Annotated in this window: 35 protein-coding genes and 3 pseudogenes (2 of these 38 cut by a window edge); 25 read left to right on the plus strand and 13 right to left on the minus strand. The window is 66.6% G+C overall.

The genetic code is table 11. The annotated features are described in order from the left end of the window. Window positions 1-599, minus strand: the 5' end (the start) of a protein-coding gene (locus tag EV284_RS01635) for a helix-turn-helix domain-containing protein (RefSeq protein ID WP_130329518.1). The gene continues 1,183 nt to the left of window position 1, outside the view; the window shows 599 of its 1,782 coding nt (coding positions 1-599); the start codon lies at window positions 597-599; its stop codon lies beyond the left edge, outside the window. A 282-nt stretch (window positions 600-881) separates the two neighbouring features. Between EV284_RS01635 and dnaK the strand changes: the two genes are divergently transcribed. The 9 genes from dnaK to EV284_RS01680 all read left to right on the plus strand — a co-directional run bounded on the left by dnaK (window position 882) and on the right by EV284_RS01680 (window position 11,275). Then, a complete protein-coding gene (gene dnaK / locus EV284_RS01640) occupies window positions 882-2,783 on the plus strand; it encodes a molecular chaperone DnaK (protein ID WP_130329520.1) in 1,902 nt (633 codons plus the stop codon). 10 nt (window positions 2,784-2,793) lie between these two features. After that, window positions 2,794-3,384 (plus strand): nucleotide exchange factor GrpE, encoded by a 591-nt coding sequence (locus tag EV284_RS01645; RefSeq protein WP_130329522.1) that lies wholly within the window; start codon window positions 2,794-2,796, stop codon window positions 3,382-3,384. Window positions 3,385-3,390: 6 nt separating this feature from the next. Beyond that, entirely contained in the window at window positions 3,391-4,326 is a 936-nt protein-coding gene (locus EV284_RS01650) for a J domain-containing protein (protein WP_130329524.1), read from the plus strand. Beyond that, window positions 4,323-4,697, plus strand: a complete 375-nt coding sequence (locus EV284_RS01655) for a chaperone modulator CbpM (protein ID WP_242625498.1) — start codon at window positions 4,323-4,325, stop codon at window positions 4,695-4,697. Before EV284_RS01650 ends, EV284_RS01655 begins: the two co-directional genes overlap by 4 nt. Continuing rightward, window positions 4,688-7,327, plus strand: a complete 2,640-nt coding sequence (gene clpB / locus EV284_RS01660; protein WP_130329526.1) for an ATP-dependent chaperone ClpB — start codon at window positions 4,688-4,690, stop codon at window positions 7,325-7,327. The genes EV284_RS01655 and clpB overlap by 10 nt, the downstream gene beginning before the upstream one ends. Then, window positions 7,324-7,770 (plus strand): thioredoxin, encoded by a 447-nt coding sequence (trxA, locus tag EV284_RS01665; RefSeq protein ID WP_130329528.1) that lies wholly within the window; start codon window positions 7,324-7,326, stop codon window positions 7,768-7,770. Before clpB ends, trxA begins: the two co-directional genes overlap by 4 nt. A gap of 5 nt (window positions 7,771-7,775) precedes the next feature. After that, on the plus strand, window positions 7,776-8,039 hold the full coding sequence (locus EV284_RS01670; protein WP_130329530.1) for a UBP-type zinc finger domain-containing protein: 264 nt from the start codon (window positions 7,776-7,778) through the stop codon (window positions 8,037-8,039). Further along, the gene (locus EV284_RS01675) at window positions 8,036-9,853 is read left to right on the plus strand and encodes an FAD-dependent oxidoreductase (protein WP_130329532.1); all 1,818 of its coding nucleotides are present in this window, start codon (window positions 8,036-8,038) and stop codon (window positions 9,851-9,853) included. Before EV284_RS01670 ends, EV284_RS01675 begins: the two co-directional genes overlap by 4 nt. Before the next feature lie 285 nt (window positions 9,854-10,138). Then, the gene (locus tag EV284_RS01680) at window positions 10,139-11,275 is read left to right on the plus strand and encodes a site-specific integrase (RefSeq protein ID WP_242625499.1); all 1,137 of its coding nucleotides are present in this window, start codon (window positions 10,139-10,141) and stop codon (window positions 11,273-11,275) included. A 93-nt stretch (window positions 11,276-11,368) separates the two neighbouring features. Here EV284_RS01680 and EV284_RS01685 read toward each other — a convergent pair. From EV284_RS01685 to EV284_RS01710, 6 genes and pseudogenes are all read right to left on the minus strand, one after another. Then, window positions 11,369-12,537, minus strand: a pseudogene (locus tag EV284_RS01685) (metallophosphoesterase). Window positions 12,538-14,973: 2,436 nt separating this feature from the next. After that, window positions 14,974-16,470, minus strand: a complete 1,497-nt coding sequence (csb2, locus tag EV284_RS01690; RefSeq protein WP_165425429.1) for a type I-U CRISPR-associated protein Csb2 — start codon at window positions 16,468-16,470, stop codon at window positions 14,974-14,976. Then, the gene (cas7u, locus tag EV284_RS01695) at window positions 16,467-17,474 is read right to left on the minus strand and encodes a type I-U CRISPR-associated RAMP protein Csb1/Cas7u (protein ID WP_207228887.1); all 1,008 of its coding nucleotides are present in this window, start codon (window positions 17,472-17,474) and stop codon (window positions 16,467-16,469) included. Before cas7u ends, csb2 begins: the two co-directional genes overlap by 4 nt. A 26-nt stretch (window positions 17,475-17,500) precedes the next feature. Next, on the minus strand, window positions 17,501-19,696 hold the full coding sequence (gene csx17 / locus EV284_RS01700) for a type I-U CRISPR-associated protein Csx17 (protein ID WP_165425430.1): 2,196 nt from the start codon (window positions 19,694-19,696) through the stop codon (window positions 17,501-17,503). Then, a complete protein-coding gene (locus tag EV284_RS01705) occupies window positions 19,693-22,197 on the minus strand; it encodes a DEAD/DEAH box helicase (RefSeq protein WP_130329538.1) in 2,505 nt (834 codons plus the stop codon). The genes csx17 and EV284_RS01705 overlap by 4 nt, the downstream gene beginning before the upstream one ends. Window positions 22,198-22,273: 76 nt before the next feature. Beyond that, window positions 22,274-26,941 (minus strand): hypothetical protein, encoded by a 4,668-nt coding sequence (locus EV284_RS01710; protein WP_130329540.1) that lies wholly within the window; start codon window positions 26,939-26,941, stop codon window positions 22,274-22,276. A gap of 564 nt (window positions 26,942-27,505) precedes the next feature. Here EV284_RS01710 and EV284_RS01715 point away from each other — a divergent pair. The 3 genes from EV284_RS01715 to EV284_RS01730 all read left to right on the plus strand — a co-directional run bounded on the left by EV284_RS01715 (window position 27,506) and on the right by EV284_RS01730 (window position 32,654). Beyond that, a complete protein-coding gene (locus tag EV284_RS01715) occupies window positions 27,506-27,853 on the plus strand; it encodes a hypothetical protein (protein ID WP_130329542.1) in 348 nt (115 codons plus the stop codon). Between the two features lie 65 nt (window positions 27,854-27,918). After that, window positions 27,919-30,294 (plus strand): tetratricopeptide repeat protein, encoded by a 2,376-nt coding sequence (locus EV284_RS01720; RefSeq protein ID WP_165425431.1) that lies wholly within the window; start codon window positions 27,919-27,921, stop codon window positions 30,292-30,294. 443 nt (window positions 30,295-30,737) lie between these two features. Then, window positions 30,738-32,654, plus strand: coding sequence for a hypothetical protein (locus EV284_RS01730; protein ID WP_242625500.1), 1,917 nt, complete (start codon window positions 30,738-30,740; stop codon window positions 32,652-32,654). Window positions 32,655-32,762: 108 nt separating this feature from the next. Here EV284_RS01730 and EV284_RS01735 read toward each other — a convergent pair. After that, window positions 32,763-33,564 (minus strand): annotated as a pseudogene (locus EV284_RS01735) (transposase family protein); the annotation flags it as partial. A gap of 615 nt (window positions 33,565-34,179) precedes the next feature. Between EV284_RS01735 and EV284_RS01740 the strand changes: the two are divergent. After that, entirely contained in the window at window positions 34,180-35,316 is a 1,137-nt protein-coding gene (locus tag EV284_RS01740; RefSeq protein ID WP_242625501.1) for a site-specific integrase, read from the plus strand. A 1,780-nt stretch (window positions 35,317-37,096) separates the two neighbouring features. Then, window positions 37,097-37,806, plus strand: a pseudogene (locus tag EV284_RS01750) (transposase family protein); the annotation flags it as partial. 60 nt (window positions 37,807-37,866) lie between these two features. On the opposite strand, the gene EV284_RS01755 reads toward EV284_RS01750, so the two are convergent. From EV284_RS01755 to EV284_RS01765, 3 genes are read right to left on the minus strand one after another with little or no spacing between them, the layout of a single operon-like run. Further along, entirely contained in the window at window positions 37,867-38,397 is a 531-nt protein-coding gene (locus EV284_RS01755) for a transposase (RefSeq protein ID WP_242625502.1), read from the minus strand. After that, window positions 38,394-38,816 carry a winged helix-turn-helix domain-containing protein gene (locus tag EV284_RS01760; RefSeq protein WP_130330967.1) on the minus strand — a complete coding sequence of 141 codons (423 nt, stop codon included), beginning with the start codon at window positions 38,814-38,816 and terminating at the stop codon, window positions 38,394-38,396. Before EV284_RS01760 ends, EV284_RS01755 begins: the two co-directional genes overlap by 4 nt. Then, complete coding sequence (locus EV284_RS01765) at window positions 38,813-39,562, minus strand: transposase family protein (RefSeq protein WP_130329552.1); 750 nt, start codon at window positions 39,560-39,562, stop codon at window positions 38,813-38,815. The genes EV284_RS01760 and EV284_RS01765 overlap by 4 nt, the downstream gene beginning before the upstream one ends. 879 nt (window positions 39,563-40,441) lie before the next feature. Between EV284_RS01765 and panD the strand changes: the two genes are divergently transcribed. Beyond that, complete coding sequence (gene panD / locus EV284_RS01775) at window positions 40,442-40,861, plus strand: aspartate 1-decarboxylase (RefSeq protein WP_130329554.1); 420 nt, start codon at window positions 40,442-40,444, stop codon at window positions 40,859-40,861. Window positions 40,862-41,439: 578 nt separating this feature from the next. Here the strand turns inward: panD and EV284_RS01785 are convergent. Further along, entirely contained in the window at window positions 41,440-41,916 is a 477-nt protein-coding gene (locus tag EV284_RS01785) for a transposase (protein WP_347402175.1), read from the minus strand. 537 nt (window positions 41,917-42,453) lie between these two features. On the opposite strand from EV284_RS01785, the gene EV284_RS01790 reads away from it, so the two are divergent. From EV284_RS01790 to hypF, 9 genes are all read left to right on the plus strand, one after another. After that, complete coding sequence (locus EV284_RS01790; RefSeq protein ID WP_130329558.1) at window positions 42,454-43,734, plus strand: condensation domain-containing protein; 1,281 nt, start codon at window positions 42,454-42,456, stop codon at window positions 43,732-43,734. 293 nt (window positions 43,735-44,027) lie between these two features. Beyond that, window positions 44,028-44,297 carry a phosphopantetheine-binding protein gene (locus tag EV284_RS01795; RefSeq protein WP_165425434.1) on the plus strand — a complete coding sequence of 90 codons (270 nt, stop codon included), beginning with the start codon at window positions 44,028-44,030 and terminating at the stop codon, window positions 44,295-44,297. 166 nt (window positions 44,298-44,463) lie between these two features. Continuing rightward, a complete protein-coding gene (locus EV284_RS01800) occupies window positions 44,464-45,840 on the plus strand; it encodes a glycosyltransferase family 4 protein (protein WP_165425435.1) in 1,377 nt (458 codons plus the stop codon). After that, complete coding sequence (locus EV284_RS01805; RefSeq protein WP_130329564.1) at window positions 45,837-46,532, plus strand: PIG-L deacetylase family protein; 696 nt, start codon at window positions 45,837-45,839, stop codon at window positions 46,530-46,532. Before EV284_RS01800 ends, EV284_RS01805 begins: the two co-directional genes overlap by 4 nt. Further along, window positions 46,529-47,509 carry a UDP-glucose 4-epimerase GalE gene (gene galE / locus EV284_RS01810; RefSeq protein WP_130329566.1) on the plus strand — a complete coding sequence of 327 codons (981 nt, stop codon included), beginning with the start codon at window positions 46,529-46,531 and terminating at the stop codon, window positions 47,507-47,509. The genes EV284_RS01805 and galE overlap by 4 nt, the downstream gene beginning before the upstream one ends. 204 nt (window positions 47,510-47,713) lie before the next feature. Beyond that, window positions 47,714-48,715, plus strand: coding sequence for a radical SAM protein (locus EV284_RS01815; RefSeq protein WP_242625504.1), 1,002 nt, complete (start codon window positions 47,714-47,716; stop codon window positions 48,713-48,715). Between the two features lie 55 nt (window positions 48,716-48,770). Further along, window positions 48,771-49,205, plus strand: a complete 435-nt coding sequence (locus EV284_RS01820; protein ID WP_130329570.1) for a TIGR03618 family F420-dependent PPOX class oxidoreductase — start codon at window positions 48,771-48,773, stop codon at window positions 49,203-49,205. Between the two features lie 288 nt (window positions 49,206-49,493). After that, window positions 49,494-50,603: a ParB/RepB/Spo0J family partition protein gene (locus EV284_RS01825; protein ID WP_130329572.1), complete on the plus strand. Its 1,110-nt coding sequence runs from the start codon at window positions 49,494-49,496 to the stop codon at window positions 50,601-50,603. Window positions 50,604-50,978: 375 nt separating this feature from the next. Continuing rightward, a complete protein-coding gene (gene hypF, locus EV284_RS01830) occupies window positions 50,979-53,354 on the plus strand; it encodes a carbamoyltransferase HypF (RefSeq protein WP_130329574.1) in 2,376 nt (791 codons plus the stop codon). Between the two features lie 560 nt (window positions 53,355-53,914). Here hypF and EV284_RS01835 read toward each other — a convergent pair. Then, window positions 53,915-54,268 (minus strand): hypothetical protein, encoded by a 354-nt coding sequence (locus EV284_RS01835; RefSeq protein ID WP_130329576.1) that lies wholly within the window; start codon window positions 54,266-54,268, stop codon window positions 53,915-53,917. A 2,503-nt stretch (window positions 54,269-56,771) separates the two neighbouring features. Between EV284_RS01835 and EV284_RS01845 the strand changes: the two genes are divergently transcribed. Then, on the plus strand, window positions 56,772-57,671 hold the 5' portion of the coding sequence (locus tag EV284_RS01845) for an NAD-dependent epimerase/dehydratase family protein (RefSeq protein ID WP_242625505.1). It continues 81 nt past the right edge of the window; the window shows 900 of its 981 coding nt (coding positions 1-900); the start codon lies at window positions 56,772-56,774; its stop codon lies beyond the right edge, outside the window.

Genomic DNA, 57,671 nt, shown 5'->3' on the forward strand with positions numbered 1-57,671 from the left:
TTCCGCTGGAGACCTGTGCGTTCCTCCCGCAGTCGGCGCAGCTCCGAATCGTCCTCGCGCCGGCGGCGGTGCGCGAAGACCACCGACAGCGCGGCGGCGGTGTGCGCGATGAGCGTGGTGAGCAGGGACCGCTCGGCCTCGGTGGGCCGGGACCGGGACGTCACCACGAGGTAACCGTGGAGTCCCTCGAGTCCGCGCAGGCCCAGGGCCCGGCCCCAGGGCCTGCCGGGTACGGCCACCGGGCCGTCCTGCCCGGCCAGCTCCCGCACCCTCCGGCCCACGGCCGAGGCGTGCGTCCGCCCGTTCCGCGCACTGGGGACCAGGTCGCCGCCCACCGTGAGATACCCGGCCTCGGCGCTGTACGGTCCGGCCACGGCTATGTGGTCCATGGCCAGGCGCAGGATCGCGCCCTCGTCCGGGGCGTCGAACAGGGCTCGGGAGAGCTCCATCAGGTTGTGCGGGGCATGATCGGCCGACGTGCGGGCGGGTGGGCGGCGCCCGGTGCGCGCCGCAGTGGGCTGCCGCCCGGCGCCGCTCCGCGGATGGTTGCCGTTCCGCCCGGAGTGGCGGTACAGGCTGTGCGCCCGACTGCCGGCCATGGGATCGCTCCGTTCTGCCCGTGTCTGCGGGGAAGAGTGCGGTAATGCGCGTACCCCTCCCGGGTCGGCTCACCCGAGAGCGCGCGTCCTTTCTCGTCCTGGTGGGGCGACCGGACCCGTGCATTCCTGACTCGCCAGGCGCAGGCGTGGAGAGACCCGGTTCGCCACCCTGGGAAGCGCACGGGATTGTCCGTGCGCACCGGTAGGAACCCGGCGGATACCACCCCCAGCTGAACAACGTGATCCGGAGAGTCGGCGCAGGCGCACCGGGAGGAGTTCCTCATGGCCAAGGCAGTGGGCATCGACCTGGGCACCACCAACTCGGTGATCGCCGTCTGGGAGGGCGGCGAGCCGGTCGTCGTGCCCAACAGCGAGGGCAACCGCACGACACCGTCCGTGGTGGCCTTCACCGACACCGGCGAACGCCTGGTGGGCCAGCTGGCCCGGCGCCAGGCAATCCTCAACCCCAAGGGCACCATCTACTCGGCGAAACGGTTCATCGGCCGGCACTTCGACGAGGTCGCCGACGAGGCCAAGGCCGTCGCCTACGACGTCGTCCCGGGCGAGAACGGCGAGGCCCGCTTCAAGGTGCGCGACAAGCTGTACGCGCCCGAGGAGATCAGCGCACAGGTGCTGCGCAAACTCGCCGACGACGCCTCCAAGCAGCTGGGGGAGCGGGTCACGGAGGCGGTCATCACCGTCCCCGCCTACTTCAACGACGCCCAGCGCACCGCGACCCGTGACGCCGGCCGGATAGCGGGCCTGGAAGTACTGCGGATCATCAACGAGCCGACGGCGGCCGCCGTCGCCTACGGCATGGACAAGAAGGAGCACGAGACGGTGCTCGTCTTCGACCTGGGCGGCGGCACGTTCGACGTGAGCATCCTCGACGTCGGCGACGGCGTGGTGGAGGTGCGTTCCACGGCGGGTGACAGCCATCTGGGCGGCGACGACTTCGACCGGCGCCTGGTGGACTACCTCGCGGACGACTTCCAGAAGGAGAACGGCATCGACCTGCGCAAGGACCCGCAGGCGCTGCAACGCCTGTTCGAGGCGGCGGAGAAGGCCAAGACCGAGCTCAGCTCCGTCACCCAGACCCAGGTGAGCCTGCCGTTCATCACCGCGGACGCCTCCGGGCCCAAACACCTCACCGACTCGATCATGCGGTCCACCTTCGAGCAGATCACCGCCGACCTGGTGGAGCGCTGCCTCGAGCCGGTCAAGCAGGCCATGGCCGACGCCAAGGTCGGCGAGAACGACATCGACGAGGTCATCCTCGTCGGCGGCTCCACCCGCATCCCCGCCGTCCAGGCCCTGGTGCGACGGCTGACCGGCGGCAAGGACCCCAACATGAGCGTCAACCCCGACGAGGTCGTGGCGCTGGGCGCCGCGATCCAGGCCGGGGTCCTCAAGGGCGAGGTCAAGGATGTCCTGCTGCTCGACGTCACCCCGCTGTCGCTGGGCGTGGAGACGCGCGGCGGAGTGATGACGAAGATCGTCGACCGGAACACCACCATCCCGGTGCGCCGCAGCGAGACCTTCTCCACCGCCGAGGACAACCAGCCGGCCGTCGATGTGGTGGTCCTCCAGGGCGAGCGGGAGCGGGCCGCCGACAACCGGGTGCTCGGCCGGTTCCAGCTCACCGACATCCGGCCGGGGCCGCGGGGCGAACCACAGGTCGACGTCACTTTCGACGTCGACGCCAACGGCATCCTCAACGTCAGCGCGCGGGACAAGGACACCGGCAAGGAACAGGGCATCACCATCAGCGAGAGCTCCAACCTCGACCGGAGCGAGGTCGACCGCATGGTCGAGGAGGCCGAGCGCAACCAGGGCCAGGACCAGGCGCTGCGCGAGGCCGTCGACGCCCGCAACGAACTGGACGCGATCGCCTACCAGGTCGAGAAGCGCCTCGCCGAACTGGGCGACGCCGCGCCCGCGCACGAGAAGGCCCGTGCCGAGATGCTGGTGGCCGAGGCCCGCGACGCGGTCAAGAACGAGGCCGGAGTGGACAAGGTCAGGCCGCTGATCTCCGAACTCCAGCAGATCCACGCCGGGCTCGCCGCCCACCAGGGCGAAGCCGCACCGGGCGGTCCCTCGGGCACCGCCGGGCCGGACGGCTCCGGGCAGGGCGGTCCGGCCGCCGACGACGACGTGATCGACGCCGAGTTCGACAAGGGCTGAGGTACCCGCCATGCCGATCCCGCCCCAGGACCGATCGTCCGACCTGCCGCCCGAAGCCGCCGCACCACTGCCGCAGGGTGACCTTCCCGGGCCCGGGCCCGCGCCGCCCGGCACGGAGGCCGGACCGGGGCCGGACGCGGCCACCGGTCCGGCCGGGGCCGAGGACGAGTACGCGGCGGCGCTGAAGGAGGTCGAGGACCGCTGGCGGCGCGCCCTCGCCGACCTCGACAACCTGCGCAAGCGGCACGCCAGGGAACTCGACCAGGAGCGCGGGGCCGAACGCGCCCGCACGGCCGCGGCCTTCCTTCCCGTCGTCGACAACCTCGAACTGGCCCTGAGCCACGCCGCCTCCGACCCCGGAGCGATCGTCGAAGGGGTCCGCGCCGTACGCGACCAGGCCGTGTCCGTCCTCGAACGCCTCGGCTACGAGCGTCACGCCGAGACCGGCGTCCCGTTCGACCCCGCCCGGCACGAGGTCGTCGGCGTGGTCCAGGACCCCGACGCCGAACCGAACACCGTGACACAGGTGCTGCGCCCCGGCTACGGCGCGGCCGAGCGGCAGTTGAGGCCGGCCGCCGTGACCGTCGCGAAGCGGGAGTGAGCGGCCGTGGCACGCGACTTCTACGAGGTGCTCGGCGTCCCGCGCGACGCCGACAAGGACGAGATCCAGCGGGCCTACCGCAAACTGGCGCGCACGTACCACCCCGACGTCAACAAGGACCCCGCGGCGGAGGAGCGCTTCAAGGAGGTCAACGAGGCCTTCAGTGTCCTGTCCGACCCCGACCAGCGGGCCCGTTACGACCGCTTCGGCGAGGACTTCCGCAAGGTCCCCGAGGACTGGGAGGAACGCGTCGGAGCCGGCGCGGGAGCCGGTGGCGGCTTCCGCTGGTCCACCGGGGGCGGCCCCCGGGCCCAGTACGCCACCAGCGGCTTCGGCGCGGAGGGTGTCGATGTCGACGACCTGTTCAGCTCGTTCTTCGGCGGCGCCGGACGGATGCGTGTGCCGGGAGCGGACCAGGAGGCCGAACTGCCGCTCACCGTCGAGGAGGCCTACCGCGGAGGCCGCCGCACCGTCACCCTGACCGGGCCCTCCGGGCAGCGCCGCTACGAGGTGGACGTGCCGCCCGGAGTCACCGACGGACAGCGCATCCGGCTGGCGGGCGAGGGTGGCCGCGGCAGCGGTGACGGCCCCGCCGGCGACCTGTACCTGCGGGTGCGGATCCAGCCCCACCCCCGGTTCCGCCTCGAGGGCCGGGACGTGTACGTGCAGCTTCCGGTCACCCCCTGGGAGGCGGCGCTCGGCGCGACGGTCCCCGTGTCCACGCCGAGCGGGGCCACGGCCAAGGTGACCGTGCCCGCCGGGTCCTCCAGCGGCCGGCGATTGCGGCTGCGCGGCGAGGGCATGCCGGGACCGCGCGGCGCCGACGGCGACCTCTACGCCGAGCTCCGCATCATGGTGCCGCCCAAGCTCGGCGACAAGGAGCGCGAACTGTTCGAGGAGCTCGCCGCCGTCTCCTCGTTCGACCCCAGGAGGACACGATGAGCGACCGACCGGTCGAGGCATCCCCGGCGTCATCGCCGGCCGCTCCCGCGCCGGCACGCGTCCGGTACGCGATCGTGCCGGTGCCCAGGCTCTCCCTGCATACCGTGGCCCGCCGCGCCGGTGTCCATCCCGACCTCATCCGCCGGTTCGTCGCTCTCGGCCTGGTCGAGGCCGAGCGCGACGCCTCCGGACGGCTGGTGTTCGATCCCACGGCCCCGGCCGCCCTCGCCCGCGTCCAGCGGCTGCGCACCGGGCTGTGCCTCAACTACGCATCCGTCGGCCTGGTGCTCGACCTGCTGGACCGCATCAGCCTGCTCGAAGCCGCCCTGCGCCGCGCCGGTACGAGGAGTGACATACCGCCATGGACATGAACCGTCTCACCCAGAAGTCCCAGGAAGCACTCCAGGAAGCCCAGTCGGTGGCCGTCGGCATGGGGCACACCGAAGTCGACGGGGAACACCTGCTGCTCGCCCTCCTCGATCAGGAGGACGGAATCGTCCCGCGGTTGCTGCAGCAGTCCGGCACCGACCCGGAGGAACTGCGCACGGCCGTGCAGAGCGAACTGGCCCGGCGCCCGAAGGTCACCGGCCCCGGCGCGTCCCCCGGGCAGGTCTTCGTCACCCAGCGTCTGTCCCGCCTGCTGGACGCGGCCGAGCGGGAGGCCAAACGCCTCAAGGACGAGTACGTCTCGGTGGAGCACCTCCTGCTCGCCCTGGCCGAGGAGGGATCGGCGACCGCGGCCGGACGCCTGCTCAAGGAGCACGGCGTGACCCGGGAGTCGTTCCTGAGCGCGCTCACCCGGATCCGCGGCAACCAGCGAGTCACCTCCGCCAACCCCGAAGTGGCCTACGAGGCGCTGGAGAAGTACGGCCGCGACCTGGTCCTCGAGGCCCGGTCCGGGCGGCTGGACCCGGTCATCGGCCGTGACGCGGAGATCCGCCGCGTCACCCAGATCCTCAGCCGCAAGACCAAGAACAACCCCGTCCTCATCGGCGACCCCGGCGTCGGCAAGACCGCCATCGTCGAGGGCCTGGCCCAGCGCATCGTCCGCGGTGACGTCCCCGAGGGCCTGCGCGACAAGACCGTGTTCGCCCTCGACATGGGTTCCCTCGTCGCCGGGGCCAAGTACCGCGGGGAGTTCGAGGAACGCCTCAGGGCCGTGCTGTCCGAGGTGAAGGCCGCCCAGGGGCGCATCCTGCTCTTCGTCGACGAACTCCACACCGTCGTGGGAGCGGGCGCGGCCGAAGGGGCCATGGACGCGGGCAACATGCTCAAGCCGATGCTCGCCCGCGGCGAACTCCACATGATCGGCGCCACCACTCTCGACGAGTACCGCAAGTACATCGAGAAGGACGCCGCCCTCGAACGCCGCTTCCAGCAGGTGCTGGTCGACGAGCCGAGCGTGGAGGACACCATCTCCATCCTGCGCGGACTGCGCGAACGCCTGGAGGTCTTCCACGGCGTGAAGATCCAGGACACCGCGCTGGTCTCCGCGGCCACCCTCAGCCACCGCTACATCACCGACCGGTTCCTGCCCGACAAGGCCATCGACCTCGTCGACGAGGCGTGCGCCAGGCTGCGTACCGAGATCGACTCGATGCCCGCCGAACTCGACGAGATCACCCGCCGCGTCACCCGCCTGGAGATCGAGGAGGCGGCCCTGTCCAAGGAGACCGACCCCGCCAGCAAGGCCCGCCTGGAGGAACTCCGCAAGGAACTGGCCGACCTGCGCGGCGAGGCCGACGCCAAACGCGCCCAGTGGGAGGCCGAACGGCAGGCCATCCGCCGCGTGCAGGAACTGCGCCAGGAACTGGAGCAGGTCCGCCACGAGGCGGAGGAGGCCGAACGCGCCTACGACCTCAACCGCGCCGCCGAACTCCGCTACGGCCGCCTCCAGGACCTGGAGCGCCGGCTCGCCGCGGAGGAGGAGCAACTGGCCTCCAAGCAAGGGCAGAACCGGCTGCTGCGCGAGGTGGTCACCGAGGAGGAGATCGCCGAGATCGTGGCCGCCTGGACCGGCGTCCCCGTCGCCCGCCTCCAGGAGGGGGAACGCGAGAAGCTGCTGCGCCTCGACGAGATCCTGCGCGAGCGCGTCGTCGGCCAGGACGAGGCCGTCAAGCTCGTCGCCGACGCCATCATCCGCGCCCGGGCCGGCATCCGCGACCCGCGCCGCCCCATCGGCTCGTTCATCTTCCTCGGCCCCACCGGCGTCGGGAAGACCGAGCTGGCCAAGACCCTCGCGGCGGCCCTGTTCGACTCCGAGGAGAACATCGTCCGCCTCGACATGAGTGAGTACCAGGAGCGGCACACCGTCAGCCGGCTCATGGGCGCACCGCCCGGATACGTCGGCTACGAGGAAGGCGGCCAGCTCACCGAGGCCGTACGCCGCAAGCCCTACTCGGTCGTGCTGTTCGACGAGATCGAGAAGGCGCACACCGATGTCTTCAACACCCTGCTGCAGGTCCTCGACGACGGCCGCATCACCGACTCCCAGGGCCGCACCGTCGACTTCCGCAACACCGTGATCATCATGACGTCCAACATCGGCTCCGAGCACCTCCTCGACGGCGCCACCACCGAGGGGGAGATCAAGCCGGACGCCCGCGCCCTGGTGATGGGCGAGCTGCGCGGGCACTTCCGCCCGGAGTTCCTCAACCGCGTCGACGACATCGTGCTGTTCAAGCCCCTCGGTGAGCGGCAGATCGAGCGGATCGTCGAGCTGCAGTTCGACGAGCTGCGCCGCCGGCTCGCCGAACGCCGCATCACCGTCGAACTCACCGAGGCCGCGCGGAAGCTGATCGCCCACCAGGGCTACGACCCGGTGTACGGGGCCCGGCCGCTGCGCCGCTACATCTCCCACGAGGTCGAGACGATGGTCGGACGCGCCCTGCTGCGCGGCGACGTCCAGGACGGCGCGGCGATCCGCGTCGACGCCGACCACGGAGAGCTCGTGGTCACCTACGACGAGTCCGAGGACGTGAAGGGAGCGCGAGCGGCATGAGCACGGTGCGGGCGACGACCATCAGCTGTCCGCACTGCGGGCGCGTCAACCGGGTGCCCGTGGCCGCGGAGGGCCGCCCCCGGTGCGGCCACTGCAAGCAGCCCCTGCCGTGGGTGGTGGACGCGGGCGACGACGACTTCACCGAGGTCGCCGAGCGGGCCGACGTCCCCGTCGTGGTCGACCTCTGGGCCACCTGGTGCGGCCCCTGCCGGATGGTGAGCCCCGCGCTGGAGCAGGTGGCCACCGAACTGGCGGGGCGCATCAAGCTCGTCAAGGTCGACGTCGACAAGAACCCGCGACTGTCGCGGCGCTTCGAGGTGCAGGCGGTGCCGACACTGCTCATCCTCGACAAGGGGGAGACCGTCGCCCGGCAGGCGGGGGCGGCGCCCGCCCCCACTCTGCGCAAGTGGGTGGAAGAGACGATCACGACCCGGGAAGGGTGATCCGTATGACCGTGCACGCAGACCCGCACCTCGCACTCGTCCGGCCGGTCCGGCCGCTGACCCCCGAGGGGTGTCAGGAGTGTCTGCTGACCGGCTCCCCGTGGGTCCACCTGAGGCTCTGCCTGACCTGCGGGCACGTCGGATGCTGCGACTCCTCGCCGAACAGGCACGCGCGCAAGCACGCCGCCGCCGACACCCACCCGATCGTGCGGTCGTTCGAACCCGGCGAGGACTGGCGCTGGTGCTTCGTCCACGAGGCGTTGGTATGACGTCCGCCGACCAGCCGCTGCCGGGCGGAGAGCCGGTACCGAACGAGACGGACGAGGCCGCCTTCTGGGAGAGCCCGGACGTCTACGGCGCGTACCCGCGCCTCACACAGGACCAGATGGCACGTCTGGAGGAACACGGCGAGCGCCGGACCACATCGGCGAACGACGTGCTGATCCGGGAGGGCGAGCGCTGCGAGACGTTCTTCGTCGTTCTCGAGGGCAGCGTCGCCGTCGTCGAGGACTACGGCACGCCCGAGGAGCACCTGCTGCGTGTGCACGGCCCCGGTCGCTTCATCGGCGAGCTCGGGCTGCTGCACGGACAGGTGGCGTTCTACACCGCTGTCGTCAGGGAGCCGGGCGAGGTCCTCGTCGTCTCCATGGACGAGTTGCGCCGCCTGGTGTCCCAGGACTCCGCCCTCGGGGACGTGGTGCTGCGCGCCTGTCTGGGCCGTCGTGCGCTGCTCGTCGGCCAGGGCGCGGGCTTCCGCATCATCGGCTCGCGGTACTCACCCGACACCAGACGACTGCGCGAGTTCGCCATCCGCAACCGCCTGCCGCACCGCTGGATCGACCTGGAGACCGACGAGGAGGCCGAGGAACTGCTGCGCCGCTTCGGCGTCAGCCCCGCGGAGACGCCGCTCGTCATCTGGCGGGACACGACCTTGCTGCGCAACCCCAGCAACGCGGAACTCGCCCGGCTCATCGGCCTGCCGCCACTGCCCGACGGAGACCGTCACGGCGACGTCGTCATCGTCGGCTCCGGACCCGCCGGCCTCGCCGCCGCGGTGTACGCCGCCTCCGAGGGACTGAGCACGACCGTGGTGGAGGCGATGGCCACCGGCGGCCAGGCCGGCACGTCGTCCCGCATCGAGAACCTGCTCGGCTTCCCGGCCGGCATCTCCGGCGCCGAACTCACCGAACGCGCCGTGCTCCAGGCCGACAAGTTCGGCGCCAGGATCAGCATCCCGGCGGAGGCGACCGGTCTTCACCGCAAGGACGAGGACCACTACGTGGTGTCGTTCGCCGACGGCAGCGAGATCACCGCCCGCGCCGTCGTCCTGGCCACGGGTGCCCGCTACCGCAGGCTCCAGGTGCCCGGCATCGAGCGCCTGGAGGGGACCAGCGTCCACTACTCGGCGACCGTCTACGAGGCCCAGCAGTGCGGCGCCGACCCGGTGGCCGTCGTCGGCGGCGGCAACTCGGCCGGCCAGGCGGTGCTGTTCCTCGCCGCGTACGCGCCGAAGGTGTACCTGCTGGTCCGGGGGCCCAGCCTCGACGCCAGCATGTCCCGCTACCTGGTCGACCAGGTCGAACGGCATCCCCGCGTGGAGGTCATGCTGCACACGGAGGTCACCGAGGTCATCGGCGAGGAGGTGCTGGAGGAGCTCGACGTGGTCGACAACCGGACGGGCGAACACCGCCGGCTGGCGGCACGGGCCCTGTTCGTCTTCACCGGTGCCGAACCCCACACCCAGTGGCTGGCCGACAGCGTCGCCGTGGACTCCCGCGGCTTCGTCCTCACCGGGCCGGAGGCGCGGGAGGCCTGCGCCCAGCCCGAGGTGTGGCACGGCCTCGGGCGCTCGTGCATGACCCTGGAGACCAGCCTTCCCGGAGTCTTCGCGGTGGGGGACGTGCGCAGCGGCTCGGTGAAGCGGGTGGCCTCGGCGGCCGGTGAGGGCGCGATGGCCATCCACTTCACGCACCGGCACCTGGGGCACTCGGCCGCGCCCGGCACGACGGGCTCGTCCGCGGCCAGGGGCGGCACGGACGCCGACCCGCAGACGCGTCACAAGGAGTCCCCGTGGCTCGGATGACCCCGGGCGGGCCGCCCCGGACACACGAACCGAGGTAATCTCCGAGTACCGCCCTTGACCTGCGTCAGCAGGCAGGGAGCAGACGAATCGGGAGTTTCTTCGTGTTTCGTACCATGTTCAAGTCCAAGATCTAGCGTTTGGGTGTTTTCGCAGGTCAGGGCCCTGATTGCCGCCTCCAGGTCAGCAAAAGGTCAGCATCAGGCCGGACGGTGTCCGGCTTGCTGACCTGCGCCTACGGCAGGGGCCTCCTGCGCCGCCCATCGCCCTGCTCGGAAGGCTTGATGCGTGGCTCGACAGCTTGCTCGTGGGATGGGGTCGTTCTTCAAGGAGTGCGGTTGTTCCAGACCGACCCGCTGCCCGCACCCGTACACGATTCGGTTCCGGGACACTCTCGGCAAGCAGCGTGAAGAGGCCGGCTACGAGACGCAGGACGATGCGATCGAGCGTCTCACGCAGATCTACGCGGAGAAGAAGACAACGGCGCCATCCGTTGCCGAGGTGCGCCGCGAACTCGGTCAGCAGACGATCGCGGAATACGCGAAGCAGTGGCGGCCTCGTCAGCGCAAGATGACGGAGTACTCGACGGGGTGGCACGTGGACAGCTCCATCAATGTGCACATCATTCCTCGTCTCGGGTCGCGGAAACTGAATTCGGTTACGCCCATTGTGGTCGAGCGCTTCCTGGACGAGTTGGAGACGGACGGGGTGGGGCGCGGAAACCAGGTGAACATCTTCCGCGTCCTCAAGGCGATCCTCCGGGACGCGTATGGCAAGGGTGCTATGGCGGACGACCCTGTGAGGGGCGTCCAGGAACCGGAATACGTCCGCGAAAAGGTGGTCATCCCATCCCTCGCCTACCTGAAGAAGGCACTGGCAGCTGCTGACGAACATCTCGCGCTTGAGATCGTCATGATGGTGGGCTGCGGCTTGCGGAACGGGGAAGCCCGGGCGGTGAACATCAACAATGTCGTGGCGGATGACGTCTACCGAGTGCATGAGCAGATCCACTCCAACACGCACAAGCCGGCGAAGCTGAAGCACCGCAGGGTGGGGGAGTTCCGAGAGGTTCCCCTGCCGCGCTCGGTGCGGGAAGCGATGGAGCGGTACGAGAAGAAGCGCGGCACCACGAAGGAGGGCTATCTGCTGTGCGGTCCGAGCGGCTACTACACGGAGCCGATGGAACGCCGCCGTGTGCAGAAACTCTTCAAGAACCTTCCCGCGGAGGGCGGTGTCGGCATGTACAGCTTCCGGCACTACTTCGCCTCTAACGCGCTCGGGAACGGAATACCGATCACCGACGTGGCCGAATGGATGGGACACAAATCCATAGAGGAGACTTATCGGACCTACCGGCACCTGATGCCTGGGAGCATCGCCAAGGCGGCTCGCATTTTGGATGCAGGCTTGTGGGAAGCGGCCTGATTCGATGCTGAGGTCAGCAGGTTTGTCTGCTGGTGATACACGCGTCAAGCGTCGGTGGCGCTCCACCAAGCGGACGTGTTGGCCCGCCTAGTGCTACGGCGAGGTGGGCAGGTGCGGGCTGCGGAGCACGAGCAGGGTGATCTCGCTGGAGGCGAAGACGCGGAACGGCGGGCCCCAAAAGCCAGTGCCGCGGCTGGTGTAGAGGAGGGTACGGGTGCCGTAGTGGCTGAGGCCGGCGAGGGCGGGCTGGTCGATGCGGACCAAGTGGTGGAAGGGCCAGATCTGACCGCCGTGGGTGTGACCGGAGAGCTAGAGGTCGATGCCGGCGGCCGCCCCCCGGTCGATGAACTTGGGCTGGTGCGCCAAGAGCAGGACGGGCAGGTCGGGGTCGGCGCCCTTCAGGGCTCCGGCGAGATGGGCGCCATGGCCCGGCAGGCCGGAGGACTCGGCGGTGACGTCGTCCACGCCGGCCACCACGAGGGTGTCGCCGCCGCGTTCGAGCAGCAGATGGCGGTTGCGCAGCAGTTCCCAGCCCAGCTCGTCCATCAGGTCGACCCAGCCCCGGGCCTCGCTGTAGTACTCGTGGTTGCCGGTGACGTAGACCCGGGCCTGGGCGGCCCGCACGGTTCCGAGCGAGGCGGCCTGGGCGCGGCGGCGTTCGGCCGTGCCGTGCGCGATGTCACCGGTGTGGCAGACCAGGTCGGCTTCCAGCGAGTTCACGGTCTCGCACACCCGTGCCGACCAACGGGCGCGATCGAGCGGGCCGTAGTGGGTGTCGGTGATGAGGACGACACGCAGCCCGTCCAGCCCGGCACCAATCGCGGGAGTTGCACGTCGAGTCGGCGCATGCGGGGAACGCGGCGGGCCTCGGCGTACCCCCAGGCGAGGAGCACGGTGGTCACGTCGAGGACGGCCCACGCGACGATACGGGCGCGGTCCTGACCGTCGCCGACGCCGGCCACGGTCAGGGCGCGCCGCAACAGCACGCCGAGCAGAAGGGACCAGGTGAACAGAACCCAGTTGGTGCCCAGCAGGGTGTCACCGACGATCGCCGCCCAGTCCCGCTGGCGTCGGCCGTGGCCGCGCACCATTGCGAGCGGCATACCGGCGAGGCCGAGGACGAACAGAGCGGTGCCGACCAGCGTGACGGGCAGCGGCCAGTGCTGGCCGGTGTACAGGAGCACCCAACATGGCACGACCCACAGGCGCGGTGCCCTGCGACGGGGCCACGGCCGGGCAGGCCAGGGACAGACGGCCGCCATGTATACGAGGTAGTCGGTCGCGCCTCTGCGATGGGGCCGCGGCTGGACAGGCCACGGATAGCGCCGCCTTCGGCTTCTTCTCCGAGGACGGGGAAGTACCTACGATGGGGCCGCGGCCAGGCAAGCCGCAGACAGAGGCGATGGTCGTCGCAGCGCCAGCCAGATGGGTACCTGCGATGGGGCCGCGACCGTAAATACTGCGGACAAGACATCTCGAAGGCGCCGTGACTGCTGCGGGTGCACCTTACGATGGGGCCGCAGCCGTGTAGGCCACAGATATCGAACAGTCCCATCGACTCAGCGGCAAGCTTGTGCTCTCTACGATGAGGCCGCAGCTGGGCAAACCGCGGATAGTCCCTCCCGAACCGTAACGCGTGGGCCACGTTCAAGCTCTTGAAATGGGGCCGCGGCCTGCCCGGCCGCGGACAGACGGCCGGTGCCGAGTTGCTGCGCGCGGAAGTGGTGCCTGCGATGGGGCCGCGGCCGGGCGAGCCGCGGACAAGTGTGCCTGAGCAAGTTTCTGCAGCACCGCGACCATCCTGCGATGGTGCCGCGGCCGGGTAGGCCGCGGACAGCGCCTAAGGGCACATGGCGTGCGTCCCGGGAGACGTCCTGCTATGGGGCCGCGGCCAGGCAGGCCGCGGACGGAGGCGCACGCTTCCCGTTCACCTGGGAAGCGTTCATGCTGCGATGGGGCCGCGGACGGGTGCAAGCTTACCGACGATCGGACTCGCGACACCGTGGCTGGGATGGTGCCGCCGACAGCGTGGCAGCCCGCGGACAGCCTTGTCCAGCGCCGATTCCTGGCCATCCGGGGTGACTCTGCGATGGGGCCGCAGCCGAGCAGGCCGCGGACAGTGGTCTCCAGCCCATCCCCCTGAGCGGCGTGAAGGGCCTGCGATGGGGCCGCGGCTGGGCAGGCCGCGGACAGGTACCAATCCGCGGCGAGCAGCAGCGGCGGGGAGCTCCTACGATGGGGCCACGGCCGTGCTGGCTGCGGACAGACGCGAGCGGCGACGTCATCGATATGTACTACGCGATCCTGCAATGGGGCCACGGCCGGACATGCCACGGACAGAACTCGGCGGTGGCGATGGACCCAGCCGGGAACGTGCTGCGATGGGGCCGCGGCCGAGCAAGCCGCGGACAGTTGTACGTCACGTTCGAGCCCTGCGGAGACTGCCGCCTGCGATGGGGCCACGGCCGGACAGGCCGAGGATAGGGCTACCCAGTTTGGGAAGTCCGCAGGATTGTCGTACCTGTGATGGGGCCGCGGCCGAGCAGGCCACGGACGGCGGGTTCGACACCGAGACGACGGGACTGGATTGGTGCCTGCGATGGGGCCGCGGCCGATCAGGCCGCGGACAGACCGCGTCCCCGCACCATGGCGGTCGGCTTTGACTACCCACGATGGGGCCGCAGCCGGGCAGGCCGCGGACAGGTCGCTGCGCTCGCGCGGGATTCTCGACCCCGTAGCCCTGCGATGGGGCCGCGGCCAGGCAGACCGCGGACAGGGTGCGTGAGCTGCGGGTCCTGTATGGCGTGGTAATTGTGTCGCTTTTAGCGAGAACAAGTAAGATCTTTTCGGGCATTACGCTTTGATGTATTCCGCGTGTTGCTAGTGTGATGGGGCCACGGCCGGGCAGACCGCGGACAGCAGAATGGACTGCCCTATCAGTGGGCCGGTAACGGCCGGCGATGGGGGCCACGGCCTGGCAGGCTGCGGACAGTCGACGCCGTCGTGTTGGTAGGGGTGCAGCTTGCCGGTCCTGTGATAGGGCCGCAGCCGGGCAGGCCGCGGGCAGCGGTCGCAAACCGCTTGTTCTGCTGAATGATCTTGAAGCTGCGATGGGGCCGCGCGGGCAAGCCACGGACAGTTCCTCCCCAGCCGTCACGCATGGGCCACCTTCAAGCTCCTTCGATAGGGCCGTGGTCAAGCAGGCCACGTACAGCGGCAGCTCCACTGACACGACCTCCGGCTGCCAATACCTGCCGTGGAGCCGTGGCCCAAACAAACCACGGAAATAACAGCGATTTGAGAATCAGATCGACTGAATTCACCTGCGATCGAGCCGCGGCCGAGTGGGCCGTGGACAGGGTGAAACGAGGGGCCGCGGCCCAAGCAGGCCGCGGACAGTACCAGCATCCGAACCGATGAGGGCGTGATCCGCCCTGCTATGGAGCCGCGGACTGGCAGTCCGCGGACAGGGGCGTAGTCGGGAGACCACTGTTGTCGGGTCACGCGCCTGCGACGGGGCCGGGGCCTGGCAGGCCGCGGACAGCCCACAACGCTCGGGCCGTCACCGACGTCGAGTACGACCTGCGATGGGGCCGCGGCCGGGCAGACCGCGGACAGGCTGCGTGAGCTGCAGGTTCTGTGCCTGGCGTGGTAGTCGTGTTGGTCCCCGGCATAGGCAGGTACGGCCCTTTCAGACATTACGCTTCGGTGCCTTCCGCGTGTCGCTGGTGCGCTTGCGGTTCCGAACTCAGGGTGGGGAGGAGGAGTCCTAGGCCGAAGTGGCTGTGGCGGCCGAGGGCAATTGGTCCGCTGACGGGTTCGTTGAAGGTGAGGTGGAGTCCTCGGCTAGGTCGGTTGTCGTTGCGGGTCTCGCGTTTTGTCCAGCGGTGCTGGGTGTAGAGCGGCCAGTCGCCTTGGAGCAGCTTGCTCTGAGCCGGGGCGGGGTGTTGGCGATGGGCGAGTTCGCGGGCCGCTTCGGCGGTGAAGAACTCGGTGAGTGTCTGGCGCTTCTTGGCGTGCCGCACTGGGACGAAGGGGGTGAGGCTGGTGTAGCAAGTGGCGGGTTTGGTCCATTCGGCGGGGAGGACTTCGGCCGCTGCTCCATAGGCGGTGACGCGAAGTTGGAGGCGGCGTGGGCCCGGGACGCCTTCCGGAACGCCGATGGTCCCGGTGGTGGCCTGGTGGATGGCGTCGAGTTCCTCGGTGTCGAGTCCTCCCGGGACCCAGATGATGATTTCGTCGATGCGGCGGTCGTGGTTGGCATCCCAGGGCAGGAAGTGGGCGTGGTGGTGGCCGGTTAGAGGCGTACCGTCGGCGGCCTTGCCGGCGAGGTTGCTGTGGCGCGGGGCCTGCCTGCCGTTGCCTGGGGTCAGGGGCTTGATGCAGCGGGATCGGAGTGTGTCGGTGAGCGGCAGGGTCTGGGTGAGTGGGGGAAGTGCGGGGCCGTTGACGGTGAGGCGGACCGCCGTGATCTTCTCCGTCTTGCGTTTGGCCCTGGGCCGGTGCGCTGGTGGCGGTGCATGGGGGTGGCTGACGGGTGTCGCGTAGGACAGGAGTCGGCTGCCGGGCGGGTAGAGCAGTGAGCGGGCTCGGACGTCGGTGGGGCGCATGGTGAGCCCGTCGAGGTCCAAGGGAATGGTGGGCGCGAGGACTTCGAGGTTCGTCCACCCGGTCGGGGCGAGATCATCGTCGTTGAGCTGGACGGCTGGGGTGTGGGTGTCGGTGGGGAGGTCGTCGGCGCTGGTCAGCAGGCGGGCTTCGACGATGCTGTCCGCGCGGCCGAGGTAGGGCAGGGATTCGGCGAGCTGGGCCAGGGTCTTGGCCTGGTCGGTGGCGAGGTCGCCGGGCCATTGGACGTAGACGGTTGCGTCACCGCCAAGGACGGCGAAGGCGTCCAGGGCGAGGTCGGTGCCTGCGCTGCTGCCGGAGCGATGGGTGCTGTCGGGGAAGTAGTGGCGGCTATCGCTGAGGTGGTGTGGCGGGATGCGGTAGGTGGGCGGGGAGGACAGGCGGGCGAGGACGTGGTGGACTTGGTCGGCGTCCAGGTCGGGGCAGCGTTCTTTCCAGGTGGAGTAGAGGGCGCGCAGGATGCGCCAGGGTGAGGGGGGCAGTTCGACGGCGCCTTCGTTGACGAAGCGTCCCCAGGGGGTGGCGTGGTACCGCTTCCAGGGGAAGTGCAGGGCAAGGGTGATCACTGGGCGCCGCCTGCAGTCTTCTTCTTGGGCTTTGCGCCGTTCCACAGCACGGTGAGGGCGCCGTGGGCGGGAAGATCGGCGGTGACCTGCGGGAGGAGTTCGGCGATCCGGGCGGTGAGTTCGTCGCGTTCGGGCAGGTCCCCGGCGTTGCCGGTCGGCTTGGCGACGGGTTCGAGGTCACAGGCGGTGCGCAACCGCAGGCCGCCGTCGAGGAAGCTGCGGATCTCCCACAGGGCCAGCGTGGTGAGGAGTTCGGTGCGGGGTTCGCCGAGTCCGTAGGAGCGCAGCAGGGCGGTGTCGATGGCGAACATCGCACGGATTTCGCGTGCGGTCCATTCCACGCGGTGGAAGGGGACGGATCCGTAGCCTTCGCTGGTGCCGCCGGCCCCTTCGCTCTGGTCGCCGAGGGCGTGCCGGACGCTGTCGCTCTTGCGTCCGCCGCTGACGGCACGGCGGACATCATGGGCTTCGATGACGGCGGAGACGGCGCGGGTGAATCGCGGCTGGCCCCACCACGCCTTGTTGTTGAAGAAGGTGCCGTGCAACAGCACGAAGGGGTCCAGGCCCATGAGCGCGTCGGCCATGGCCGGGAAGTTGAGCGGCTTGTCGTTTTCCAGCCCCAGTCGGCTGGCGATGAGGTCGAGCATTTTGGTGCCGTCGAGGGTGGCTTCGCGGACGAAGGCGGAGGCGATCCGGTGGGCCTCGAGGCGGCTGGAGGTCAGGAATTCTTCGGGCGCGCTGGCGCGGTGGACCCGGATATAGGGCAGGTCGGCGATGAGGTCGACGGGCTGCTGGGCGCCGTGGTCCCAGGCGGTGGCCTCCAGGCGGTTGGCCATTGACTGCACGGACTCCACCAGGAGGGACGGAGTCGTCGTTCCGTCGTCGGCGAAGGTGTCGAAGGCGCCGGCGCCGATGTCGGGAAAGCCGGTGGGCTGGAAGGTCGAACCGAAGGCAGGGCGCAGGGGGACCTCGAAGCGGATGCGGTGGAGATCGGTGGTGATCACGGAGTGTCCTTTCACGTGCACGGTCTTCAGATGGTGACGGGGGATGCCTTGTCGGGGCGGGTCGCTGTCGCGGCGCTCAGCGCCTTGGCGCGGTCGCGGGTACGGACGCGCATCAGGAGTGCGGCGGCCAGGCGTGCGCCGTCGGTGTGGTGCACAGCCACGGCGTCGGCGCGGTCCGGTGGGCGGCCGACCAACGGCCTGCATCCGGCGAGTTGCAGCCGCAGCAGGGCGTCGTCGAGAATCCCGGCGGGGCCGGCAGCGATCAGGCGGGCGATCCAGTCGGGGCGCGGGCGCAGCGTCGCGGTGAAGGCGACGGGATCCGGTCCCCAGGTGGAGACCAGCCGAAACGGCTCGGCGGCGAAGAACGGCAGCAGCACGGACAGCACCGGGTTCAGTACCCGCCCGTGGTGTGCCGGGGTGGGCTGGCTGGTGGTCCAGCCCAGGGCCATCAGGCCGCGCAGGTAGTCGGCGGTCACTTCGTCATCGCACTCCCCGTCTACGAAGCTTTCGAGGACTGGGAGTGCCACGGTCTGCCCGACGGGAAATTCCGCGGCGGGTGGTTCCGTGTCACCGACTGCGGCTTTGAGTGCCTGCAGGCGCAGGCGGTGGGCTTGGGCGAGTGCCTGCGTGAGGGTGGAGCCGAGGAGTTCGGTGCCTGTGGCGGGGTTGTCGGTCCACATCAGACGGTCCCTGCTGCGTGTCACCCGGGTCAGCAGCGGCCGCAGCGCGGGAATCCTGAGATCGCTGCGGGCCACGGCGAGGGAAGCCAGGGCGGAGGCCAACTGCAACTCCAGTCGCCTGGCAGGAGCGGGCGGGGGTTCCCAGATGCGGGCTTGGCTCGGCTGGTAGGGGGCGATGTCCTGGCGGAGGCGTCCGGACCGGGCGACCGCCTCGTGCAGGTGGCCGAAGGTGATCACGAAGCGAGCCATGGCGGTGGTGTCGCTGCCGGTGATGGCCGCGAACAGGGCTTGATCACACTGGCGCAGCAGGGCGGCCACTCCTGCGGGGATCTTGTCCTTGCGCCGCAGCCGGGTCAGCCACACGTACGGATCTGCGAGCAGGGCGTGCTCGTTGCGTAGGGCGACGGGTACGTCAGTGGCCCGGATGGCGATGGGGTTTTGGCCAAGGCGTTCGACGATGACGAATCGCCGGAAGGCGGCCAGGTTCCGGTCGACGCCGAGGGCGGAGATGGCCAGGGCGAACAGCAAGCCATCTTTGGCCTGGGCTCCCGCCCACCGTGCCCGCCCCTCACCGAAGAGCTGTTCCAGTTCGGCGAGGTTGGCGGGGCGCTCCCACAAAGGCGCCCAAATCTCGCCCTTGGCAGTCTCACCGGCCGAGGCGGTGGGGTGCCCAATGGGGGTGGCGTGAACGCTGAACGGCCACGCCGCCCCCGGCTCGGCGGCGTTGCGGCGGACCGCGGCGCTGGCGAACAGCAGCAGTCCCTCGCAGGTCAGAATGGTGCGCCAGGGGTTGACGAAACCTTGCTTGTCGGGTTCGCCCCAGATGGAGGCCAGGACTCCGCCGGCGCGGCCGGGATCGAACTGGCCGACGGCTCCTCGCCTGTACGGGACGTCTTCGGCACCGGTCAGGGCGGCGCGTACCCACGCGGCGGCATGGCTGTGGTCGGCTTCGGGGCCGAGGACCAGGGCGAGATGCTGGAGGTAGGTGGCGGACAGCTCCTGGCGGCCGAAGTTGCCGCCCGTCCCGGCCACCGGGTTGAAGTGGACCTCCGGACCGCTGAGGACGGCAGCCACGTCGATCCAGGGCAGCGCCTCATCGGGGAAGGAGTTGCGGCACAGGCTGATCACCGACTGTTTGTGCTGTTTGGCCCACAGGCTCTCACCCGCCCAGCCGCGCGCACGCCCTTCGGCCACGACCTTGCGGCCTGCGGCGATGGCCTCTCGCAGTACCGCCAGGCGTGGATCCTGGCTGTTTTCGATCTGGGCCAGGGCCCTTTCGGCTTCCACGCTTTTGCCGTTGCCGGCGAACCCCGCTCCGGCATTCCACGGGGAGACGATGGGGCTTGGCCGGTAAGAGCTGACGAGCCACGCCGTCAGCTCATCAATGCTGCATGCGCTGGTGAGGACCGGCAGGTCGTCTGCCCAGCGCAGCCGCGTGGTGGTGTCGTGCTGTGTCGCCAAAATACGCAGCAGGCCGAGCGCACTGAGGTAGCCGCCCAGTGTCGTAGCGCGCAATCCGCGCAGCGGAATCCCGATACTCACCACAGCACCTCCTGCTCGAATACGCCCGCCGGTGCGGGAATCGGGAGCGGAACGACGGGTGACTGCTCCTCCGACGAGACGGCCTGGTCCGGGGCGGACTGCGGTGTGCGGTACGCCTGGCTGGCCCGCCAGTCCGCGACACGCACGAGCGCCTCCAGCAAGGCCAGCCGAAACGGCCCAAGTTGGGACAGAAGTTGAGAGGTCCGCTGCGTCCAGGAGGGAGCTCCCTGGGGACCACCGCCAAGAAAGAGCAAGGACGGATCGACGACGATACGCGGGAGCACCTTCCCGCCCGGCAACTCGACCGGGCCGACCTCCTCTGCCGGTTCGACGCCCAGAACCCGGGGCGGCACGCGTTCGGCCTCGCCCGGCATAGAACGCACCGACACCCGCACCTTGCCGTGGTGCGCCGCCGCAAGGTAAGCGATCAAGTCCGAGTGCTCGCTGCCGTCCAGGAGGGTGCTGTCCGGATGCAACAGTGCCAGCGCACTGATCAGTTCGTGCCGGAAGTACTTGCGCTCGTGCCGGCCCATCCGGTGACGCGATTTCGCCCAGGGGCCTTCGCCCGGCGGCTGCTCGCCTTCGGGACAACTGCGGCGGACCGTGTTGGCGAACACAGAGTGCGCCTTGCCCAGGTCGTGATAGCGACCGGCCAGCCGAGCCGCCTTAAGGTGCCCGGCGGACAGCCCGTCCAACGGAGCCAAGCCTTCTGCCAGCAGCCCGACTTCCCGTTCGACGTCCTCAAGGTGCTCGATCAGGTCCACCCACCGGTCGGCACAGGAGGCATCGTCCTTGCTCATGCCGTCCGGAACCCTCCCGGTCCGTACGAGGGAGGTCACCGGGCCTCGGTGCTTCAGGCTCCACCCGAGCTTCGAGTCGTACCAGCCGGAGGCGGTAGAGGTCAGCAGCACGGCGCCGGGCCGAATGTCAGCGAACTGGGCACGCCGCCAGGCGCCCTCCGCGGCGTCCAGGACCCACAACGGGCCCAAAGAGTCCTTCACGATCGTCTTGAGGTCCCCGACCGGCGCAGGGCACAATTCCTCGCGGGCAGGAAACACCTCACGCTCGCCCGGCCTGCCGTCCGTCAAGTCGCGCCACGCCACCAGGGCCGTAGTGTCCTGGCCGTCCCTGATCCACTGGGAGACGTCGATGTCCGCACCGCTCAGGTCGGGCATGGTGTCGAACAGTTGCAGTAGATCACGGCGCCGCAGGACCGGATGGACAACGGGCTTGGTGACGACGGGCATCTCCTGGAGCATTGTGGAGGTCACGCAGGTTCCCTCCAACGAGGTGAGTGCCTCCACCGCCGTCTCGACATCCTCTTGCTCATACGGCGCGTACTGCCCCCGTCCGGAGGGAGGCGGGGCCCACAGCAGGTTGGCGCCTTCCGGAAACTCACCGGCGCGGTTACACCGGCCGGCCCGTTGCACCACCGAGGAAAACAGAGCGGCCTCGGTGAACAGCACGCGAGATGAGAGATCGACGCCGGCTTCCAGGACCTGGGTGCTCGCCACGATCTGACCTGTCGCAGACAACGGGGCCTTGAGCTCGTTCATCAGCCTCTCCCGCTCGGGTGGCCGAAAACGAGAATGCAATAGCACCACTTCCGGCCCGCCCCGGCGAACGAGTTTGGCCAACGCCGCCTGAACCGCCACGGCGCGCTCTACCGTGTTGAACACTGCGATCGTCCGCGTCCCCGGCACGTGACGCGCCACCAGGACCTGTGCGACTCCCGCCGGGTAGGCAGCCGCCGACTCGGGCACCTCCACCCGCTCAACCTGCCGCACCGCGTTCAACCGTACGGCCAGGCCACCGACCCGGTCGTCTTCCCCCAGCTCCACCACACCTCGCACCTCGCGGTGGTCGGGCGTGCACACCTCTTGGGGCGCAAGCGTCGCCGACATCCACATCGACCGCGACGGCACGCCCGTACCCAACTGCTCCCGCAACCCCTGCAGCTGCGCCGACGTCGGCAGCCCGGGCCCCATCAGCTGCGTCTCGTCAAAGACGAAATGCACACCGCTGTGAAGCAGCCCAAACGACACCGGCCACTGGGCACGCGACTCCCCATACCCGCGCATCAACAACCGGGACAGCAACATGTCCTGCGTGCCGATGAACACCGCGGTCCGCGACGGACCCATACGCCACGTGTCATCGTCGCGGTCCTCACCCCCCATGAAGACATGGACCCCCACCGCCCCGGCCAGACCGGCGTTGGCAATCCACTCCCGCACCACGGCCGCCGTCTGTTCGACCAACGATCGCAGCGGCAGAACGAACACCAACCACCGAGCCTCGCCGGCGCGCACTGCGGCCTCGGGATGCTCCAGACGGCGCCACAACCACGGCAATACCCCTGCCGCTGTCTTACCCGCCCCCGTGGGAACCCGCAGCAACTCCGGCAAGCCCTCCGCCGCAAGCTGCTCCTGGTACGGATACGGCCTCGCATCCACATCGTTCATCGCAGCACGAAACAACTCTACGAACGTGCGCCTCACGCACACCCCTCCCCGAACACAGTGCAGTTGGCAGCTAGGCCGCACACTGACATGCCCCACTGACAAACCAGCGGTGTCACTTCGTGCCGGGCCACTCGTACATGGTCGATTCCACTGACAGGTCCCGTACGCCCTTAAGACGGACGTCCGTTGGCGGTTCGACTTCGAAGCGGTGCACAGGGTCGTTCACCAGGCGGAGGGTCGGATTGCCGGCGCCCTTCTCCAAGTGCGAAGCGATCACGAGCGTGTAGTTTTCACGCTCGGTCCAGGCCCGTACGAACTCCGAACGCGTAAGTGACAGCTCGCCCGGGACGGCACGTCCGTGGGCCTTGATCTCGTAGTAGCGTCCGGTCGAGTCATATGCGTCGGCGCCCACGCCCGACGCACCCCGCTGGTCGTCCAGCTCGACACCCTGTTCTCGCAGGATCCGGCGGAGCGCCTGGATGACGAGCTCCTCCTTGTCGTGGTCTTCGTAGCCGAGCGGTGAAGCCTTGCTGCGGGGCGGGGCGCCTCCGGCCCTGGGCTGGGGAAGTGGGGTGCTGGGTCGGCGGGGCGCAGGTCCCCCCATCCCCGGTGTCCGGGCAGGGCTGCTGCTCGGTGTGGGCGGCACTCCAGTGCGGGTGACCTTGTCGGGCAGCACGCCGAAGACGACCGCGTCCGCTAGGGGGCGCGCGACTGGCGCGTGCTGCGGGCCGAACTGGTTGCCAGGTCCGGGGCTTCCGGACGCGGGCGTTGAACCGGTGCGTGGCGGCGGGATGAAGCCGATCGGGCCAGTGGGGACAGCCGGGCTGGTGTTGCTGTTCCGCTGAGGGGTGGTCTTCACATTCGGCGTCGGCGCGGTGGGAGCCACGGGGGCCAGCTGTGCACGCCGGCGTAGTTCTTCGGCGAGCCGTTGCCGTTCCTCGCGGTCTCGCTGTGCTGCCGATGTGAGAGCTGTCCCGGCCTCCGCCTCCACCAGGCGTTCTTCCCAAACGTCGCGCCAGGTGTGGCCCACGCGCGAGCGTGCTTCCGCGAAGTGCGCGGCGATCGCCGCTCCCGTTCCCGACTTGGTGGTCAGCGCCGCGTGCGAGTCCAGGAACAGCGTGTTGCGGCGGCGGTCGATCTGCGCGTCGACGGGGAGCGTGATGGGCTCGTGGGTGGCTCCCGGATCGATGCGGATCTGCAGGCCGGGGAGCTGCCGGACTTCCAGGTCCGCCAGCCAGGTCCAGCCGGTGAAAGCCTCCGCCGTTTCGGGCTCGTCGCGCACCAGAAGGTCCTGGAGCGCGGCGACTCCCCGCCGGAAGTCCTCGGTGAGGCTCGCGTCGACCGGCTGGTTGAGAAGTGCGCCCTCGGCTGCGTTCGCGTCGCCGGTCTCGTACGTGACCTGGGCATCCGCGACGTCCAGGGGCGTGACGCACAGCCGTCCGAACAGTGCCGTGAACTGTTGTACGTTCCCTCCCGGCTTCCACAGCGGCAGACGGCCCGTCAGGGCTCGCTCGACCCCTGGGTCGGCCACGGCGAACACTGATCGGCCCTTGCCTTTGACCCAGCCGGCCGTGGTCCACAGCGGCAGATTGCGCAGCCTGCTCTGCAGCCCCGGTGGCATCGGTTTGTCGTCGGAGGAGATCATGTCCCGCAGGCGGCGCAGAGCATCGAGCATGACTCTTTCGTCCTCGGCGTCGGGGGCGGCACCGGTCCCGGACATCTCCTTCAGCACGTCGACGAGGTCATCGAGCCCGGGTTCAGGGATGCCCAACGCCTGCCATAGAGGGTCGACGTCCATCCCGGTCAGGGCGAAGGGACGGAACCCGCGCAGGATGGCAGGTCCCCGGAAGCACGAGCCGGGCTTCATCCAGCCCTGGTCGGTCAGGACGAGGTCCTCGTACACGAACTCGTTGCGAATCTGCTTCTCGACCGCAGTCTGGGGTGCATCTGCCGAACGGTGCGTCAGTCGCCGGGCCAGGGATTGATAGACCAGCAGCGCCTCAGCCCTCAGGCTGTCCGGCACGTCGCCATCAGTATTGGTGTTGTCGTCGGCGCGGTCGCGGAGTTCCCGCAGCCGCTCCATCAGGCGCGGGACGTCGGGATTGCTGGAGACACCGAGTGCGGTGAGGACCTCCGTGGGGGTAGCCAGGGCCTGGTGGATCGCTGGGTGCAGGTATCCGGGATCCTCTGGCCCATACAGGGCTACCGTATCCGGTGTACGCAGGGTGAGGTCGGCCGGCGGCTTGAGTCGGCCGTGGCTGTCTTCCAGCCAGGCAGTCTCCCGGAGCTGCCACACCCAGATGGCCGCCGTTTCACCCCTGACGTTCCACTTGTAGTGGCCTCGGGCCATTGGGACGACGGCCTGGTCCGAACTGGTCAACAGTGCGGTGAGGGTGCGTAGCAGGGCGGCTGTGCGGCGGCGTCGCTCGTTCACGTCCTTCTCGGCGACGATGTTCTCGACCACGGTGAAGAGGTCGTCGCTGGTCAGGTCATCCAGGGTGTGATCGGCTCCCTTGGCCACCATCTCCGACCACCGGCCCGTGACATACCACCTGCAGTTCCGCGCGAGGCCGAGACGGGAATCTCCCGGGTACGTCTTGGTGTCCGACCGGTCGTAGAGCTCGCGCACTGTAGTGAGCCGCGGAGCGCTCGCCACGCCCAGCAGCCGTAGGAAGGCCGTTCCGCTCAGACCGCCTGCCCGGGCGGCGGGGAGCAGTGATCGCGCGTATGAGCGGCGCACCCAGACGAGACCGGGTGTCCTGCGTGCCGCGACCTCGAACCGGTCTCCGTCGGCGCTCTCCAGCGCCTGGGGGAGATAGGCGGCGCCGGGCTGAACGCGGGCGGCCTGTTCGGTCCCGTCCTTGTCGTATGCGAAGCCGTTGAGGAGAACCGCCCGTCCGATGCCCGGACCGAGCCGGTCGCGCTGCTTCTTGGGCAGCTCGCCGAGCGCCTGCTGTAGCGCGACGAGCCGGGCGGTCTCCGCCGCCTCGTCGTCGGCAAGTCGTCTCCCGGCTTCTCCGAGCCGGGAGACGATCCGCAGTACGGCTGCCGTGTCGTCGCGGCGCACTAGACAGTCCCGGCGACGCAGCCATGCGGTGACGGTCTTCGCCCGAACGTTGTCCTCCGCGTAGGCGGGATGCAGGTCCAGAACGACGCCCAGCACATCCAGGGGGCCGGTGGCCCCGCCGGACGCGTCGGCGAACGCGTTCGCCGCGAGCTGCGGCCGAAGTCGGTGCCCGTCGGCGGTGACCAGGCACGTCCGGCCGGTCAGCGCGTGCTCGTGCCCAGCCTCGAGGGCGACCGCGGCAAGCCGTACGAACCGCGTGACGTCCTGCCACTCGTCGTCGGAGAACAAGGCGAGGGCATCCATGACCCGCACCTCTGCGCGCAGGGACGCGGCACCCGCCGCACGCCAGTCCGCGAGGACGTTCCGCCAGCGGCCGCCGCTGTCGCGGACGGCGGCAGGCAGGGAGTACCGGGCTTCGCCTAGCCGTGCGATGTCGGTGTCGTCGAGGACCCCCGACAGTGCGGCCTCCTCGACCGCGAAATCGGACAGCGGGACCGCGGGCCCACCCTCCGCGACCGGCAGGACCAGCTCGGCAGCGAGTGACTGCCGGGCGCGCGTGAGCAGCTCGGTGCGGATCCGGTCCTGGAGCAGGTGCGCCGGCGCGGAGCCCGGCGGGCGGGGAAGCGGAACAAGGTGCCATGCCGTGTGATCCACCCTCTCCAGGACGTCGCGTACGGCGGTTTCCCACAGGTCGGCGATCACGGGGACGAGCTGTGCGTTGAGGCGGCTGTCGGCAAACCCTTCGCGGCTGGCGACAGGGTCGAACTGGGTGTGGACGCGGGCCGCCACGTCCAACGGGGCGACGGGCAGGCCGGCATGGACACTGCCGGACACCTCGCCCCCCAGGGGGAGCGCGATGCCCACGGGCACGACCGGGCCCAGTGCCTTGTGGCTCCGTTCCCATTCCGGTTGCGGTTCCACCTGCGCCGTGTACACGCGCCACACCGCTCCGTCGGTCGTCCGGGCGTGCCGCACTCTCACCTCATGCTCGATGCCCTGGACCACTAGCCGATGCCGTGCCACGTCAGCCCAGGCCAGGGTCAGTCTGGCGCTGTGCTCGCCGGCCGTCACCTCCAGATCGCGGAGATGGCGCAGGAAGAGCAGGGAAGCGTCATTCCAGTCGTCGAACCATTCGAGGAGCTGGGCCGCGGTCAGTTTCCCGGGGGCCAGTGGGATACGGAAGACGGTCCACTCGGGACCGGAAATCTCGTCGGGGAGTTTGGGCGGCGGCGCGGGCTCGAGGTCGGTCCCGCAGAAGCGCACGTGGAACGGGTGGCAGTGCACCTCCCACACCGTCGAGAGGGCCCTCAGCGTGGACAGTCCGATGCCGAACCGGCCGGTGGCCGCGGCGTCAGCGGTCTTGCCGGTGAGCCAGGGCATGCCGAGCGGAAGCACATCGGCCAGACACAGGCCGGCTCCGTCGTGGGCGACCAGCATGTCGTCGGACCGAAGCAGGATGCGCAACTGGCCGGCTCCCGCGTCATCGGAGTTCTGGACGAACTCGGAGAGGACCTGCAGGCGGTCCGTCGAGAGCGTCTCGGCGCCGTGCAAAGCGCCCTCGGCCATCCTGCGGTGGACCCCACGACCGCTACGCAGGCCCTCGTCGAAGAGCCGGACGGCGTGCGCCGCTTCCTCCGGCGTGGACACCTCCACTTCCACAGATGCGTCCGGATCCTCCAGAAGCGTGCGCACAGCCGTCGTGAGAGCGTCCACGTCGGTATCTCTCCCCCTTGGTGCCTTGTGACACCGATAAGGCTGAGGCTGGGGACGGTTTCCCGATGACCGTGTGGGCGTAATCCAGCCATGTGCGCGCATAGTTACGGCGAGGGCTGTGATCTGGCTGTCCGCCGTCGGCACTGCGGGTGCAGGAAGCGGGGCGGATGACAAGCGGCTCCGACAGCATCGGGAACGCGGCGAAAACTGATCCCGGTCGCCCCTCGATTGTCAGACCGTCCTGGTAGAGCGCCTCGGTCGATGAAAGCGCCCGCCCCGGGCGTAGTTTTCGTCCGCTCCGTCCCGGCCTTCTGCGAGGGAGAGATTCAGTCGGTACTCACGCAGGGCCCTCACCCTCAAGATCTACCTCCTAGCTGACGGACGATGCCGACCACTCGCCCCCGTCCTGACACCACGGAGAAGGCCCCCAGCTCGTGCCCGGAAGGTCGGGAACCGCCTTCCAACTGTCCGAGCAGTTCCAGCTGGGGTCTCATCGCCCAGTCGATTCCAAGTGCCGTCAACGCTTGGGCCCCGACCGTCCCGTTATTGAGGCAGTATCCCGGTATGAACAACGGGATGCGGTACGCGGTGATCGCCGGTTCGGTGCTTGTCATCGCTGCGATGGTGATGGTGTGGTTCACCGTGAATCTGAATGCGGCGGGGCAAGTGGCCTCCATCGTGGCCGCGTGCGCGGCGGTTATCGCTCTGGCGCGGGAACTTTTGCGGCGGGGCGGGCAGTCGGCTGTCGCCGTCGCACTGCAGACGGGAAGGGCGTCAGCCCGATCTGGGGCTGATGCCAACAGTGGCATCACAGGCCCGGCGAACAGCCTGCATGGCGAGTTCCGGGCGGAGCGCACCGGAGACGCCGACGGCGACGGCGGTAACGCCAACACAGGCATCCGCCTGAGCTGACCCACACCGACCAGCTGTCTACAGCAGCAGCACCCGAACGGATGTCCATGCGCAGAGACAGGCAAATGCTCAAGGTCTCGGATACCGGCAGCGCTCATGCCGAACCCAATGGCTGGGCGAACAGCGGGTACGTCGAAAACGTCACGGTCGTTGTCAAGGAAGCCTTCCGACCGCAGTGGCCGCTGCTCGTGGGCTCTGTCCCGGTGCCCGCCTCCCGGTTCGAGCCTCGTGAGGCCTCGTCGAGTTTGCGTGAGTGGATCGACTCCGCCGACGTGACACCCTCGACAATGGTCCTGTGCGGCATGGGGGGCGTGGGCAAGACGCAAGTGGCGGCCGAGTTCGCCGCGGACATGCTCGCGAAGGCTCGCTCTCGGCAGGTCGACTCAGCCTCCGTCAACACCGACACACAGCGGTGCGACCCTGTTACTTCGCCACCGGCGCGGATGGATCTGGTCGTCTGGGTGACCGCCGATCGCATTGAGCACATCGTGGGCACCTACGCCCGTGCCTGGCGTGCCGTCACCGGTCTGAGTCCTTCGGGCGACGCGGACGACGAAGCTGCCCGCTTTCTCTCGTGGCTTGCCACGACTCCCCGACAGTGGCTAGTGGTTCTGGACGATGTGCCGGATGTGGGGGCATTGCGGGAGTGGTGGCCGCCGCGCACGGCCGGCGGGCGGTGCGTGGTGACCACCCGCAGCAAGGGCGCCGCCTGGCACACCGAGCACCGTGCTCGCATGGACGTCGGCCTCTACTCTCCGGCCATGTCAAGGCGTTACCTGCAAAGCGTCCTTAGGCTGCAGGGACGTGAGCAGGACGCCGCCGATCTTGACCGCCTCGCTGACGATCTCGGCCATCTGCCGCTTGCGCTTGCGCAGGCAGCCGCCTACCTCTGCGAGGATCGCTCTTTGACCGTCGCGCAGTACCGAGCTCTGCTCGCGAACCGCACCCTGCAGCTGGCCGACGTTCTGCCTGACGACAGTAGTCTTCCGGACGCGCAGCAGCACACCGTGGCCGCTGCGTGGCACCTGTCGGTACAACGAGCGAACGAGCTCGCTCCCGTGGGCCTCGCGCGTCCGCTGCTCACGATGCTGTGCCTGCTGGACACCCACTCGGTTCCCATGGCGACGATCACTACGCCCGCCCTGGTCCAGTACCTCAATACGCAGCAGCCGAGCGGTCGACAACTGCCAGCCTCAGCCCATCACGCTCGACGGGCGTTACAGGTACTACGCCGACTCAGTCTCGTGTACCCAGCGCCCCCAGGAACGGACGAGCGGGACGATTTCATCAGCATGCACCAGCTCATCCAGCGCGCTGTACGAGAAAGCGCCGAGCCCTCGGAACTGAACACCGCGGTCCGAGCGGCAGCTGCCGCTCTTGAGGAGGTGTGGCCGCCGGGCGTGGACTACGCGGACACCGCCACCGGCCGCTCCCTAATGTCCAGCGCGGAGCACCTTGTCGCGCATGACACAGCGGATGCGCTGTGGGATGCACAGGGGCCTCACCGCGTACTTACGCGGCTCGGCCTACAGTTGCAGGCCACCGGGCGCCGGGATCAGGGACTGCTGCACTACAGATCGATGCTGCGCACCGCGCGACGGCTACTGGGCGAAAATGCTCCGGAGACCCTGTTCCTACGCAGCGACATCGCAGGGTTGCAGGCCGAGGACGGCGACGTGCCAGCGGCGGTGAAGGAGCTCCAAGCGGTGCTGGCTGCTCAACGCCGCCTTCTGGGCGACGAGCACGCGCATGTGCTGACCACGCTGAACAATCTGGCGCACTGGCGCGGCGTTACAGGGGACTATGCGGGGGCCGTCGTTGAGTACGACCGTCTCCTCGACACCCTGCAGCGACTGCCTACTCCGTCAGACGAGGGTGTTCTCGTCACTCGTCGCAACCGCGCTCACTGCATGACCCAATGCGGACGGGAAGCCGAAGCCCTGCCGGAACTGCGCACTGTCGTCGAGGGCACCACGCGAATCAGCGGCCCGCGTCATCCTCGCACCATGGTCGCCCGCAACGCTCTGGCCAGCTGCTTGGGCCGACTGGGGCACAACGAAGAAGCGATCGAAATACTTACGCCTTTGCTGGCCGACCAGCAGACGGTGCACGGAGAGCTCCACGGCGAGGCCCTGATCACCCGCGCAAACCTCGCCCAACAACGCGGCAAGGCGGGCCACCTCGACGAGGCGGTCACAGAACTCACGGAGCTCGTAGCACTGTTCATCACCGTGTTCGGCGCCGACCAGGTACGCACCCTCACCTGCCGCACCGTACTCGCCGAGTGGACCTGGCGAGCAGGCAAGAAGGAGAGTGCCCGCGCCCAGATGGAGGACGTGGCCGACCACGCGACACGGGCTTTGGGCCCGCACCACCATGTCACCACAGACGTACGCCAGATCCTGGCCTACTGGGCCGCAGACGCCGGAACTGCAGGCTGACGGGCCGCCCGGCTGTCGTCCGGGGGGAGGGAGTTCGGACAGCTGGAATACACCCGGAGGCATCCCTCCTCAGAAGGCCGCCCCTGCCCCAAACCACTTGCCGATCAGAGTGTGGATGGGCCTTGACCTCGGGTCCTGGACACGGGTTATGCGGCTGGTGTCAGCGTAGTTGATGTTGCTTCGGGAGCTGTCTCGCCGACCGGTGCTGGTCCAGACGGGCTCGGCCGCTTCCTCGGGCATGGCGCCGGTGAGGCCGTCGAGGTGCTGGACTGCCTCACCGAGCGAAGTGGACCGGTCCGACGATGGATGGTTAGCCCTGTGCGGCACGTGAAGAAAACGTGTGAGGGGGAGGGCGGTCATAGCCGTATCCTCTAGAGGGACATGACGAAACAACCCTTCCGGTCGGCTGCTAGAACCGCACGAGAGGCGGGCGACCCAAGGTGATGATTGATTACAACGTCAGCGACCACTGGTCCGCTGATGATCCGGCCTGGTTGAAGTCCCTCGTGTCGTCACTCGACCGGCACCACGGCGTGAGCACCATTCTGCCGCTCACCGTACTCGCAGAAGAGGTCCTGCAGTGGGTGGAGCTTGCCAGCGGCGTCGATGCCTGGAAGAACACCGCCAACCGGAAGTCGCTGCGGCTCGACCTCGACGAATCCATCAACATGCTTGGCGCGTCACTTCGCGCGCACATCGGCGCATCACTCGCACAGTTCCAAGCCGCCTTCTCGCAGCTCACCGGGAGCCCCACGAGGGTCTTGGCGCAGCCGCCGGGCACCCGCACCGACGCTGTCTGGACCAGCGTCACCAAAGCCGCGAAGGACCTCCTCGGGACGCTTGATGCAGACGAAGCTGTCCGCGCCAGCTGGGATGACCTCGTGGCCACGGCTCAAAACCGTGCCCTGGAGGGCCGGGAGTACCGCCCGATTGCCGAACTGCTCTTCGACCAACTACGCAGGCGCGGACTCAGCGCGAAGTGGATCTTCCGCGACCTGATCTCGGTGATCGCATTCGGCCGTGATCCCTATGCCATTCCCATCGGCCAGAGCAGCGTGCCGCTGCAGGAGCGGATCGCGAACGCCCGAACTCACGTCGGCACTCCGGCACAAGTCGAGCCGGTCGTGGTGTGGCTCGGCTACCAGGGTGAGGCTTTCATGCACCTCTCCGCTGGGCGGGTGACCTTCATCAATGCCCTCTGGGCGGTACCCAACGCAAGGCCCGAAGGCCAGGACTTCGAGCACAAGGAAGAGCTCTGGGAGCTGGTTCGGAGTGATGATCTCTTCAAGGTCGCGAAGATGGTCCACGAGGAGTCCGACGTGGACTTCCTGGTGCGCGTCGACCTCGGCACGACCACGGCGGCGGGCGCATTGGATCGCGCCGTTCGCATTGTGAACACGATTTTCAACGTCTCGATACACAACTCTGGCGGGATCCGCCCGCACCTCGCCCAGCACGCGGTGCTGCGCTCCGGTAAGGCCGGCTCTCTTAACTCTGCCGTTTCCCCGCGCGAGACGGGCTTCCCCCGTGATCACTACGGCGCGGGTATCACCGCGGACGCGATCGCGAAGCACGGGCCGCGCATCGCCTCGGCGCTGGCCCGCGAAGAGCTTCCCCGGTTCCTCGCGGCCGCACTCGAAGCGCAGACAATCGCCGACCGCCCCTTCAGCCGCGACATGGCTCTGCGCAAGCCTTCCGAAGCCGACATCAGCAGCGTGATTCCGCTCGCGGACCGTGTGGTGCAACACGTCGCGGCGCACGCTGCGCTCGGCCCCAACGACCTATTCGATCTCCTCGGCAAGCACTGGCCCCATGCTCGGTGGCTTACCGACGTGCAGCGAGCCGTTGGCATGTGCCTGCTCGGCGGTGGGAACCGAAGTGAACTGTTCAGCGAGCTGACCGGGGAGTGGCTTGCGAAGAACTCGCCACGCCCGTGGCTTCTGTTCGTCGCTGACTGCTCTGGCGATCTCCTCTCGCTCTGCCGCATCGAGTCCGAGCGTGCCTGGATCAGGCGGATGTTCGCCAGCGTGAGCGACCACAGCGAGTACCGCGCCCTGATCGCGTACTACACCGCCGAAGGCGCCGTGCTGGAGGCCCGACGCCGTCGTGTCCGAAATGCCCTGGTGCATGGGAACCCCACCAGCTTCGCGATTGTCGAGTCAGTGCGCGAGTACGCCGAGTTCCTGAGCCGCAGTGCACTCAACCGCGGCTTCGAGTCCTACGTTCAGGGCACGGCACCCGCTGCCGCACTCGCGCAGCAGGCTGATCAGGTCACGGCGATGCAGGGCGGCCAAGACGCCGCCAGCTACTGGCGGGCTCGGCTCGTCACCAGAGCTTCACCGGGCGCAGAGTCATCGTAGGCCGTCCTACAAGTTGGTGCGTGATAGCGGGTGAGGCGTGTTTGGCCTGCTCGTGGCCTATTTTTGGTCGTTGGCGGTGCGGTCGGATACGAGGTTGGCGATGGCGCGTTCGACGGTGATGCGGTCGGAGGAGTGCCAGTGGCGCTCACGTTCCCACTGTTCGACTCTGCCGGGCAGTGCTCCTGGCCGCGGTTTTCTCGGTGGTGTGATGGCTTGTCTGCGGTGGTCGCGGCTCCGGCCGAGGTAGCCGTCGTCCAGCAGGACCTCGACGTCGGGGAAGTGATGGAAGCAGATGGCGATGCCTTCGTTGCGGGCGGCCGTCGCGTCGTGCATACGACCAGGTCGCAGGGCATCGGTCCATAACGTGCGGCCCCCGCCAGTCGGCGATGACGGTGGCTTTCATGGTGTTCTGTTTCTTCTTGCCCGAGACGAATGCGCGTCGTCCGCCGCGGTCGGCTGGTGGTCGGCGGACCTGGACTTCGGTGGCGTCCAAACGCAGTTCGGTGCCTTCAGCATGGGCGTAGGCGAACACGTCCGTCAGCGTCCGAAAGCGCAGGCCGGGACGGTCGGGAACCGCACATCCCCGCTTGGCCAGGAGCGGTCGTATCTCTGTGACCTCGCGGGTGATGGTGGAGCGGTCGACGCCGAACAGCAGTCCCAGCACCGCGTGCGGCAGGTCGTGTCGCAGATGGATCAGCGTGGCCACCAACCGGTCGACGAACACCAGTTGGTGCCGGGCGCCGGCGCCCTCGGCTCGCTTCCTGGCCCCGCCCCGCGCAGCATGACGGCGACCTTCAATGTCGGCCTGGCACGGCACCGCCAACTCCTCGATCAGACAAGCGAGATGACACCGAGAGATCCCCGTGAACAACTGATGCGCCAGCACCGCTCGATTGACCGTGATCGCCACACTTGGATCATGCCACCGGCCAGGTACAGCGCCTCACCCGCTATCACGCACCAACTCGTTAAAGGGGATCCTCAGACGCCCTCTAATGCCTTGGGGCCGGATGAAGCCCCCTGTCGGGTGCGTTGACCGTCTTCCAGGTCGACGCGGAGGGTGGCTCCCTGCTCGACGAAGTGCGTACCTGGCGCATCGTCAGGTCAGTCAGCATCTGGTCAGCATGAGTCCTCGTCCGTTCCGAGACAGGAATTTGAGCGGGTGCTTGGTCGGCGATGGCACAGCGGCCTGGATTACATGGAAGCGCAGGCGAGGAGCCTTCTTGCCCGAGTGAAGTCGATGTTCTTTGGCATCTTCGAGTCCGACGAGTGCCGGTGTACAGTGAGCAGTGCCCCTGACCTGCAGAAAGCTGGCGGGGAGCCGTCTTCTAGGAGTCCAAAGTGCTGCGAACTTTGATCAAGTCCAAGATCTAGCGTTTGGGCGTTTCCGCAGGTCAGAGCCCTGATCGCGGCCTCCAGGTCAGCAAATGGTCAGCATCGGGCCGGGCGGTGTCCGGCTTGCTGACTTGCACCCGCGGCAGGTATCGGCTGCCCCGCCCGACGCCCTGCTCGGAAGGCTTGATAAGTGGCTCGACAGCTCGCCCCTGGGATGGGGTCGTTCTTCAAGGCGTGCGGTTGTTCCAGGCCGACCCGCTGCTCGCACCCGTACACGATTCGGTTCCGGGACGCTATCGGTAAGCAGCGTGAAGAGGCCGGCTACGACACGCAGGACGAAGCGATCGAGCGCCTCACGCAGATCTACGCGGAGAAAAAGACAACGACGCCATCCGTTGCCGAGGCTCGCCGGGAACTCGGTCAGCAGACGGTCGCGGAATACGCGAAGCAGTGGCGGCCTCGTCAGCGAAAGATGACGGAGTACTCGACGGGGTGGCACGTCGACAGCTCCATCAACGTGCACATCATCCCCCGTCTTGGTTCAAGAAAGCTGAACTCCGTCACGCCAATCGTGGTCGAGTGCTTCCTGGACGAGTTGGAGGCCGATGGGGTGGGCCGCGGGAACCAGGTGAACATCTTCCGCACTCTGAAGACGATCTTGCGGGACGCCTATGGTAAGGGGGCCATGGTGGACGATCCTGTAAAGGGGGTCCAGGAGCCGGAGTACGTCCGTCAGAAGGTGGTGATCCCGTCCCTTGCCTACGTGAAGAAGGCGGTGTCTGCCGCTGACGAGTATCTCGCGCTTGAGATCGTCATGATGGTGGGCTGCGGCCTGCGAAACGGGGAAGCCCGGGCAGTGAACGTCAACAATGTCGTGGCCGATGACATCTACCGGGTGCACGAGCAGATCCACTCCAACACGCACAAGCCGGCGAAGCTGAAGCACCGCAAGGCAGGAGAGTTCCGCGAGGTTCCTCTGCCGCGCTCGGTGCGGGAAGCGATGGAGCGGTACGAGGAGAAGCACGGGACCACGAAGGAGGGTTATCTATTGGGTGGTCCGAGCGGGTACTACACGGAGCCGATGGAACGCCGGCGTGTGCAGAAGCTCTTCAAGGACCTCCCGGCAGAGGGCCGTGTCGGTATGTATGGATTCCGGCACTATTTCGCCTCGAACGCGCTCGGGAACGGGATACCAATCACCGACGTGGCGGAGTGGATGGGGCACAAGTCGATCGAGGAGACGTATCGGACGTACCGGCACCTGATGCCGGGCAGTATCGCCAAGGCCGCCCGCATCCTGGATGCCGGTCTGTGGGCAGCCGCCTGATTGGACTGCGGCTGACAGCAGGTTCTTCGTCTGCTGGTGGTACACGCTCATCGTCGCCTCTGACCTGCGACAAAGGGTGGAATCGTCTGCTGCTGAGCCGACTTGGTCCGCATCTGGTCCGGATCTTGGTCCGTGATCTGTGGTGTTGGCGTGCGAGTCCTGGGGTACGACATGGCACATGTCGTAGAAGCAGTCCAGGGCCGTCCATCCAGTCCTATGCGGACGTGTATGTCCAGTTTCGAGATCCTGTGCCGAGAGGGTGTCCACGGGGTCTGTGACTCGCGCGTGACAGATGAGGAACCCTGTCGGCCGACTCCGGCGGGGTTTCTGCGTTCGGGGATGGGCCGGGTGCGTGGTGTTCGACGCGGTCTTGGTGTACTCCAGCTCGCTGTTCTCGACGGCGCAGTATGTCCCGGAGGCGGTGGCGGAAAAGGCTGTGGAAAAGCCTGCGATGCAGGGGGCCTCGGGGTGGAGAGCACCATCACAGGATGAGCCCGCGTATCGAGTCCGGGGGACGGGCACGCTTATGTCCGTGGCTGTTCAGGTCTCGGCGGCCGGGGGGTGCCCCCGAGACCGACGTGGTCGCCGATTCTCACGAGAACGGGTACTGCTCACCATCTGCCCGACCACGTGATCGCCGAACAGGCATTGCCCGGTCCGCTTCGGTCATCGGCACACGAGTGCAGGGGTGGACCGGGAACCTGACCCCGGTCCACCTGTCTGGGTAGACTGCTACCGCCTACCCCGCCTGAGGATGCCAGCCCGCGTGAAAAAGTCCACACTAGGCCACACCGAACGCCACCGCGTCCTCACCCTCTATGGGATCACACGAGCAACCGGACATCCGGGGCAAACGCCGGGGCCGTGGGGCTGCCCGTTGCGTGTTAGCTTGAAAAGCTCCCATTTGGTGGAAATAACGGCAATCTCGACGCGGGTGCTTACCCTCAACTTGAGCATGATGCGCGCGATGTATTCTCTTGCCGTCCTTTCGGATATTCCCAGCTCCACGCCTATGCTGTAATTCGTCATTCCGGTGGCGACCAAGCGAGCTACTTCGGACTCCCGCTCACTCAAAGCGCGCATGCTTGAGTGGAGTTCATCTATCATGCCATTCAACTCGATCCCGCTATCACTAAGCAGATTTCTCCGTCGTGGAAATACCCTCTCGCGAATGCGGTCCTGATGTATTTTCGTCGACCCTGAGGTATGGGTGGACGACGACCTTTTCTATCGAACGTCATAGTTGAGGCCCTCTTACGCCTGTCAAATCTCATAACTTTAGGGACATCTCCTGGCTGCTGATGACTCGCTCCGCGACATCCTGGCGCACCAAGCCTTCCAGTGGTGATCACTTGCGTCAAGCAAAAAACTTTCCATATGAACTTTGCTTCTCTTTGAGTGACGGTGAGCACCGTCGCGGTAGACGGTCCAGGTGGGCTGGTTGCTTCATTCTGAGGTTATTCGGGACGCAGGCTGCTAGATTTCCGCCTAATCTACGCAAAGGTGAAAGGTCATTTTGAGATGGGTTGTGCATATTGCGAGATGGCGGGGAAGTCTGGCAAGTGTAGATCTTCAGGGGCTGCCTTGATGAGGGTGATTCGCAGGGGTTCGCGATGTGGCTGGTCGTACCAACGGGCCTTGCCTCAAAGCCGGGTAGTTCCTGAGCCCTTTTAGCGTGGCCGCTGACCGGTGATGACGTGGGCGTCTGCAACGCACAAGACTCCCTGCCGTTGAAGGAGGCGCTCGACGTTTCAACTCATCGGCGCATAAGCCTTGTTGGTTGCTCATCCTGTCGCACGCCCTGGTCGAGTGGGTCACCAAACTGATCGTCACCCGTGAGGGTGGCCGCCGCTGCAGGCTCCCACCGCACCAGCGTGCCCTGGTTCGGCCTGGTGTACTTGCGCCGGCACGACACCCTCGCCCAACTCGCGGCCGGCTTCGGTATCTGCGTCGGCACCGCCCATGCCTACACGGCAGCCGTCATAACCCTGCCCGCCGACCGTGCGCCTGGACTCCCGCGCCCTGCGTGAGGCCGTCTCCGACTTCGCCCTGCTGAACGGCACTCTCGCGGAATGCGGCTGGGTCGGGGCCAACCGGGCCGACCTCTCTCACAAGCACCGTCGACACGGGGCGAACGTGTAGGTGGTGGCCGAACCGTCCGGTCGACTGCTGTGGATCTCGCCCGTCTTGTCAGGCCGTGCACACGATATAACAACAGTCCGCATCCACCGGATCATCCGGATCTGTGAACTTCAGGACGTCTCCGTGCTTGCCGACCGCGCCTACATGGAAGCCGGCGCCTGGGTGACGACGCAGCTCAGACGCCCTCCGGGCAGGGAGCTCACACCAACTCGGCAAACCGTAAACCGCGTGCTGTCCGCAGCGCGGGCGCCGGTCTTGCGCGCTGTCGCACGACTGAAGTCGTGGCGGATCTCCCGCAGGGCACGGTGCGGCCCGAATCGAATGCCGTCAGTCGCGGCAGCAGTCCTCACCCCGGGGCGGCAATGTCGAAAGGGTTTACTGAGCTTGAACTGGTGGTGTCGTGGTGAGTTATCTGGAGCGGAGGACGAGTCCGGTTTCTGCGACGCAACCGTCGAGGAGAGCTGGGCGATACTGGATCTTGCGGAGACCCTGGCGGATGGTGCGGATGAGGTGGTCTGGGTCGGTGAAGGCGACGTTGGCGGTGTAGCCGCGCCGCAGCAGCGACCACATACCTTCGACCGGGTTGAGCTCGGGCGCGTAGGCGGGTAGCTGGAAGACGGTCAGCCAGTCCTGGCCGTCGATGAATGCTTGCATGTCCGCACACACGCGAGTGCCGAGGTTGTCCCAGATCAGGACGATGGGGGCGCCGAGCTGGCGGCGGGCGGCGTTCAGCAGGTCGCGGTAGTTACTCCAGGCGAAGCTCCTCCGCTCGCCGCGCCGGTTGCGGTGCCGCCTGGGCCGATAGATCAGGCGGGGCCGTTCGCCTGCTCGGTAGCAGGCCAGGGCGGCGACGGAGAGCTGGCGCGAGGTGCGGCCCCGGACCCGGATGACGGGCGTGTGTCCGCGCCGGGCCCAGGTGCGGGCGGTCGGCGGCGTCATCGAGAAGCCGGCCTCGTCCTCGAAGACGATCCAGGCCCCGAGCGCCGCCGCGGTGTTTCCGCCTGCAGCCAGGTCTCCTTCACCCAGCCGCAGATTGCCTCCTCGTCGCGTTCGACGGCCCGTCTGGCCGGCACCTGGCGGGAGAAACCGTGGGGGATCAGCAGCTTGCGCACGCCCTGGAGGGTGTAGCTCTTGTGGAAGCGCCGCCCGATCACGGTCTTGACTCGCGCAAGCGTCCACCGCTGATCGGCCCAGCCATGCGCGACCGGCCCCTTGGCCAACTCAGCCTTCAGCACGGCAAACTGGGCATCGCTCAGCCTGGGAAGCGAGGCCGAACCCGCCGACCGCAGAGCCCGCGGGCCGCCCCTGTCCCAGGCCCGCCGCCACCGCTGGACCGGGCGGACACTGAGCCTTTTCAGCGTTGCCTCTCCAGGGTGAGGACCGCGGCGGCGATGTCCGTCATGCGGTTCGGGCTGCAGCGGCTCCGGCGGAAGATCCGCCAGGACTTCAGGCGGGCGATGCCTCGTTCGACGGGAGCGCGGGCCTGGGCGAGTGCCCGGTTCAGCGTCCTTTCGGTCGGTGACAGTTCGCCGTTGGGTGGGCGGCGGATGGCGGTGGTGGCCCAGGAGCCGGCGCCGATGTAGGCGCGGTCGGCGACGATCGGGACGCCCTGGCGTTCGCAGATTCGGATGATGCGGTGGGTGCGTGCGGCGGTCAGATCGTGAGCACGGCCCGGCAAGGCCGGCGAGATCCACAGAAGCTGGCCTTCGGGATCGGTGACGACCTGCACGTTCACGCCGTGGCGCCGGTGCTTGTGGGAGTAATCGGCGCGTCCGTCGCCCAGGCGGTCGCACTCACTGAGGGTGCCGTCCAGGAGCACGTAGTCCGGGTCGTGCTCGCGCAGGGTCTTGAGCAGGCCCGGCGCCCGGTCGGCGAGGAGCCGCACGACGGCGGTGGTGTAGGCGTGGGCGGTGCCGACGGATATGCCGAACCCGGCGGCGATCTGCGCGAGAGTGTCGTGCTTGCGCAGGTAGGCGAGAGCGACGAGGGCGCGCTGGTGCGGCGGGAGCTTGCAGCGGCGGTCACCCTCACGGGTGACGATAAGCATCGTGACCCACTCGACCAGCGCATGAGGCAGGTCGAGTGCGGCAGGATCGGGAACCAACAGGGCTCCTGGACCGGCAGGTTGAGACTTCGAACACCTCACCCAACGGCACGGTAGCCCTGTCCGTTGCGGGCACCAAGGTCATCACCCGATCGGTGGCCACGCTGAAAAGGCTCACTGACTCGTAACTCCCTCGCGATCGCTGAGCTCGGCTCGCCCACGGCGAACCGCTCGGCGGCCATCATGCGGATCCCCTCGCGGAACTGTCGGCGCTCATCCGTCAGCCCGCCACCCTGCGCGTACCTCATAACAACGGCGTACCGCGGGGATCAAGCCCTGTCAGCGGCTACGACAACCCGAGTTCAAGCTCAGTAGTGACCGCTGCTTTGGGCTGAGCGCCTCCCACGCTGCCGCGCAACATGCCTTCCTGTAGGCCCGAGCATGAAGGGGCGCGAGTCGGCACCACAGCAGGCGCTGGGGGGCGAGCCCAGTGTTGCGAGACAACTCGACCTCGATCTTGGGTCAAGACCCCTGGACGACTGCACCTGGCCGAGCGATAGTTACCAAAAGCATCATTTTGCACGATCTTTCCATAGTGCCGGGCTTTCCCTCTTGCGTCGGACGGGCACGAGGCGCACGGCGGCACTCGATCACTTTCCGTAGCCATGCCTGGTGCTCACCAGCCGTCCTGTCCCGAGGGTCTGGTTGCCACGCCCCGACCCGGCCCAAGTACCGTGTACCCGTCCCGCGGGCAGGGCGGAAGGCATCCCCAGCACCCTTGCGTCTGTCTGGCGGTGCGGCAGAAAGGGCGGCATTTGGCCAGCGCCAGTTCTGAATCACCCTGGAAAAGCTGCCCACGTATGCGACTCTGACAACGGCGGCAAGACCGCCGCTGGCCTGCAAAACTGCAGGTCAGGATGGCTTCTCGGAAGGGGACTCATGCTTCGCCAGGTGTTCAAGTCCAAGATCCACCGCGCCACCGTCACTCAGGCCGACCTGAACTACGTGGGGTCGGTCACCATCGACGCCGGTCTTCTGGACGCCGCCGACCTGCTGCCCGGCGAGCTCGTGCACATCGTCGACATTACCAACGGGGCGCGGCTCGAGACGTATGTCATCGAGGGGGAGCGCGGGTCCGGTGTGATTGGGATCAACGGGGCCGCAGCACATCTCGTTCACCCCGGGGATCTCGTAATAATCATTAGTTACGCCACAGTAACGGACGCCGAGGCGCGGGCACTCGAGCCGCGGGTGGTGCATGTGAACGAGGCCAACCGAATCGTGGCCCTCGGCGTCGATCCGTCAGCGCCGGTACCGGGATCGGACCAGGAGCGCAGCCCGCAGGCCACCTCGATCTGACGACACCAGCCCGTCACAGTCGGCGCGAAGTGGCTCGGCATACCGACCTGACCAAGTCCCACTGATCTCGATCTTTTGTGATCGGCCGTCAGCTCTCGTTGGCGGCCGATTTGCGTTCCGTGATGTTTTTTCGGGTGTGAAGACGCCCCAGCCGGCCAAGCAGGTCAAACGCAGTCCGTCGGCGTCGGTGAAGCGCAACTGGGCGCCGGGGTACGGGCATTGCTTGCGGACGATCAGCGGCGTTCCTTTGGGCCAGCCCTTTAGGCAGTCGCTGCCGGCCTCGAGTTGGCGGCCCAAGCGCCGTCGCGGGCCTCGCCGGACGAATGAGTGTCCGCCGGCCACGTCGATGGTGTTTGGGTAGCTGGATCAGCGCGAGTTGGGCCGTGGTGATGTGGTCGGCGGCGGTGCTGCTGCCCGCGTTGCCGGGGCGCACCACTTGCGACGGGCTCGCCGCTGCCGCCTCGCCCGTGGTCGACGAAGCCCATCAGTGGATGGTGCCCGAAGGTCTTTTTGCAGGTCGCAGTGGCGTCCTGCTTCTCTGGAATGCGTCAGCACAACCACCCGGTCCGGGTCCACGATCACCTGTCCGCCTGCATCCGGCGCCGAGGGACCAGCCAACTTCCGCACCTTTTAACGATCTTAGTCTTGCGCGGTCCGGATCGTCCCCAGGGCCCCCGGTCCGGTCCCGGCCAGGTGTCGACCAGTCGCGAGATCGTTGGACCAGAGGCCACCGCCCCGAACACGCCCGTCCCCGCTCGCAGCATCCCGACATCGGCCAGGGAGTCCCCGCCGACACCAATCGCGAGGGACACATCCATCAGGATCTTCCCCGGATCATGCACCGCCCACTGCTTCCGCCACGGCGCCAGGGCCGCCGATATCACCTGGCCCAGCCCGGCCATAAGGATCTTCTCAACCAGCAGCACGCCACCGGCCTGGCTGGCCACCGTACGACCGGCGCCCTCAACGCGGACACTCGGATACGACCTGAAAGCGCAGGGCCGGCCCACACCCGCTGTCGGCGTAACGGCCAGGGCGGAAGAGCCGATGGACACCTCCAAGGCCGGTCGATCAAGATATTGCAGGTAAGAGCGAGCAGGTGTTCGGTCGGTGCGGTGCCGGAAATGGGGCGGCTGGAGAGGCGAAGGTGAGTAATATTCCGCACCTGGAACTGAGGTTTCTTTTTCTCCTTCGGCCTGGCGAACCGGCTGTTGGTAGGACGTTTATGAAGCTGAAGTGCGTGCCCATGCGCTACGAGACCTTTCTCTTCCTCCGGGAGGGGCTGGGATTTCGGGCGGGCAGAGTCAACAGACCGCCATACTCCGAAGTCCTGGCTAGAGAACCACGCTTGCTCGTCTCAGACGAGAGCCAGTGTGCTCGATCCCAGGACGGAGGAGAAGTTCTGCGCAACGCGGCAATTCTCCTACGAACGGTGATGGTCATCGCGCACCGTTTGACCATGCTGTCGCGGACAGCATCGCGGCGTTGGAGAACGGACAGGTCGCGCAGTGCGGGAGCCATGGCGAACTGATCGAGCTCGTAAGACCGTACAGGAAAACGCTCGGCGCCGACTCCTCGGCATCTAGGAAGGGGTGATCTTCGTGGCGGTCCAAACCCATGCTCTGACGCCTGCTCAACTCCTCTGGCACAACAAGCTGAAGACCAACCCCTCGTTGGGCGACGCGCTCTGGACGAGTTACCGGATCGAGGGCGAACTCGATGTGAGTGCCTTCGTGCGTGCCCTGGCACGGGCCGTGAGCCGATGCGACGCGCTGCGCATCGGGGTGTCGCGTGATACGGGCTCCGGGAAGCTCTGTCAATGGCTCCGCCCCGAGCCAACCGGTCAGGCTCTGGTGACCTGCCAGAACATTCGGAACGGGTCGGAGGAGAAGTTCGCGCGGTATGCGCGGACCGCGATCGCGGCGGATATCGCCAGTGGGTACGACCTGGCGACGGAGTACCCCTTCACGTTTCGATTGCTTCGCCATTCGTCCCGACTGCATGCGTTCCAAGCGACGTTCTCCCACCTGGCCGTGGACGCCACGGGACAGTCATTGTTCCTGGCGGACTTGTGGCGGAATCTGGCGTACGTCATGGGCGATGCGGAAACGGAACCCGCGCCCTCCGCGAGTTTCCTCACCGCGGCGGACGCCCATGCCGCAGAATTGGCGGAACGCGGCGACACAACGGCAGGGTTCTGGCAGGAGCGGAACCGCATGGTTCGGGCCATGGCCGGCCCACGAGACGCCATCAGCTCGAATACCTACACGCAGGAGGGCGTCACTCTGTTTGTCGAGATCGACGGCCCGGAGCTGGTCGAACTGAGGGAGCGCTGCCGTCGAGAACGGTACACCGAGTTTCAAGTCGCGATCGCGGCGCTCGCCGGCGCCATGTTCCAGGTGACCACGCGTGAGCTGCTCGGAATCACCATTGCCGTGGACGCGCGCAAGGCGGAGGAACGGGAGGTCGCCGGGATGTTCGCCATACCGCTCACGCTGTTCCTTCGCCGCTCCGATCGTCGGGACGTCCTGCTGCGCGGGATCCGAGAGGAGGTGCTGGCCCTGCTGCGGAACCGGCGGGTAGCCGGCGAGACGCTGGCCGGCTTTCGCGCGGATCTTGCGGCGACCGACATAAACATCGATGTCGCGGCCAGCTATCTCAAGGACCTGACGTTTTCGCAGGCTGTTCAGGTCGGCCAAGTCCTGGCCCGCCCGGGGGCATACGATCCAGTTTTTACTGCTGCAGTGGGCGGTTCGGACCTCCAAGTGACCAGCCGGGAGGACCTGCTGCAGATGATACTGAGGTTGGGTCCGAGTTTTTCGGCACCCGAGACTTCGAGCACGATCCTTAAGGAACTCAGAGCTCGCCTGTGACGAGACACGGCCCTTCCGGCAACACTCCATGGATCCAGACACCCGCGCGATTCAGACGCCCCAGGACGAGGGCTTGTTAGGAGCGATGATGGAGGAACAGAGCCCGGGCCTGCTCCACGGTCTGTTTCGCGCTACGGTTCGGTGGTTCGTCGTGCGAGCTGCCTGAATGGCCGAGGCTGACATCGATCTTCCCGCATTTCTGCGTGGGTATCTTCCTTCTTGCATGATTCCTTCGTGATGGAACACCGTAGATGCCGTCATCCCCTCTGAATTTCTACGGAATGTATCCAATAATGGAGAAAATTTTGACAGGCGACCTCGCTGCCCGGAAAAGCCTCGACGTAGTTCTAGCGGCAGCCCATGAGGCTTTCGGTTTCCCAGTAACAGCCGATGACAATTTCTTCGATCTTGACGGCGATTCGCTCCAGGCAGTAGATTTCGCGGTTCAGGTCGAGGAGATCCTGGGGAAGGAAATAGATCTCGCGATGCTGTTCGATGCGGAAAATTTCGGAGAATTCGCTGACTTTATTGACGGGGCCGACCGGCCGGTGGCGGAATCTTGACCGGCAAGCGATGCCAGAGTCGGCACTTCAAACGCGCCAGACCGACCTAAGTCTAGATTCCATTCGCTTCGTCGAATCAAGTGGGCGGCAGGCGCAGACCTGCCTCAGGAAGCATGTCCTCCGGCCCAGCGCCATTACAGAGCTACGAAAGGCAAGATTCACACCGATGCGAATACTGGTTACGGTTTCTGATCAGGTGTGGGGCGGCAAGCATCGCTACATGCTTGACACTGTTTGTGGACTCAGCGAGGGAGGCCATGCGGTAACGACCGTCGTCGAGAGACACAGTGCCGTGGGCGCGGCTTTGCGTGAGGCAGGGCTGCCGACCGTCGATGTGCCGTCGTTCGGGGGAGAACGGGATGCTGCGGCCGCCGCCTTGGCCGACACCGCGCGCGCTGAGCGGCCTCAGATCGTCTGCGTGACGGGCCGTCACGATTCCGCCGCGTGGGTCGCCTCCGAGGAGGCGTACCAAGAACGGGCGGCCCTTGTGCTGTACCGCCACTCGGCCTTCCCGCTCGCTCCTGGGCCGGAAACAGATCGGCTGCTGGCCCGTACGTCACTAATCGTCGCCACCTCCCATGAACAGGCCGACCGGCAGTTCGCAGGCGTCAAGGACGGGGATGCGGCCGACCGGCTAGAAGTGATTACCAGCGGCGTCAGCCAGGAGTTTATGGAACGCGCCGCAACCGCCGACCGCTCCTCCGTACGCCGTGAGCTGGGGCTCCGCTCGGAGGACTTCGTCCTAGCCGTCGTCGCCCGGCTCTCCTGGGAGAAGAACATCGGACCGGTCATCGACGCGTTCGCGGAGGCCGTCCTGGATGAGGACATCGCGGCGACCCTGCTTGTGGCCGGTGACGGGCCCCTTCTGGCCGACCTCCAAAAGCAGACCGCTGACCTCGGCATATCCGACCGGGTGCGCTTCGCAGGCCATCGCGACGACATCCCCGAGGTGCTCTCCGCCGTCGACGCGGTCGTCCTCAACAGCAATGTGCCCGAAACCGGCCCGTTGGCTCTCAAGGAGGCTATGGCTGCTGCGCGCCCCGTGGTCGCGGCCGCCGTCGGGGGCATTCCCGAGTTCGTGACGCACGAGGTCAATGGTCTGCTCGTGGAGAACCAGGACCAACTACGCGACGCGATAGGCCGACTCGCCCTGGACGAGGCCTTCGCCGCCGACCTCGGACGCCGGGGACGCGACGCCATCCTGACCGGTCACCGACTTGACCGCCGCATCGAGTACCTGCTCTGGCGCCTGGACTTGCTGGCCATCGGAGTGCTGCCGCTGCGTGACGTCCTCGCCGAGCTGGAGTGGGATGCGGTCCGCCTACGCGACGATAGCGGGGGCGGGTTCGTCTTCGTGCCCCGTACCTCACAGCTCCTGCCCGTCGATGCCACCGCGCACGAACTGGTCACTCGCTCGGTCGGCGCGGCCGATACCCTGCTGCTGGCCGTGACCGGCGAACCCGAACACCGCGAACTCGTCCTCCAGCTCTACTGTATGGGTGCGCTCACCAGGCGTGGCCGTTTCGCCGGGCGGGGGCGATGAGCGTACTCGTGGTCGTCGCCCACCCGGACGACGAGGTGCTCGGTGCCGGTGGCACGATCGCCGCCACAACTGCCGCCGGGAAGAACGTGACCGTCCTGATCATGGCCGAGGGGGTTTCCCTCAGGCACCAGGGCATCTCCCTGGAGCGCGCCCGCGAGACCTGCCGCGAAGCGGCCCGCCGGCTCGGTGTGTCCGACGTGCGTTTCGGTGGCTTCGCGGTCGACGGGACACTCATGGGCGACGGCCCCCAGGGAGCGGTCGTCTCCCTGGTAGCCGATGTGCTTGCAGACGTGCGTCCGGACACCGTCCTTACGCACCACCCCGGCGATATCCACGTCGATCACCGGTTGCTGGCTCGCTCCGTGGTCTACGCGACCCGCGTCATGGCGGCTGGCACGGTGCGGCGCGTTCTCCATTTCGAGGTGCTCTCCTCGACGGAGCAGCAGACCGATACGGCGTCCGCCTTCCTGCCGACCGTGTACCACGACATCACCGGCTACCTCGACGTCAAGTGCCGGGCACTTGAGGAGTATCACTACGAAGTCTTCGACGCCCCCCACCCCAGGTCTACGCAGGGTGCAAGGGCTCTCGCCGCCTACCGCGGCACCCAGGTGGGAACTGCGGCCGCCGAGGCTTTCGTCCTTGGCCGGGAGTTCGTGGACGCATCGGCATGGGCGGGAGACATCACGTGAAGGTGCTGCTCACCGGGGGCGCCGGATACATCGGCTCATTCGTCGTGCAGGAGCTCGCCGCACGCGGTCACACGATGCTGGTCGTCGACGACTTGTCGACAGGACACCGGGAGGCCATCCCGGACACACCGCTCGACGTCGTCGACATCCGTGACGAACCCGCACTCATGACGTCGTTCGAGCGCTTCCGCCCCGAGTGCGTGATCCATCTCGCCGCGCTCAAGTCCCCTGAGGAATCCACACAGAACCCCGCACACTACTTCGACGTCAACGTGTCGGGCACCGTCAACCTTCTCAAGGCCGCGTCCCGGTACGGCGTCGTCCGCTTCGTCTTCTCGTCGTCAGCAGCCGTGTACGGCACGCCGCAGATGTGTCCGGTCGACGAAACGGCACCTACTGCGCCGCAGAGCCCGTACGGCGAGTCCAAGTACATCGGTGAGCGCCTGGTGACCACACAGGCGGCCACCACCGGCATGCGCCACGCCTGCCTACGTTATTTCAACGTGGCGGGCGCGGCACCGGACGCGTCACTTGGCGAGTACGCGTCCGGCGAGGCACGGCAGCTCGTGCCGCGCGCCGTCGCCGTGGCACGCGGCTTGGCGCCGACGCTGAAGATATTCGGCACGGACTACCCGACAGAGGACGGGACAGCGCTGCGCGACTACATCCACGTGGTCGACCTCGCACGCGCCCATGTGTTGGTCGCCGAGGGGCTGGACGACGCCGGACGCTGCGGGACGTACAACCTGGGCCGAGGCGAAGGCACCAGCGTGCTCGCGTTGGTGGACGGGCTGCGGCGGATCAGTGGCGCGGAGGTGCCCGTGGAGCCCTGTTCCCGTCGGCCCGGCGACATGCCGGCATCGTGGGCCGACGCCGGACTGGTGTTCCGCACGTTCGGCTGGCGAGCCGAGTGCGACCTGCACGACATACTCAGCTCGGCATGGGCGTGGCACAACGGCGCGCCGCGCACGGGGTGAGGCGGACGTGACCTCCCGTGCCACCAGGGTCGCTTCGGCAGACGACGACCGGCTCTACGAGATCCGCTCGGGCCCTAGGGCAACGCACGAATGCCCGGACCCCGTGAAAGCGATCTATGCGTGGTGAAAAGTTCAGCTCATGACCGAGATCTTCACCGAAGACCCGAACAAGGAGTTCGCCCGATGAGTAGGTATCGCGGACCCGTGCGCGCCAGTCTGGACGTCACCTACGCATGTGACCTCCGCTGCATCCATTGCCGCACCAACACTGGCGAGATCCCGGTGCACATACGCCGGCGGATGCTGTCGATCGAGCAGATCCAGGAGGTCATGCTCGACCTCGACCGAATGGAGACGTTCGAAATCACCCTGACCGGTGGCGAACCGACCATCCGCAAGGGGTTCTGGGACCTCCTGGACGTGATTCCCAAGCTCAAGCACTCCACGGTCACGCTCATCACCAATGCGGCCAACCTGACTCGTGAGCAGATGGACCGCATCATCGACAGCGGCATCTCCTCACTCAGGGTCAGCATGGATGGCACCCGGGAGACGTTCGAGGCGGTCCGCCTCGTCGACCGCTACAACCAGGTCATGGAGAACTCGACGTACCTGCGTGATCGTGTCGACAGCTTCAAGGTGCTGACCACAGTGATGAAGACGAATCAGCACAACGTCTTCGCGCTCGTCGAGGACCTCCGCCTGCACGGATTCCGGCGACAGGACCTCATTCTGGTCCGGTCCCATGGCCGCGGCGGACGCAACCGGCTGCTGCTGACGGAGACCGAGACTATGGAGCTGCACCGAAAGGTCCAGGATTTCCGTCGCCGGGTACCGGCGATCGACTTCGACCTGAACCTCAACGCCCCCTATCTGGTACCGGGTGAGAAACTGACCTCGCATCAGGACGTAGTGATGTTTCCCTACTTGGTGAAGGACACCAGCGTCGCCATCTCGGCGACCGGCGATGTCACCATGAGCCGGCTCTACAGCGCCCACCCCCTGGGCAACGTCAAGGAGGCCGCGATTGCGCGCATTTGGGAGGAGGGGCAGGACCAGCTGGTACGGGAACAGGAGGGGTTCACCGACGACAAACTGCGCGAGATCTTCTGGGATTTCGCGGCGGCGGAGACTCCGGACAGTGCCCCCGTGATGCTCACCTCACTCCTGGACCGACAGCTGTTCGAGGGGTACGAGGTCCGTTGACCTCGCGCCTCACTGCCCGTCATGTTCTCGATACCGAGCAGTAAGGAAAGAATCCATGCCGAAGGACTACACCTGGACTCCTCCGGTCCCGAGTGACAACCTGACCCTGCCGACGGAGGTCGGGCCATGGCTCGAAGCGGGGGCATGCGCCACGGTAGCCACGGTCGAACCCGACGGCCGCCCGCAACTCTCGGTGGTGTGGGCGCACTACACCGAGCGCGACGTACTGTTCGCGACCGTCAAGGGCCGTCGCAAGTACGACAACATCGTGCGCAACCCCTTTGTGACCGTGCTGATCACGCCGCTGGATAGCCAGGACCATTACGTGGAGATCCGCGGCCGGGCCCAGATCGAGGACGGAGGCCGGCAGCTGATCGATTTCTTGCACGAGCGGCACCGTGGCACCCGTCCGTATCCCTGGGATGGCCCCAACGACGAGCGAGTGGTCGTCCGAGTCGTGCCCGATCGCGTCCTCGTCTTCCACGGCTGACCACCAACGACCGGACGGGCGGTCGCGGGACCGACACCCCGGCGACTGCGGGTGGAAGCACCTTTCCTCTCCGGGGATCTTCAAGCTCCGCTTGGCACACGGCCACAGGGCGCTCAATGGACGGATCAGCATGAGCTTCCCCGTCAAGGCGGGCATGAAAGCACATTGAAAACGTGTCCGTCTGTCACCGACCCCTAATCAAGAGGAAAACATGGATCCCAGAGACATAGGCATCGAAGCGGTTGCCCAGACGATCCTGAACCATGACGCGGCGGAGGAGGGAAAACCGTGGGGATAGCTGCTTTGAATATGGAAAACCGTAAAGATGCGGCCAGCGAGGATGTTATTTATCGAATCTCCAACTCGATCGGTATATCTGACGGAAGCGCGAAGCCGGTTGTCTCTGTTGCCATTGCTGATCTACTACCCGCTGACTCACCCCGGCTGACCGGGGAAAACGCAGAACACATAATTATGCTTGCCGATTCGGGGATGAAACTTCCACCGATCATCGTGCATCGGACTACGATGCGTGTGATCGATGGGATGCACAGGCTTGGTGCTGCACTACGACGCGGTTCTCAGCGAATTGACGCACTACTGGTCGATAACACCGAGGAAGAGGATCTGTTCATCCTCACGGTGCAAGCGAACATTGCGCATGGCCTACCGCTCACACTGGCCGACCGGCAGTCGGCAGCGGCTCGTATTATCCTGTCCCATTCACAATGGTCGGATCGCTCTATTGCAAAAGTGACGGGTCTGGCTCCGAAAACAGTGCGGGCCATCCGCGAGCAGACGCCAGGAGCTTCTTCGCCATCGCACGTCAGGCTCGGTCAGGATGGCAAAGCTCGACCGTTGACCGCTGCTGTGGGACGCAAGAGAGCCGGCGAGATTCTCACCGCTAATCCGGGTGCTTCGCTACGGCAGGTTGCCAAGGACGCGGGAATCTCGCTCGGGACTGCATTTGATGTACGGAAACGGCTAGTGAACGGCGAAGAGCCGGTGGTGCCGCCTGAGAAATGCGGCCCACCGCAAGACGGGGAACAGGACGATCCGCCAGAGCATTTGAAGAAGAACGTGCGCAGGGCTCGAATCGATGAGCCATCTTCGACGCGGGTACGCGAGGGTGGGCTGAAAAAACAGGTGGTGACCCGGGATCCTTCAATGCTCATAAATGTCCTGATGAGGGATCCATCCTTGCGTTTTACTGATTCCGGTCGACTTCTGCTGCGCTGGCTGAGCAGTCGAGGAATAAGCCCGGCGGAGTATGGAGAGATGATCGAGAGTGTGCCCCCGCACTGTACTGGCGCCGTAGTCGACTACGCACGTCTGGTTGCGGAGTTCTGGACGCAATTTGCCGACCAGTTGGACCAACGCGAGCGCGCGATGGCATGATCGAGGCATTTGCGCGGATATTTCCGGGAAGGGAATCGCCGATGAGTTGCGCGACCGTTTCAATCTGACCGGACAGTGCTCTGACCAAGTGCATCGGTGGGTGTTCAACTGCGTACATTCCCCGGTTGAACAGGCGGCAGCGGGCCGGCCGCCCGTCGGGACGGCACTCTCGGTTGGGGCGATGGTTCGCGATACGGCCGCTCTCCCCCGAACTGGCGCTCACAGCCGAGTTCCAGACAGCCCTGCGTCGCACGATGCCTGTAACAGGAATCTATGAGGCTTCAAAAGGATCGCATGGAACCCGAAATCGGCCGATGGTCCTCACGGACTGGCCCTGAGGTCGGGAAATTCCCCGCCAGCAGCGGAGGTCAAGGGATGGCGGAAGTCATGGAGCGTCGGCGTGTCAGCGTTCGGGGGGTCGTCCAGGGGGTCGGCTTTCGCCCGTTCGTCTATTTGCAGGCCCGTGAGCTCGGCCTCGCAGGTTTCGTCGGGAACAACGCTCATGGCGTGTTCATCGAGGTGGAGGGAACAGCAGAGGATATCGATGGTTTTATCGAGCGGATTCACAGCGATTCTCCGCCGCTGTCCCAGATTGATGGGATATCGCAGCACCTGATCCCCGCCCTTGGCGAGACAGAGTTCGTGATCGCCCCGAGCACGCAGGGTGAAATGGCGCGGAATGCCCTTGTCTCCCCCGACTCCGCGGTCTGTGGGGACTGTCTCCGCGAGATGCTATCGCCCGAAGACCGGCGTTTCGCTTACCCATTCATCAACTGTACAAACTGCGGTCCCCGTTTCACTATCACTCGGGACGTTCCGTATGATCGCGCGAACACCACAATGGCGCGGTTCGCGCTCTGTCAAGAGTGTGCCCATGAATACGGTGACCCCGGCGACCGGAGATTCCACGCGCAACCCAACGCATGCCCGGCGTGCGGCCCCCGCGTTGAGTTCCACGACTTCACCTCTTGCGTCCCTGCAGGCAGGGCCGGCCCCCCGGGCGGTTCCGCCGCCTTCTGTCAGGCTGCGGACGTCCTTGGCCGCGGCGGCGTAATCGGTGTGAAGGGGATCGGCGGTTTCCATCTGGTGTGCGACGCGACAGATGATGCGGCGGTGGTGAAGTTGCGGCGCCACAAGGACCGAGAGGCCAAGCCGCTTGCGGTGATGGTTGCTGATATTGCCTCCGCTGAGGAACTGTGCCACGTGTCGGAGGAGGAGGCGGCTCTGCTTCAGTCGTCGGCACGGCCTATTGTCCTGCTGCGCCGGCGTGATCAGGCCATGGTGTCGAGCGCGGTAGCCCCGGACACGAGCGCACTCGGCGTCATGTTGGCCTACACTCCACTCCACCATCTGCTGCTGGCCGCGCATCGCTCTGCGTCTGGCGGTGATCGTCGGTCTACGCTTGTGATGACCAGTGCGAACTCCTCCGATGATCCGATCGTGTATCGCGACGAAGAGGCGCTCCGACTGCTTGAGCACGTCGCCGACGGTGCGCTGCTCCATGATCGGGACATCCACATGCGGTGTGATGACTCTCTCGTCCGTGTGCACCAGGGAAGACGGCAGGTGCTGCGGCGGGCACGGGGGTACGCGCCGGCCCCGCTGAAGCTCGCCTTCTCCTCTCCGGTGCCACTGCTGGCGTACGGAGCACACAACAAGAACACGTTTTGCCTGGTGAAGAGTGACGACGCGTTTATAAGCCACCACATTGGGGCGCTTCGCTCGCCTGGGACCCTGAAGTCGCTCCGCGAGACCGTGCAGCACTACCAGCAGTTGTTCGGTGTCACGCCTCAGGTCGCAGTCCACGATTACCACCCCCAATACCAATCCACGCGACTCGCGTTGCAGTCGGATGTCCCTGTCAAAATGAGCGTTCAGCATCATGAGGCGCACATCGCAAGCGTTATCGCGGAGCACGGCATTGACGGACCCGTCATCGGGGTCGCTGCGGATGGTGCCGGCTACGGTCCGGACGGAACCATCTGGGGCGGAGAGTTCCTGATCGGTGATCTGACGAGCTTTTCACGCTTCGCCTACTTGGAGCCTGTTTCGCTCCCTGGCGGGGACAGCTCGGTCAAACGCCCTTGGATGCTGGGGGTCGTGCACATGGAGAATGCTTTCGGGACGGAATTCGCGGCCCTGCCCGTGCAGTTCACCAAGAGCCTGGACACGGCATCACTGGAGCGCCTCGGTCGAGTGGCTCACGACCCCAGGCTGTCTCCCAGGACATCAAGCATGGGACGGCTCTTCGACGCAGTGTCTGCGATTCTGGGACTGTCCAGTGAGATCCACTATGAGGGGCAGGCCGCGATACTCCTGGAGGAGCAGGCTTGGCGGTTCCGGAACGGCACCCGAGGCGGGCGCATGTCGGCCCCGGTCAAACCGTTCGCGGTCGAGGTGAATGCCTCCGGCGGCCCCATCCAACTGGGGCCGCTGATCCGCGACCTTGTGGACGATCTAGTGGATGGCCGCCCAGAAGAGGAAGTGGCGTTTAGGTTTCATCTTTCGGTTGCGGAACTTATTGTGGCGGCCTGTGAAGCCGCGCGACGGCAGAGCGGAATACAGCAAGTCGCGCTTAGCGGAGGAGTTTTTCAGAACACTCTCCTGCTTGACATGGTCGCCAACGGCCTACAGAGGCACTCATTCTCCGTTTTCACGAACGAAAAAGTCCCCCCGAATGACGGCGGGTTGAGTCTTGGGCAGGCCGCGATCGCCGCTAGTCGCCTCCGTAGCATCCGTGCTGTGCAATGACTTGATGATATCCAGGGTTGGCCACGGTAACTATGTATGAATCAGGCGGACCGCTTTTGGGCGGTCCGCAGTACGGTGGTTGGGCGGAGTCCGCCTCTCTGCGGGGAATGTCAACCCACGGATCACAGTCTGCCCACGAGCCCATGCGGTGTAATTGAGCCGGTTGCCGGAAACGGGCATGACCGTTTCCGAGGACGACAGCCGCTGCAATTTTGGCGATACAACTCGACGGCATCTGATTCGGGGTCATCACTCGGCATTCGATCCACCGCACGAGGTTCTCAAGGCCACGATCAGATTTGTTGATCCGAAACAGTTGTGGTTTTGATTGGTTGATCACTGTGCGAGTGAACTGGTGGGGACGCGCCCCCTTGAAGGGGGCTCTCTTGGAGTAGCTCGGCCATTGCGGACCTCACTCGGCTCCTCCATGGCCGAGCATCACCACCTGGATGCAGGGCACTTGGCGCCCTCCATGCAGGAAGCGTTGCGGATGCGGGTAATGGCCGCGCTGGTGTGGAGGGGAAGCCGCGAGGACCGAGAGTAGATGTTCCAGGTGTCGCTCACGACAGTCGCCGGCTGGTGGGCGAAGTTGAAGGTGTATGGGCGGGCCTGATGCGCTTGCCGTCCGCGAGCATCGGCCCCGCGACCTCGGGCTTGCGGACCAGGTCTCCAAGATGGCCGTCAGCACCGGTCCTCATAGGGGCAGTGGCTCCAGATCCGCAGGAGGGCGTCTCCGCGGAGCGGCCCTGCAACAGCGGCAGCATTGCGATGTCGCACCGCAGTTCGACGGCTACCTCGCTCACATCGCCCTGCGCTGCCCGTACGGTCTCCAGCATGCCGCCCGGGCCGGTCAACGCGTCGGTGACCTGGCCCAGTTCACCGAGCTCACTCGACTTGGCCTGGCAAGAGCGCAAGAGCGACGGATCCCTTGAAGCTGACGTGGCTCCAGCCTCGGGGTTTGAGTGCTGGGCCGGCCGATCGGGGTCCACCGTTGTCAGTCAGTGGCCGAGTTGAAGGTCCTCACTGCGGAAGGCTGCACCGGGTCCTGGACGCTCTCTCCGCCCACCACTCTCGAAGGACCCGCGACGGGGACGCCGCGCATACGGACCAGATCGAGCTTCACCCCCTGCCCCGACCCCACTCACAAGGGGAGCCTGCTGGTTCTTCCAACGTCGCCGGCGTCGGCCTCACGTCGTTCGCGGCTATCTCGGAGGTCAGCACGTCCGCCGCACCCTCGAATAGAAGCACCTGAGTCTGGGATCCAATAACAGGTACACCACTACATCGACTCGTGGAACGAGGCCGTGAAGCCCTTCACGTAGTCAGCCATCAGCCATGAGATCCTCGCGAAGGTTTTGCTCGTCCAGGGCCACCGAAGAAAATCGTCAGGAAAAAGTCGAAGTAACGGAATCAGGTGCACAAGATGCTGGTGACGGCGATCAGAACCTCTGGGTGTTCGAGACCATTGAACTGATGACAGATGCGCTTTCCTCTATGTTCTGCCATAGTCGATCGCGGTGGTCGACCTGAATGTCTCGCGATGCTCCACCGAAAGCGCTGATTCGCAGCTGCAAGGATCCGACCCAAACTTCGGGTTGTCGAAATGCGCACTTCTCGTGCAATCCGGGGTTCTCACTGAACGACCAATCCGAGAGGAGGTGTAATATGCCGGAGATTGAGCAGGACTTCGAGGACGTCGACGTCTGCGACCTTTCCGAAGAGGCGCTCGACGATATCGTCGGTGGCGGGCTCATCGTGCCCATGACGAGCTGCTGACGCATGAGGTGCCAGCAGTCCAGCCAGTAGGTCCAGACCCGGGCCGGGCATATCTGCCCGGCCCGGGTCTGGTCGGATTCAGAAGCATCGCCTTGAAAGTGGGCGAGTTCCGCGGACCTTTCCGTGCATGCTTGATTCGAGGCTAGATCAGTGACTTGTGTCCTGAGTCGTTGATACGTCGGCAGTCTGCAGGGTCCGAGCCCGATGCCTGAATCCTTGGAGCTGACTGCCGAGGAACGGCGGGTACTGTGCGGGTGGGTGAGTTGTGGCAAGGCGGCGCAGGCCCTGGCCGTGTGTTCGCGGATCTGGCGGCCTGGGGGCTCGAGCCGTACCAGGTGGAGACCTGGGAGCTGTCGACCGACCGACAGTGCATCGACAAGGTCCGTGACGTCGTCCGGGTCCTGCCTCGACCCGGCGGAACGCGCGCTGGTGTTGGACGTGGACGAGAAGGTCCAGGTGCAGGCCGACCGCACCGCGCCGATCCTCCCCACCACCCCAGCCAGCCAACCGCAAGCTCCGCCGTTTCGCCCACCGCGGCCTCGCCATTACTACCGACGAATGAGCGGCAGGTGGGGGATAGACCGAGGGCCCGGCTGCCGCGTCGGGTGGGTGCCGGGTTCCACCGCTCCGGACTGGGCTGGTGTCTCATAGGGGTCGTAACAGTCCTGCCCAACCCAGGCTGACCAGCCGCTTTCCCACCCCGAGGGCAGCATCACCCGACTTCGGACAGTGGCACCCGACGCTCACCCGACACGACAGCCGGCCCATCGGCAGTTCTACAAAGCGAAAGGGGCCGCCGACTCCGTCGACGGACCCTCGTGAAAGACCGAGCTCAAATGTAAATCCTGACTGCCCGTTGAGACGTCCTGGGGTCGTTGACTGCCCGCGTTGAGACGTCCTAGGGTCTCAGTCGATCAAGCATGCAGATCGAGATCATCCGGGAGGACAAACGCGACGAACTCTTCGGCGGCACGGTTGCCGTTTCGCTGATCTCGGAGATCGGCTCCTGATCTGATCACTCCGGGCGCAGCCAAAAGTACTGCGCAAAACACTCTGTGCCTCCGGATGGATAGCCTCCGAGGACACGGAGTGGCGACCTGAAACATTCTGTTTTGAACGCCATTGCCGCAGAGGAAGTCTCTCAATGCACGAGCGGATCCCTGGCGGCGGTGGTGTCGGGCCCACTGTTTGGACCGCGGGCGCGCCCCGAGACTGCGCTCGATTTCCTTCTTCGCAGAGTGGAGGTCGACACGGAGAGGTGATTCGGCTCGATGTGAAGAAGCTGCTCGAGGTCAGGCCGTGCAGAATTCCGCTGAACGGTTCCTGCCGTGGAGTTAGGCCGTAACCTCACCGCCCCTTACCTGGTTTCCGGACAGGCGAACAAGGCGAGCGAGCACGTGGTCGTGTGCTTCTCTGCGCTCATTTCCTTCGGCGGCGATTTCACCATGCCGTCTTCACAGCTTCAATTCTCTGGTTAGCGTTAAGGTACGTCGGTCGCGCGAATTTGCCGGTGCCGAGTCGAATGTGGCGGCGGAGCCGAAGTCGGCGCAGCTCGGCCGACACTTTTTAGGGATAAAACGTCCGTTGGAAACGCGTGCTGCTGATACGTGTGGGAGTATGGCACGGCCCGAGGGGAAACAGGTGCTCGAAAGCAAGCGGAAGAAATTTTCTACAGCCCTGATTACCGGTGGCGCGGGGTTCATCGGTGGTCATCTGGCCCGTGCGCTGCGGCAGGACGGAACGACCGTCCGATCCGTGGACGACCTGCGGGTCGCACCGCTCATCAAACCTGACGGTAACCTTTTGATAAAGCGAGTATCGGATCTCACCGTTGATGATGTCGAGGGCGTGGACGTCGTGTACCACCTCGCCTCTGACAAGAGCGTTCCGCTCTCCTTCGAGGCACCGTTGCAGTACTTGGAGAATCTTGAGTCCACCGAGCATTTGCTGCGGCTGTGCGCAGTGGTCGATGTTCCGCGAGTGATCATCGCGAGCACATGCGAGGTCTACGGCCGCGCGCGTACCCGGCCGACGCCGGAGAACGAGCCGCTGGCGCCCTTGTCGCCCTATGCGGCGTCCAAGGTCGCCATGGAGATGGTCGCCAGGGTCCATCGGCACTCCGCCCCCCTTCGGAACCGGGTGTCAGTGGTGCGCTTCTTCAACGTCTTCGGTCCTGGAGAGCGGCCTGACGCGGTGATCCCGCGCTTCTGTCTGGGAGCGTTGACTGATGGCTTGCTTCCGGTTGAGGGGGCGGGCACTCAACGGCGTGACTTCTCCTTCATCGATGACGTCGTCGACGTACTGCGACGGATGCCGATGGCCGAGCCGGTGCCAGTGATCAACATCGGGTCGGGGTTCACCGTTTCTGTCCTGGAAATCGCTGAGGCCATCAAGGGCTTTTGCCCGCGAGCTGAGGTGAAACACGTCGGTGGCCGGCAGGAGGAGATTCCGGAATTTTGGGCGGATACGGCAGCGCAGCGCACTCTCGTGGCCAGGCCCGCTGTGCACGCCGACGTCCGTGAAGGGATCCGGAAGACACTG

The organism is Streptomyces sp. BK022, assembly GCF_004217355.1.
Classification (GTDB): Bacteria; Actinomycetota; Actinomycetes; order Streptomycetales; family Streptomycetaceae; genus Streptomyces; species Streptomyces griseoluteus.

What these genes read in the sequence shown, in the direction of transcription:
- clpB (WP_130329526.1), top strand. Translation starts at nt 4,688, where the DNA reads ATGGACATGAACCGTCTCACCCAGAAGTCCCAGGAAGCACTCCAGGAA.
- EV284_RS01720 (WP_165425431.1), top strand. Translation starts at nt 27,919, where the DNA reads ATGCTCAAGGTCTCGGATACCGGCAGCGCTCATGCCGAACCCAATGGC.
- EV284_RS01730 (WP_242625500.1), top strand. Translation starts at nt 30,738, where the DNA reads ATGATTGATTACAACGTCAGCGACCACTGGTCCGCTGATGATCCGGCC.
- EV284_RS01655 (WP_242625498.1), top strand. Translation starts at nt 4,323, where the DNA reads ATGAGCGACCGACCGGTCGAGGCATCCCCGGCGTCATCGCCGGCCGCT.
- EV284_RS01670 (WP_130329530.1), top strand. Translation starts at nt 7,776, where the DNA reads ATGACCGTGCACGCAGACCCGCACCTCGCACTCGTCCGGCCGGTCCGG.
- EV284_RS01820 (WP_130329570.1), top strand. Translation starts at nt 48,771, where the DNA reads ATGCCGAAGGACTACACCTGGACTCCTCCGGTCCCGAGTGACAACCTG.
- EV284_RS01675 (WP_130329532.1), top strand. Translation starts at nt 8,036, where the DNA reads ATGACGTCCGCCGACCAGCCGCTGCCGGGCGGAGAGCCGGTACCGAAC.
- EV284_RS01715 (WP_130329542.1), top strand. Translation starts at nt 27,506, where the DNA reads ATGAACAACGGGATGCGGTACGCGGTGATCGCCGGTTCGGTGCTTGTC.
- dnaK (WP_130329520.1), top strand. Translation starts at nt 882, where the DNA reads ATGGCCAAGGCAGTGGGCATCGACCTGGGCACCACCAACTCGGTGATC.
- EV284_RS01645 (WP_130329522.1), top strand. Translation starts at nt 2,794, where the DNA reads ATGCCGATCCCGCCCCAGGACCGATCGTCCGACCTGCCGCCCGAAGCC.
- EV284_RS01805 (WP_130329564.1), top strand. Translation starts at nt 45,837, where the DNA reads ATGAGCGTACTCGTGGTCGTCGCCCACCCGGACGACGAGGTGCTCGGT.
- panD (WP_130329554.1), top strand. Translation starts at nt 40,442, where the DNA reads ATGCTTCGCCAGGTGTTCAAGTCCAAGATCCACCGCGCCACCGTCACT.
- trxA (WP_130329528.1), top strand. Translation starts at nt 7,324, where the DNA reads ATGAGCACGGTGCGGGCGACGACCATCAGCTGTCCGCACTGCGGGCGC.
- EV284_RS01755 (WP_242625502.1), bottom strand. Translation starts at nt 38,397, where the DNA reads ATGACGCCGCCGACCGCCCGCACCTGGGCCCGGCGCGGACACACGCCC.
- hypF (WP_130329574.1), top strand. Translation starts at nt 50,979, where the DNA reads ATGGCGGAAGTCATGGAGCGTCGGCGTGTCAGCGTTCGGGGGGTCGTC.
- EV284_RS01800 (WP_165425435.1), top strand. Translation starts at nt 44,464, where the DNA reads ATGCGAATACTGGTTACGGTTTCTGATCAGGTGTGGGGCGGCAAGCAT.
- EV284_RS01795 (WP_165425434.1), top strand. Translation starts at nt 44,028, where the DNA reads ATGGAGAAAATTTTGACAGGCGACCTCGCTGCCCGGAAAAGCCTCGAC.